Source organism: Vibrio sp. SCSIO 43135, from assembly GCF_023716665.1.
Taxonomy (GTDB): Bacteria; Pseudomonadota; Gammaproteobacteria; order Enterobacterales; family Vibrionaceae; genus Vibrio; species Vibrio paucivorans.
The window spans coordinates 2994364-3052034 of sequence record NZ_CP071859.1; the positions used below are offsets into that span (position 1 = coordinate 2994364).

General features: G+C 45.8%; 55 protein-coding genes, 2 tRNA genes, 3 rRNA genes, 1 pseudogene and 1 riboswitch (1 of these 62 running past the window's edge). Of the genes and pseudogenes, 18 read left to right on the plus strand and 43 right to left on the minus strand.

The features are described 5' to 3' along the window. Window positions 1-1052: ribosomal RNA gene (locus J4N42_RS13395) — 16S ribosomal RNA — on the minus strand; it reaches 501 nt to the left of the window's first position. 579 nt (window positions 1053-1631) lie between these two features. Between J4N42_RS13395 and J4N42_RS13400 the strand changes: the two genes are divergently transcribed. Further along, entirely contained in the window at window positions 1632-2084 is a 453-nt protein-coding gene (locus tag J4N42_RS13400; RefSeq protein ID WP_252028640.1) for an RNA recognition motif domain-containing protein, read from the plus strand. Here the strand turns inward: J4N42_RS13400 and murI are convergent. From murI to J4N42_RS13415, 3 genes are read right to left on the minus strand one after another with little or no spacing between them, the layout of a single operon-like run. After that, a complete protein-coding gene (gene murI / locus J4N42_RS13405) occupies window positions 2047-2847 on the minus strand; it encodes a glutamate racemase (RefSeq protein WP_252028642.1) in 801 nt (266 codons plus the stop codon). The two genes, J4N42_RS13400 and murI, sit on opposite strands and share 38 nt — an antisense overlap. A 39-nt stretch (window positions 2848-2886) precedes the next feature. Further along, window positions 2887-3564, minus strand: a complete 678-nt coding sequence (locus J4N42_RS13410) for a Dph6-related ATP pyrophosphatase (protein WP_252028644.1) — start codon at window positions 3562-3564, stop codon at window positions 2887-2889. Between the two features lie 49 nt (window positions 3565-3613). Then, the gene (locus J4N42_RS13415; RefSeq protein ID WP_252028646.1) at window positions 3614-5470 is read right to left on the minus strand and encodes a TonB-dependent receptor domain-containing protein; all 1857 of its coding nucleotides are present in this window, start codon (window positions 5468-5470) and stop codon (window positions 3614-3616) included. A gap of 57 nt (window positions 5471-5527) precedes the next feature. Continuing rightward, a riboswitch (cobalamin riboswitch) is annotated at window positions 5528-5730 on the minus strand. A gap of 168 nt (window positions 5731-5898) precedes the next feature. On the opposite strand from J4N42_RS13415, the gene trmA reads away from it, so the two are divergent. Then, window positions 5899-7011 carry a tRNA (uridine(54)-C5)-methyltransferase TrmA gene (gene trmA, locus J4N42_RS13420; RefSeq protein WP_252028648.1) on the plus strand — a complete coding sequence of 371 codons (1113 nt, stop codon included), beginning with the start codon at window positions 5899-5901 and terminating at the stop codon, window positions 7009-7011. 61 nt (window positions 7012-7072) lie between these two features. On the opposite strand, the gene J4N42_RS13425 is transcribed toward trmA, so the two are convergent. Further along, a complete protein-coding gene (locus J4N42_RS13425) occupies window positions 7073-7447 on the minus strand; it encodes a YijD family membrane protein (RefSeq protein ID WP_252028650.1) in 375 nt (124 codons plus the stop codon). Continuing rightward, window positions 7447-8088 carry an HTH-type transcriptional repressor FabR gene (gene fabR, locus J4N42_RS13430; protein WP_252028652.1) on the minus strand — a complete coding sequence of 214 codons (642 nt, stop codon included), beginning with the start codon at window positions 8086-8088 and terminating at the stop codon, window positions 7447-7449. Before fabR ends, J4N42_RS13425 begins: the two co-directional genes overlap by 1 nt. A gap of 317 nt (window positions 8089-8405) precedes the next feature. Here fabR and sthA point away from each other — a divergent pair, with 317 nt between their 5' ends. After that, on the plus strand, window positions 8406-9806 hold the full coding sequence (gene sthA / locus J4N42_RS13435) for a Si-specific NAD(P)(+) transhydrogenase (protein WP_252028653.1): 1401 nt from the start codon (window positions 8406-8408) through the stop codon (window positions 9804-9806). A 74-nt stretch (window positions 9807-9880) separates the two neighbouring features. Here the strand turns inward: sthA and dinF are convergent, their stop codons facing one another. The 4 genes from dinF to J4N42_RS13455 form a co-directional block, all read right to left on the minus strand. Then, the gene (gene dinF, locus J4N42_RS13440) at window positions 9881-11224 is read right to left on the minus strand and encodes an MATE family efflux transporter DinF (protein WP_286036656.1); all 1344 of its coding nucleotides are present in this window, start codon (window positions 11222-11224) and stop codon (window positions 9881-9883) included. A 35-nt stretch (window positions 11225-11259) separates the two neighbouring features. Then, window positions 11260-12072 carry a class I SAM-dependent methyltransferase gene (locus J4N42_RS13445; protein ID WP_252028655.1) on the minus strand — a complete coding sequence of 271 codons (813 nt, stop codon included), beginning with the start codon at window positions 12070-12072 and terminating at the stop codon, window positions 11260-11262. Between the two features lie 92 nt (window positions 12073-12164). After that, window positions 12165-12785, minus strand: coding sequence for a transcriptional repressor LexA (lexA, locus tag J4N42_RS13450; RefSeq protein ID WP_252028657.1), 621 nt, complete (start codon window positions 12783-12785; stop codon window positions 12165-12167). Between the two features lie 98 nt (window positions 12786-12883). Further along, window positions 12884-13246 carry a diacylglycerol kinase gene (locus J4N42_RS13455; protein WP_252028659.1) on the minus strand — a complete coding sequence of 121 codons (363 nt, stop codon included), beginning with the start codon at window positions 13244-13246 and terminating at the stop codon, window positions 12884-12886. Between the two features lie 213 nt (window positions 13247-13459). Here J4N42_RS13455 and plsB point away from each other — a divergent pair, with 213 nt between their 5' ends. Next, a complete protein-coding gene (gene plsB / locus J4N42_RS13460; protein WP_252028661.1) occupies window positions 13460-15901 on the plus strand; it encodes a glycerol-3-phosphate 1-O-acyltransferase PlsB in 2442 nt (813 codons plus the stop codon). Window positions 15902-15947: 46 nt separating this feature from the next. Here plsB and ubiA read toward each other — a convergent pair whose 3' ends face one another. Continuing rightward, entirely contained in the window at window positions 15948-16802 is an 855-nt protein-coding gene (ubiA, locus tag J4N42_RS13465; protein WP_252028663.1) for a 4-hydroxybenzoate octaprenyltransferase, read from the minus strand. Then, window positions 16803-17342 carry a chorismate lyase gene (locus tag J4N42_RS13470; protein WP_252028664.1) on the minus strand — a complete coding sequence of 180 codons (540 nt, stop codon included), beginning with the start codon at window positions 17340-17342 and terminating at the stop codon, window positions 16803-16805. 168 nt (window positions 17343-17510) lie between these two features. Here J4N42_RS13470 and J4N42_RS13475 point away from each other — a divergent pair, with 168 nt between their 5' ends. Beyond that, window positions 17511-17918 carry a flagellar basal body-associated protein FliL gene (locus tag J4N42_RS13475; RefSeq protein ID WP_252028666.1) on the plus strand — a complete coding sequence of 136 codons (408 nt, stop codon included), beginning with the start codon at window positions 17511-17513 and terminating at the stop codon, window positions 17916-17918. Window positions 17919-17960: 42 nt separating this feature from the next. Here J4N42_RS13475 and glpG read toward each other — a convergent pair whose 3' ends face one another. From glpG to ftsY, 6 genes are all read right to left on the minus strand, one after another. Beyond that, entirely contained in the window at window positions 17961-18797 is an 837-nt protein-coding gene (gene glpG, locus J4N42_RS13480; protein ID WP_252028668.1) for a rhomboid family intramembrane serine protease GlpG, read from the minus strand. Between the two features lie 19 nt (window positions 18798-18816). Continuing rightward, a complete protein-coding gene (glpE, locus tag J4N42_RS13485) occupies window positions 18817-19137 on the minus strand; it encodes a thiosulfate sulfurtransferase GlpE (protein ID WP_252028670.1) in 321 nt (106 codons plus the stop codon). Window positions 19138-19533: 396 nt separating this feature from the next. Next, complete coding sequence (rpoH, locus tag J4N42_RS13490; protein WP_252028672.1) at window positions 19534-20391, minus strand: RNA polymerase sigma factor RpoH; 858 nt, start codon at window positions 20389-20391, stop codon at window positions 19534-19536. Window positions 20392-20562: 171 nt separating this feature from the next. After that, window positions 20563-21531, minus strand: coding sequence for a permease-like cell division protein FtsX (ftsX, locus tag J4N42_RS13495; protein WP_252028674.1), 969 nt, complete (start codon window positions 21529-21531; stop codon window positions 20563-20565). Further along, window positions 21521-22195: a cell division ATP-binding protein FtsE gene (gene ftsE / locus J4N42_RS13500; RefSeq protein ID WP_252028676.1), complete on the minus strand. Its 675-nt coding sequence runs from the start codon at window positions 22193-22195 to the stop codon at window positions 21521-21523. The genes ftsX and ftsE overlap by 11 nt, the downstream gene beginning before the upstream one ends. 48 nt (window positions 22196-22243) lie before the next feature. After that, entirely contained in the window at window positions 22244-23440 is a 1197-nt protein-coding gene (gene ftsY / locus J4N42_RS13505; RefSeq protein WP_252028677.1) for a signal recognition particle-docking protein FtsY, read from the minus strand. 219 nt (window positions 23441-23659) lie between these two features. On the opposite strand from ftsY, the gene rsmD reads away from it, so the two are divergent. After that, window positions 23660-24259, plus strand: a complete 600-nt coding sequence (rsmD, locus tag J4N42_RS13510; RefSeq protein WP_252028679.1) for a 16S rRNA (guanine(966)-N(2))-methyltransferase RsmD — start codon at window positions 23660-23662, stop codon at window positions 24257-24259. Window positions 24260-24273: 14 nt separating this feature from the next. After that, window positions 24274-24543, plus strand: coding sequence for a DUF1145 domain-containing protein (locus J4N42_RS13515; protein ID WP_252028680.1), 270 nt, complete (start codon window positions 24274-24276; stop codon window positions 24541-24543). A gap of 59 nt (window positions 24544-24602) precedes the next feature. Here the strand turns inward: J4N42_RS13515 and J4N42_RS13520 are convergent, their stop codons facing one another. The 5 genes from J4N42_RS13520 to J4N42_RS13540 form a co-directional block, all read right to left on the minus strand. Next, on the minus strand, window positions 24603-25202 hold the full coding sequence (locus J4N42_RS13520; RefSeq protein WP_252028681.1) for a YhgN family NAAT transporter: 600 nt from the start codon (window positions 25200-25202) through the stop codon (window positions 24603-24605). Window positions 25203-25289: 87 nt separating this feature from the next. Beyond that, window positions 25290-25526, minus strand: coding sequence for a YecH family metal-binding protein (locus tag J4N42_RS13525; protein WP_252028682.1), 237 nt, complete (start codon window positions 25524-25526; stop codon window positions 25290-25292). A gap of 126 nt (window positions 25527-25652) precedes the next feature. Then, window positions 25653-26276, minus strand: a complete 624-nt coding sequence (locus J4N42_RS13530; RefSeq protein WP_252028683.1) for a lysoplasmalogenase — start codon at window positions 26274-26276, stop codon at window positions 25653-25655. A 1069-nt stretch (window positions 26277-27345) separates the two neighbouring features. After that, a complete protein-coding gene (locus J4N42_RS13535; RefSeq protein ID WP_252028685.1) occupies window positions 27346-28119 on the minus strand; it encodes an isochorismatase family protein in 774 nt (257 codons plus the stop codon). A 52-nt stretch (window positions 28120-28171) separates the two neighbouring features. After that, window positions 28172-28582, minus strand: coding sequence for a VOC family protein (locus tag J4N42_RS13540; protein WP_252028686.1), 411 nt, complete (start codon window positions 28580-28582; stop codon window positions 28172-28174). 154 nt (window positions 28583-28736) lie between these two features. Here J4N42_RS13540 and J4N42_RS13545 point away from each other — a divergent pair, with 154 nt between their 5' ends. Beyond that, entirely contained in the window at window positions 28737-29639 is a 903-nt protein-coding gene (locus J4N42_RS13545; protein ID WP_252028688.1) for a LysR family transcriptional regulator, read from the plus strand. A gap of 10 nt (window positions 29640-29649) precedes the next feature. On the opposite strand, the gene J4N42_RS13550 is transcribed toward J4N42_RS13545, so the two are convergent. Further along, a complete protein-coding gene (locus J4N42_RS13550) occupies window positions 29650-30018 on the minus strand; it encodes a DUF4145 domain-containing protein (RefSeq protein ID WP_252028690.1) in 369 nt (122 codons plus the stop codon). A 242-nt stretch (window positions 30019-30260) separates the two neighbouring features. Between J4N42_RS13550 and J4N42_RS13555 the strand changes: the two genes are divergently transcribed. After that, on the plus strand, window positions 30261-30590 hold the full coding sequence (locus J4N42_RS13555) for a DUF2500 domain-containing protein (protein ID WP_252028692.1): 330 nt from the start codon (window positions 30261-30263) through the stop codon (window positions 30588-30590). Here the strand turns inward: J4N42_RS13555 and J4N42_RS13560 are convergent. From J4N42_RS13560 to rhtB, 7 genes are all read right to left on the minus strand, one after another. Then, window positions 30587-31600 (minus strand): acyltransferase, encoded by a 1014-nt coding sequence (locus J4N42_RS13560; protein WP_252028694.1) that lies wholly within the window; start codon window positions 31598-31600, stop codon window positions 30587-30589. The two genes, J4N42_RS13555 and J4N42_RS13560, sit on opposite strands and share 4 nt — an antisense overlap. Window positions 31601-31696: 96 nt before the next feature. Further along, the gene (gene arsJ / locus J4N42_RS13565; protein ID WP_252028696.1) at window positions 31697-32917 is read right to left on the minus strand and encodes an organoarsenical effux MFS transporter ArsJ; all 1221 of its coding nucleotides are present in this window, start codon (window positions 32915-32917) and stop codon (window positions 31697-31699) included. A gap of 75 nt (window positions 32918-32992) precedes the next feature. Then, window positions 32993-33496 carry a cyclin-dependent kinase inhibitor 3 family protein gene (locus tag J4N42_RS13570; protein ID WP_252028698.1) on the minus strand — a complete coding sequence of 168 codons (504 nt, stop codon included), beginning with the start codon at window positions 33494-33496 and terminating at the stop codon, window positions 32993-32995. A gap of 11 nt (window positions 33497-33507) precedes the next feature. Next, window positions 33508-34509: an ArsJ-associated glyceraldehyde-3-phosphate dehydrogenase gene (locus tag J4N42_RS13575; protein ID WP_252028700.1), complete on the minus strand. Its 1002-nt coding sequence runs from the start codon at window positions 34507-34509 to the stop codon at window positions 33508-33510. A 43-nt stretch (window positions 34510-34552) separates the two neighbouring features. Continuing rightward, complete coding sequence (locus J4N42_RS13580; protein ID WP_252028702.1) at window positions 34553-34894, minus strand: metalloregulator ArsR/SmtB family transcription factor; 342 nt, start codon at window positions 34892-34894, stop codon at window positions 34553-34555. A 113-nt stretch (window positions 34895-35007) separates the two neighbouring features. Beyond that, window positions 35008-36234 carry an EAL and HDOD domain-containing protein gene (locus J4N42_RS13585; RefSeq protein ID WP_252028704.1) on the minus strand — a complete coding sequence of 409 codons (1227 nt, stop codon included), beginning with the start codon at window positions 36232-36234 and terminating at the stop codon, window positions 35008-35010. A gap of 29 nt (window positions 36235-36263) precedes the next feature. Next, window positions 36264-36881, minus strand: coding sequence for a homoserine/homoserine lactone efflux protein (gene rhtB / locus J4N42_RS13590; RefSeq protein ID WP_252028706.1), 618 nt, complete (start codon window positions 36879-36881; stop codon window positions 36264-36266). Window positions 36882-36959: 78 nt separating this feature from the next. On the opposite strand from rhtB, the gene J4N42_RS13595 reads away from it, so the two are divergent. Both J4N42_RS13595 and J4N42_RS13600 read left to right on the plus strand, forming a co-directional pair. Next, entirely contained in the window at window positions 36960-37946 is a 987-nt protein-coding gene (locus J4N42_RS13595; protein ID WP_252028707.1) for an alpha/beta fold hydrolase, read from the plus strand. A gap of 138 nt (window positions 37947-38084) precedes the next feature. After that, window positions 38085-38912, plus strand: a complete 828-nt coding sequence (locus J4N42_RS13600; RefSeq protein ID WP_252028709.1) for a Cof-type HAD-IIB family hydrolase — start codon at window positions 38085-38087, stop codon at window positions 38910-38912. Between the two features lie 62 nt (window positions 38913-38974). Here the strand turns inward: J4N42_RS13600 and J4N42_RS13605 are convergent, their stop codons facing one another. Beyond that, on the minus strand, window positions 38975-39433 hold the full coding sequence (locus J4N42_RS13605) for an EVE domain-containing protein (protein ID WP_252028711.1): 459 nt from the start codon (window positions 39431-39433) through the stop codon (window positions 38975-38977). 38 nt (window positions 39434-39471) lie between these two features. On the opposite strand from J4N42_RS13605, the pseudogene J4N42_RS13610 reads away from it, so the two are divergent. Both J4N42_RS13610 and J4N42_RS13620 read left to right on the plus strand, forming a co-directional pair. Continuing rightward, window positions 39472-41009, plus strand: a pseudogene (locus tag J4N42_RS13610) (COG3650 family protein). Window positions 41010-41015: 6 nt separating this feature from the next. Further along, entirely contained in the window at window positions 41016-41630 is a 615-nt protein-coding gene (locus tag J4N42_RS13620) for a tRNA-uridine aminocarboxypropyltransferase (protein WP_252028716.1), read from the plus strand. A gap of 2 nt (window positions 41631-41632) precedes the next feature. On the opposite strand, the gene yigB is transcribed toward J4N42_RS13620, so the two are convergent. The 6 genes from yigB to lptM are packed head-to-tail and all read right to left on the minus strand — an operon-like array spanning window position 41633 to window position 46239. Continuing rightward, on the minus strand, window positions 41633-42352 hold the full coding sequence (yigB, locus tag J4N42_RS13625; RefSeq protein WP_252028717.1) for a 5-amino-6-(5-phospho-D-ribitylamino)uracil phosphatase YigB: 720 nt from the start codon (window positions 42350-42352) through the stop codon (window positions 41633-41635). Beyond that, complete coding sequence (gene xerC, locus J4N42_RS13630; protein WP_252028718.1) at window positions 42352-43281, minus strand: tyrosine recombinase XerC; 930 nt, start codon at window positions 43279-43281, stop codon at window positions 42352-42354. Before xerC ends, yigB begins: the two co-directional genes overlap by 1 nt. Further along, window positions 43250-43969, minus strand: a complete 720-nt coding sequence (locus J4N42_RS13635; RefSeq protein ID WP_252028719.1) for a DUF484 family protein — start codon at window positions 43967-43969, stop codon at window positions 43250-43252. Before J4N42_RS13635 ends, xerC begins: the two co-directional genes overlap by 32 nt. 21 nt (window positions 43970-43990) lie before the next feature. Beyond that, the gene (gene dapF / locus J4N42_RS13640; RefSeq protein WP_252028720.1) at window positions 43991-44821 is read right to left on the minus strand and encodes a diaminopimelate epimerase; all 831 of its coding nucleotides are present in this window, start codon (window positions 44819-44821) and stop codon (window positions 43991-43993) included. Window positions 44822-44831: 10 nt separating this feature from the next. Next, window positions 44832-46085 (minus strand): diaminopimelate decarboxylase, encoded by a 1254-nt coding sequence (gene lysA, locus J4N42_RS13645; RefSeq protein ID WP_252028721.1) that lies wholly within the window; start codon window positions 46083-46085, stop codon window positions 44832-44834. 37 nt (window positions 46086-46122) lie between these two features. Then, complete coding sequence (lptM, locus tag J4N42_RS22665) at window positions 46123-46239, minus strand: LPS translocon maturation chaperone LptM (protein WP_449361608.1); 117 nt, start codon at window positions 46237-46239, stop codon at window positions 46123-46125. A 75-nt stretch (window positions 46240-46314) separates the two neighbouring features. On the opposite strand from lptM, the gene cyaY reads away from it, so the two are divergent. After that, window positions 46315-46629, plus strand: coding sequence for an iron donor protein CyaY (cyaY, locus tag J4N42_RS13655; protein ID WP_252028723.1), 315 nt, complete (start codon window positions 46315-46317; stop codon window positions 46627-46629). A 53-nt stretch (window positions 46630-46682) separates the two neighbouring features. On the opposite strand, the gene J4N42_RS13660 is transcribed toward cyaY, so the two are convergent. Then, the gene (locus J4N42_RS13660; RefSeq protein WP_252028724.1) at window positions 46683-49211 is read right to left on the minus strand and encodes a class I adenylate cyclase; all 2529 of its coding nucleotides are present in this window, start codon (window positions 49209-49211) and stop codon (window positions 46683-46685) included. Between the two features lie 386 nt (window positions 49212-49597). Here J4N42_RS13660 and hemC point away from each other — a divergent pair, with 386 nt between their 5' ends. From hemC to J4N42_RS13680, 4 genes are read left to right on the plus strand one after another with little or no spacing between them, the layout of a single operon-like run. Beyond that, window positions 49598-50536 (plus strand): hydroxymethylbilane synthase, encoded by a 939-nt coding sequence (gene hemC / locus J4N42_RS13665; RefSeq protein ID WP_252028725.1) that lies wholly within the window; start codon window positions 49598-49600, stop codon window positions 50534-50536. Window positions 50537-50541: 5 nt separating this feature from the next. Next, entirely contained in the window at window positions 50542-51297 is a 756-nt protein-coding gene (locus J4N42_RS13670) for a uroporphyrinogen-III synthase (protein ID WP_252028726.1), read from the plus strand. Further along, a complete protein-coding gene (locus J4N42_RS13675; protein WP_252028728.1) occupies window positions 51287-52516 on the plus strand; it encodes a uroporphyrinogen-III C-methyltransferase in 1230 nt (409 codons plus the stop codon). Before J4N42_RS13670 ends, J4N42_RS13675 begins: the two co-directional genes overlap by 11 nt. Next, entirely contained in the window at window positions 52516-53697 is a 1182-nt protein-coding gene (locus J4N42_RS13680; RefSeq protein ID WP_252028730.1) for a heme biosynthesis protein HemY, read from the plus strand. Before J4N42_RS13675 ends, J4N42_RS13680 begins: the two co-directional genes overlap by 1 nt. A 598-nt stretch (window positions 53698-54295) precedes the next feature. Here J4N42_RS13680 and J4N42_RS13685 read toward each other — a convergent pair. The 4 genes from J4N42_RS13685 to J4N42_RS13700 all read right to left on the minus strand — a co-directional run bounded on the left by J4N42_RS13685 (window position 54296) and on the right by J4N42_RS13700 (window position 57671). Continuing rightward, a tRNA-Trp gene (locus J4N42_RS13685) sits at window positions 54296-54372 on the minus strand. Window positions 54373-54428: 56 nt separating this feature from the next. Then, window positions 54429-54505 (minus strand) — tRNA-Asp (locus J4N42_RS13690). A 72-nt stretch (window positions 54506-54577) separates the two neighbouring features. Continuing rightward, window positions 54578-54693: ribosomal RNA gene (rrf, locus tag J4N42_RS13695) — 5S ribosomal RNA — on the minus strand. An 89-nt stretch (window positions 54694-54782) separates the two neighbouring features. Beyond that, window positions 54783-57671 (minus strand): 23S ribosomal RNA (locus tag J4N42_RS13700).

Here is a 57671-nt window from a genome sequence, read left to right on the forward strand (position 1 = left end):
TCAGAGTTCCCGAAGGCACCAATCCATCTCTGGAAAGTTCTCTGGATGTCAAGAGTAGGTAAGGTTCTTCGCGTTGCATCGAATTAAACCACATGCTCCACCGCTTGTGCGGGCCCCCGTCAATTCATTTGAGTTTTAATCTTGCGACCGTACTCCCCAGGCGGTCTACTTAACGCGTTAGCTCCGAAAGCCACGGCTCAAGGCCACAACCTCCAAGTAGACATCGTTTACGGCGTGGACTACCAGGGTATCTAATCCTGTTTGCTCCCCACGCTTTCGCATCTGAGTGTCAGTATCTGTCCAGGGGGCCGCCTTCGCCACCGGTATTCCTTCAGATCTCTACGCATTTCACCGCTACACCTGAAATTCTACCCCCCTCTACAGTACTCTAGTGAACCAGTTTCAAATGCAGTTCCGAGGTTGAGCCCCGGGCTTTCACATCTGACTTAATCCACCACCTGCATGCGCTTTACGCCCAGTAATTCCGATTAACGCTCGCACCCTCCGTATTACCGCGGCTGCTGGCACGGAGTTAGCCGGTGCTTCTTCTGCAGCTAACGTCAAACACCAAGAGTATTAATCTTAATGCCTTCCTCACTGCTGAAAGTGCTTTACAACCCGAAGGCCTTCTTCACACACGCGGCATGGCTGCATCAGGCTTTCGCCCATTGTGCAATATTCCCCACTGCTGCCTCCCGTAGGAGTCTGGACCGTGTCTCAGTTCCAGTGTGGCTGATCATCCTCTCAGACCAGCTAGGGATCGTCGCCTTGGTGAGCCATTACCTCACCAACTAGCTAATCCCACCTAGGCGTATCCAATAGCGCAAGGCCCGAAGGTCCCCTGCTTTGCTCCGAAGAGGTTATGCGGTATTAGCCATCGTTTCCAATGGTTATCCCCCTCTACTGGGCAACTTCCTAGGCATTACTCACCCGTCCGCCGCTCGACGCCGTTAACGTTCCCCGAAGGTTCAGTTAACTCGTTTCCGCTCGACTTGCATGTGTTAGGCCTGCCGCCAGCGTTCAATCTGAGCCATGATCAAACTCTTCAATTAAAGTTTCGTTGAAGCTATAAGCTTCGGCTCAATGAATACTGATTACATTTTCTTTGCTTATAAAAAGCAGAGTAATGTGAATTGACTGTGCCAAGCTGTCCTTTCAAATAAAAAGACGACTCGTTTGGTCACTCAGTTCATTGATAAATCTTTTGGATTATCATCAACGAGTGCCCACACAGATTGATAGGTTTAAATTGTTAAAGAGCTATTCTAGCTTGACTTGCGCTTAGCGCCCTGTCGCTAGGGGTGCGTATAATACGCTTTGCTTTTTGAGAGTCAAGTGTTTATTTCACCTTTCTTTTCTCTCTCCCAACCCTTCATGTGACTTCCGTCTCACTCCGTGTCAGTGTGGCGGCATTATAGGGAGGTCTGGAAGGATGACAAGCCTTTTTTTGAATTATTTTTCTAACCGTTCAAAAAGCCATCAAAACGATGTTTATCGAATAAAATTTCAACATTTGAGACATGTCACACCAATGCGTTGGAAAAAGTCCAACCATATACGTAAGATTCATGTGTCTAATTTGTTAATGACAGACGTAACTATCTCTATTACTTACAATGTAGTATTCCAATATGAACTCTAATAAATCGACCTTATTGATTGTCGCCCTAGCAGTGTTGGGTGGAATCATCTTCTCGCAGGTAGCGGTTCCCGCTTCCGTAGCATTCGTTATTGGTGTTTGTGCTTCAGCTTTTATCTTAAAACTTTCCAACAACAGCACGACCACTACTGACTCATCTTCACCTTCAACGAAAACTCTTTATGTCGGCAACTTGCCATATAAAGCAAACGAAGCACACGTTCGTGAGCTGTTTGCTAAGCATGGTGAGGTTTTTGCGGTTCGTTTAATGAAAGACAAACGTACTGGAAAAAGAAGAGGCTTTGGCTTTGTTGTGATGGCCTCTAGTGATGCTAACAACGCGATTGATGCGTTAAACGATCAAGACTATATGCAACGTACTTTAAAAGTGCGTATTGCTAATGACCCTAAACACCCTGAAGCGGACGACACTGCACAGGGCTAAACCCTAACTGAATTAATGTCGTATTGAGTGCGCTTTCTTGCCAAGGAGGCGCACTACAATAAATCTGATGAGCTCCTCGTTTCGAGCCTTCCGCATTTATCCCAAGCAACTCTTTTACCCTTCTTGCAATAGCGTTGCCTGAATCCACCAGCAAAACTTCTTCGCCAAGAACTTGTTGAATCTCTTCTTTGATTAAAGGGAAATGAGTACAGCCAAGTACTGCGACATCCACTTTGCTTTGAAGCGGGTCCAAAATAGCGGCCAACTCTTGCAACGATATGGCTTGGCCTCTGAGCTTTTCTTCCGCCATATCGACTAAGCGCGTTGAGCCAATCATTTCTACGCTTTTGTTATTAGAGAAGTCTCGTATCAGATCTTGTGTGTACTCTCTTGTAACGGTTGCAGGGGTCGCAATCAACCCCACCGCTTTGCTCGCCAATGACGACGCAGGCTTAATAGCAGGCACTACCCCTACGACAGGAATCGATAGTTTTGCACGTAAAGTCGGCAGTACAATGGTACTCGCGGTATTGCATGCAATAACAACAAGGTCAATGTGGTGAGAATCAACAAAGCTCGACACCATCGCGTCCACTCGCTGGATCAATGTGGCCTGCTCTAGCTCACCGTATGGATAGGCTTGGTTATCAAAGATATAGGTGTAACTCAGTTGAGGCAGCAACGCTTTAATTTCTTGATATACCGATAGCCCACCCACACCGGAGTCGAAGATAAGTATATTTTTGTTCGCTGATTGTTCCACACTGCTCACCTAAAAATGAAAACTCAGCGATCATACTCACTATTGGTCGTTTGGCAAATGCCTTGCTCGATACCTTTGGTGGCTAAAGCGTTCACCCACGTCTACATGAGTTTTGTCCAACTCTATACGACCATTAAAGCAAGGCGCTTCAACCACCAAAGTGTGAAACTCGCCATCTTCACCACAAGGGTCAACATGACTAGGTAGCTCACCTAAAAGTGCGTCGTTATACCAATGCCCACACCAGCGGCTTGATAACGCCTGCCCGTCTACGGTCACCAGCATAGTCTTAATCCCTCGCTCTATGATCTCGATGGCAAGTTGCTTACTCGACTCTCCAAGTAGTGGGAACACACACTGCCAACCAGCCGGTTCGATATAACTGCGTCGGTAGTCTGCTATTCCATTGCAAAACATGTCGCCAAAAGCAACGGCATCAATTGCAAGACCTGATTGCTTCAAGCCCTCAACCACCAACGACTGATAGACGTCATTAGCAGGGAAAACTTCGGGCAGCTCTATTTTGATTAATGGCAGACCGACTAAGTCGGCTTGCATGTCGATCACTTCGAGTGGTGTAGCCTGAAAAGGCACTTCATCTTTTACGTAAGTCGTATAAAGACCCGCAACATTGTAGCGCTCATCTTCTAACAAGCGCAGTAAGGTTAATGTGGAGTCTTTACCACTTGACCAGCTTATTACTACGTTCTTTTTCATTGCTGATACCTATAGAAAAGTAAAAACCGCCCGAAGGCGGTTTAGGTAATTAGAATTGGTAGGTTGCATTCAAGTAATACGAGCGACCCATTGTGTTATACGTTTCTTGGGTTGTGTATTCCTCATCAAAGGCATTATGCACGCGGCCTCGAATCGTGAATTGTTGGCTAACCGCATAAGTGGCAGAAAGATCAACTAATGTGTATGCGTCCAACTCTATTGTGTTTTCTGCATCTTCATAGCTTTTCCCACGATACAAGGTCGTCACATCAAATTGCCACGCATTCAACTCATAACCTATATTCCAACGCGCAACATGTTTTGAACGACGAATCAGTTGCTTACCTGTCGCGTCATCTTGAGCATCGACATAATCGTAGCCAAATGTATTGGACAAGCTATCTACGTAGAAAGTAATTGAGGACTCAATACCTTCCATTGTAGCTTTATTTACGTTAGAAGGAATCCAATCACCTGCTGGGTTATTCGGGTCGACTGGCGCCCAAGCTATTAGCTGGTCAATTTCAGATTTGTAGCCCGTCACTTGCCAATCGATCGAATCATGTGCGCCATACAGCCCAAGCTCATAACCGAAGCTTTCTTCTGCTTCTAAGTCAGGATTACCCGAATCCGGGTAGTACAAGTCATTAAATGTAGGCGCTTTAAAACCTGTACCTACGTTCGCAGCCAGCTTCAACGACTGAGTAAAGCTATATGCTGTGCCAAGTTGCCATGTGTTACTCGTGCCGTAACTTTCATTATCATCAGTACGTACACTTGCTTCACTAGACCAACGGTCCACAACGTAATTGGCCGTCAAAAATAGTGCTTTATTGTCACGTGACTCTTGGATATAAGTCCCTTCCGATGTCGAGACCTCTTCTTGATTCCATTCAAGACCACCAGCAAGAGTCAGAGCCTGTGTCAAATGATAGCTATGAAGCCATGTCGCTACGACTCTTTCACTTTCAAACTTCGAATCATCTTCGACGTCATTACTGTCGATCCCTTTATCACCATTAAACGCTAACGATAATTCCGAAAAGTAATTTCCTTTGGTGTACTTGGCTTTACCCGCTACGTTATACAGCGTACTTTCAGACTCAGCATTAGGGTAAATTACGTTGACATAGTTTTCATCCCACGCCGTTTTATCATATTCAGAATTACCACGGTGGTAAAAGCCCTGCACACTAAGTTGAAAGCTATCATTAACCTCATGGCCAAGCTCTGCTACGACACTGACCTTATCATAACCATCCTTGTCATCTTCAAATGGCGTCGTCTCAGTTGATGAACGAGCTGACACTGCACCATTATCGCCGTTCGCCGACACACTAAACTTGCCCCATGTAGAATCAGATATAGAGCCAGCAACATTAACGCCAGACTCGTAGTATCCATGACTGCCAACTCCACCCGTGACTTCAGCAATACGACCACCTGCTTGGTAATCTGTCACAATATTAATAACACCAGATATCGCGTCTGAGCCATACAAAGCCGCTCTTGCGCCACGAATAAACTCGATACGTTCGACCCCAGTTAGCGGGATTTGACTAAAGTTGGCTTCTCCAGCGGTAGAACTGCCGATACGAACGCCGTTAACTAACACGAGTAAGTGACGTGAAGAGTTACCACGAACGTAAACACTAGAATATTGACCAAAGCCCACGTTATTCACTTGTACCCCTGGTAGAGCTCTCAAAGCTTCAGGTAAAGACTTGACTTGTGAACGTTCGAGATCTTGTTTGGTCACAATGGTAATAGGAGACGTGACATCTTTAACGTTTTGTTCAAAACGATTGGCTGTCACCACAACGGTTTCATCCGCTTGCTGGGCATAAGAAAGAGAGGCGTGCGGAAGTAGCGATGCCACGGCAATCGCTAGAAAAGACTTGTTCATTTTATATTTATCCTAAATCGCGTAAATCCCTCCGAACCTATGCTGCTTCCGAGCATATTGTTGGTTCGGGTACTGGCAGGTCTTCGGACTTAAGAGCTTGGCTTAGCCGCCTATTCACTCGACTTCCCACATAGTCCACTATGCAGTGTCATTTGAGCTTTCGTTCTCTTTTACCGCTGCGCGTCAGTTCTGGATTTTCACCAGATTCCCTTTTCAGCCATCTATACATCTAGAATGGCACCAGCTTGGCGCAGATACTATTAAGCTATTGATAATTTGTCTAGTTAAAGATTGGTATAAGCTATAGTTTTACAGACTAGTTAAAGCCAAATTGTCCTCAACACTGGACAAGTCCGAGGGATTGAATAAAATCTGCGCTCCTGTTTAAACGCATCCGATGCTTAACGCATTTCCAAAAAGGTATTTCCATGGCGACTCTTGATGTAAACCCTCAACATTACCAGCAACAACTGGCGGAAAAGACCGAGCGTCTAACCCAGATGTTCGCACAGTACAGTGTGCCTGAGTTGGAGGTGTTTGAATCACCAGAGCAGCATTACCGCATGCGTGCAGAGTTTCGAATTTGGCATGAAGGTGAAGACCTTTACTACATCATGTTCAACCAAGAAACCCGTGAGAAATACCGCGTTGATCAATTCCCAGCAGCTAGCCGTTTGATCAACGACCTAATGCCATTGCTTATCGATGCGATGAAAGACAATGACGCTCTACGCCGTAAGTTATTCCAAGTGGACTTCCTATCCACACTGAGCGGTGAAATCTTAGTTTCTCTGCTTTATCACCGTCAGCTAGATGATGCTTGGATTGAGCAAGCCAAGACACTTAAGCAACGCTTGAATGACGAAGGCTTTAACCTCAACATCATCGGGCGTGCACGTAAAATGAAAATCGTGTTAGATCGTGATTACGTGATTGAGAAGCTCGACGTTAATGGTCAGGCATACACCTACCAACAAGTAGAGAACAGCTTCACTCAACCAAACGGCAAAGTGGCCGAGAAAATGCTTGAGTGGGCCGTAGACTGTACCCAAGATAGCCAAGGCGATCTGTTAGAGCTTTACTGTGGTAACGGCAACTTTTCTCTAGCATTAGCGCAAAACTTCGACCGCGTGTTAGCGACTGAACTCGCGAAACCATCGGTACAATCTGCACAATACAATATTGCGGCCAACGAAATTGATAATGTGCAGATCCTTCGTTTATCTGCAGAAGAATTTACAGAAGCGATCGAAGGCAAGCGTGAGTTCCGCAGACTCAAAGATGCAGGTGTTGATTTACAGAGCTACAACTGCAATACCATTTTCGTTGATCCACCTCGCGCGGGTATGGATATCGATACCTGTAAAATGGTGCAAGGCTACGAGCGCATTATGTACATCTCATGTAATCCAGAAACACTCAAAGAGAATTTAGACGTTCTGTGCGAAACACACAACATCACTCGATTTGCCCTATTTGACCAGTTCCCATATACCCACCATATGGAAGCTGGGGTATTACTCGAGCGCAAAGCAGACTAATCTGCCATTCTTCAGATACAAAAAAACGAGCCATTTGGCTCGTTTTTTTATTTGGATAATTTTATTCGGCGTTGCGGGCGAAAAAACCCATTTTCTTACCTATCCACAGCATCAACAACAGCACCACCATAATGGCGATAAAGTTTGATCCCGAATCAGGGTGCTGCGCCTTAATGAAAGCCGAGTGGCCAAAAGCACCAACAAAGAAACACGCCAAACTCACCAAAGGAATATCCTCCGATACAGGGCTACGCAGATATTCTTGGTACAGAGCTTGTACTGACAGCACTAATGCAATCAGAGGAAAAATAGAAAAAGACACTTCACTCATCGTCATCCAAGACAACAATGCGTCGCCACACATACCGGCAATCAGAGCTAAAATCAGCGTTTTTCTCTCTGAGCCACGATTAACTAGGTTACTATCATTCGACATTAATCTATCCCGCCTTTTAATCGGTTACGTTCACGTTCTTTGCGATACCAGAAAGCCCCTTTGGCTATCATTCGCAATTGCATGATCAAGCGCTCAGCCAGTTCTTCTCGCTCGCGTCGATCTAAGTCCAGTGCTTCTGCTCCAGAGCTGAAAACTAAGGTCACCGATGCTTCTGCTTGGGTAAACGCTTCGTCTCGACTCATTCCAGAGCTAATAAGGTATTCTGTTAATTCTGCAGCAAAGTGCTGTATTTCGCGAGCCACCGCAGTACGAAATTCAAAAGAGGTACCCGAACGCTCTCGAAGCAATAATCGGAATACGTTTGGGCTGCTTTCGATAAACTCCATGAAGGTTTCCACAGAAGTGCGAATAACACTGCCTTCTTTGACAATACGTTGCCTTGCCTGACGCATCAATTGGCGAAGAAGCAAACCACCTTCATCAACCATTGTTAAGCCTAGTTCGTCCATATCTTTGAAATGACGATAGAAAGAGGTCGGTGCAATCCCCGCTTCACGGGCCACTTCTCGTAAGCTTAAATTAGAAAAGCTTCGATCGGCACTCAATTGGCTGAAAGCTGCATCGATTAGAGAACGACGCGTTTTTTCTTTTTGCTGTGCTCGGATTCCCATGGACTTCATACCAATATTCTTAATTCAGCTCGCAACATGATGAGACATACTATAGCGCGAAATGAGACGACTCAGAACCGCGAAACTCTAAAGCGCTACGAGAAACTATGCTGCGTTACGATTTGAGCAGCCAATTAAACGCGCTTGGACGGATTTTGCAAACACTTCGCTAGAATTTGGAGAGCTATAGCATACGATTGCCGGTTTTCTCACGGATGTACGTGATCACTTCCACTGTCTGGTGTGGAAATCATTTACGCATTAATGGAATCAGTTAAAATCTCGCTACAGCAATGTTAATAGCTATAACAAACAAGGATTAAAATATGGCCCAGAGTAACCACTTTGATGTAATCGTTATTGGTAGTGGCCCAGGCGGTGAAGGTGCAGCAATGGGATTAACCAAAGCGGGACTCAACGTCGCTATTATTGAAAAGGAAAGCAGTGTTGGGGGCGGGTGTACTCACTGGGGTACCATTCCTTCTAAAGCTCTTCGTCATGCCGTTAGCCGCATCATTGAATTCAATAACAACCCTCTCTTTTGCAACAATAACACCAGCCTACACTCCACGTTTTCCAATATTCTTGGCCATGCCAAATCAGTGATCGACAAACAGACACGCCTACGCCAAGGCTTTTACGATAGAAACGACTGTACGCTGATCTTTGGTACTGCAAAGTTTACTGATTCTAACTCCGTATCTGTCACCCAAGCTGATGGCAGCATTGATACCTACACAGCCGATAAATTTGTCATTGCTACTGGCTCCCGACCATACCAACCTGCCAACGTCGACTTCACTCACGAACGCATTTACGACAGCGACTCGATTTTGAACCTCAAGCATGACCCTCGCCATATCATCATTTATGGAGCAGGTGTCATCGGTTGTGAATATGCCTCTATCTTCCGTGGGTTAGGGGTTAAAACTGACCTAATTAATACTCGTGACCGCTTGTTATCTTTCCTTGATAACGAGACGTCCGATGCATTGTCATACCACTTCTGGAACAGTGGTGTGGTTATTCGCAACGACGAAACCTTTGAGAAGATCGAAGGCACAGAAGATGGCGTTATCGTTCATCTGGAATCTGGTAAAAAAATGCGCGCCGATTGTATTTTGTATGCCAATGGCCGAACAGGTAACACCGACAAGCTTAACTTAGAGGCAGTAGGCCTTACCGCCGACTCTCGTGGCCAAGTATCGGTAAATAGTAATTACCAAACCGAAACCGACCATGTTTATGCCGTGGGTGATGTTATTGGCTACCCTAGCTTAGCAAGTGCAGCTTACGACCAAGGCCGTGTAGTGGCTCAGGCAATCACTCAAGGTCAAGCAACGGGTTACTTGATTGAAGACATTCCAACGGGTATCTATACCATTCCAGAAATCAGCTCTGTTGGTAAAACCGAGCAAGAGCTAACTGCGGCAAAAGTGCCTTACGAAGTAGGACGCTCTTCGTTCAAACACCTCGCTCGTGCACAGATAGCAGGAAAAGACATTGGTAGCTTGAAGATATTATTCCACCGAGAAACCAAAGAGATCTTAGGTATCCACTGCTTTGGCGAACGTGCGGCTGAAATCATTCACATCGGTCAGGCCATCATGGAACAAAAAGGTGAAGCGAATACCATAGAGTATTTCGTTAACACCACTTTCAACTACCCAACTATGGCTGAAGCGTATCGTGTTGCGGCCTTGAACGGGTTAAACCGCTTGTTCTAGTTAAGCTAAGCTTTAGCCCACAATAAAAACGCAGGCTATGCCTGCGTTTTTTGTTTCTGTATGTCGCCCATCCATTAGGCCAAAAACGTTTGTCTCCGCCATTGGTGGATAAAAATCACTGCTAAACCAATACCGCGCATCGCCATGAAGGTCAGCATGGCAAACCACAACGCATGGTTACCAAGATCGATGGAGAGATAAAACACAGCAAAGAAGCAGCAAGTGGCAACAAACATACTGTTACGCATCTCTTTACCTTTCGTCGCACCAATAAAGATCCCATCAAACAAGAAGCACCACATTGCAGTTAGCGGCATCGCCACCAGCCAAGGCAAATACACTAAGGCATTGGCCTGAACCGCAGGTATATCGGTGATCAAATTGATCAGCTGAGATCCCAACTCTGCAAAAGCCACGGTTAAGACTAAACAAATCACTAAGCTCCAAAAGAAGGTACCGATTAACGACTGATTTAACTGCTGACGATCTTTAGCCCCTATCGCCTTGCCAACCATCGCTTCCATCGCGTAGGCAAAACCGTCCATTCCGTAAGAAATCATCATCAAGAAACTCATTAAAACCGCATTGGCTGCGACAGTTTCATCGCCAAAGCTAGCACCTTGAAAAGTCATAAAGCTGAAAGTGGCTTGAAGGCATAACGAACGTAAAAAAATATCACGATTCAATTTCACGAATCGACCAATGTTGTGACCGGCTACGGATAACAAGGATAGTGGTGAAGGCAGCTGCTTGTGCTGCCATGTGCGCCACACGCAAAGTAACCCAAACGCTAAACCGCTGTAATCAGCAATCACCGAGGCCAATGCAGCGCCTTCGACTTTCCAACCGAAACCTATCACAAACAATACATCCAAGATGATATTGGTCAGGTTTGAAATGATCACCATCCACATTGGGGCTTTGGCATTTTGTGTGCCGAGCAACCAACCGAGCAACACAAAGTTAGCTAACGCTGCAGGTGCACTCCAAGCACGAATTGCAAAGTATTGTTGCCCATAGAATTTCACTTCATCACTTGCGCTACTTAAAGAAAAGATGGCATCGGATACCCACACATGTAGCAGTAAGAACAGTGAGGCAAAACCCAACGCCATCAGCAATCCCTGTATAAGCACCAGCGCCAACTGACGCCGGTCTTCCGCACCATAGGATTGTGCCGCGAGACCAGTGGTCGACATGCGCAAGAAGCCTAGCAGCCAAAATGTCACACTGATCATGGTACCGCCAAGTGCGACACCACCGAGATACCAAGCATGTTCTAGATGGCCAATCACTGCGGCGTCGACTAAACCGAGTAAAGGAACGGTGATGTTAGACAACACCATAGGAATGGCGAGCAGTAACACTTGCTTGTGTACTGCTCGATTAGAAAGAGTTTGAGTTATATGTAGAATCACGGCCACCTCGCTTCAGAGAGCAAAGTGTAACCGGATCACCAACGAAGCTGAACCAATACTGGGGTTAATCGTTGTTTATAAGCGGAAAACTTTGTTAGCCAGCGCTGCCAAAACTTCCAACGGCCACAGTTTTTATCCAATGGAGAAAATGTCTTGGTCCATTTCGCCCAAGGCAGATACTGTAAGATTGCCTCTCCCGGCGCGCTGAAACCATGGCTATACGTTCCAGACCCCATCTTTTGGCCGATACTGCTTGAGGCCTTATCGCCCGCAAGCACGATACAAGCGCTGGCAGTATCAAAATGACGCCCTAGTGATTGAACAAATTTGGCTACTTGCTTCTCGCTACAGTCGAGTAAGGCATGCTCACACACCACCATGACAGATGCTTGCTGTGGGATAGGTAAACTTTCTAACCATTGCAAATCGTCCACGCTGCCACAATGGTGCTGATAACGTTCACTGTTATGAAAAAGCTTTTGACGCCACAGAAGGTTTTCAGTGACATCCAACTCTAACCAGTGACAGCGACCATTATCGACTCGGTAAAATCGCGTATCCAGCCCAGCACCAACATTGAGAATCCACGCTTCAGGGTGTCTTTCAATGAAGGCTTTGACTTGTTGGTCGCACAGCTGAGTGAGAGTGGCATGCAGCAGCTGCTTTTGGTCCACGTCCCCAGATAGGCACTCTGGTGCGAGTTGACAATGGCGACAAGCATTGGCGGCAATCGGATCGTAGACTAAACCGTTATCCACCAAACTCTCACGACTTCTTAGCCAAAGCGGCTGAAGTAAGTTGGCGGGTATTTGATAACGTCGATTTGAAGAAGGTGGAGTGGCAGGCATTATCATCTTCCTTATGTCACCAGAAAGAAGATGATAATAAATATCATTTACAGATGCAAGTTATTGAGAATTGATCTCAACAATTATTGGTTTTACATCCAATCTGTATTGCGAATGATACCAACAGCGAGACCTTCGATAGCAAGATGCTGGGAGGTGAGGTCAACTTGGATTGGCGAAAACTCTTCGTTTTCAGCATGCAGTAATACGGTAGAGCCTTTGCGCTCAAGTCGCTTAACGGTAACATCGTCGTCGACACGAGCCACGACAACTTGACCATCGCGCACATCTTGCGTTTTGTGTACGGCCAGTAGATCGCCATCCATAATACCGATGTCTTTCATACTTTCGCCATTAACACGAAGTAAGAAATCGGCCTGGGGCTTAAACATGCCAGGATCCACTTGATAATGTGTTTCGACATGCTCTTGCGCCAAAATAGGCTCACCCGCTGCGACTTGACCAATCAATGGCAAGCCTTGCTCTTCATCGTTAGCCGCATCCAGCAAAATACGGATACCACGAGAAGCGCCTGGGATAATTTCAATCGCTTGTTTACGAGCTAGCGCTTTAAGGTGCTCTTCAGCAGCGTTAGCGGATCGAAAGCCAAGTTCACGTGCAATTTCAGCACGAGTCGGTGGCATTCCTGTTTCATCGATCTTGCTCTTAATAAGATCGAAAACTTGTTGTTGTCGGGGCGTTAACGGCTTCATAAGTCACCTGTCTTTTTATACAGTTAACTGGAAGTATATCCAGTAAGTTATGAAATGAAAAGCCAATTGGTTGTTTTTTAATTTATTTCTGCTTTTTGCTAGAAGAACAGTATCTCAACCCAGGTGTAGCCTGTGATGATCATCGCTACCATCACTGCTGCCGAACCAATATCTTTCGCTCGCCCGGCGAGTTCATGGTGTTCGGTACCCACTCTATCCACCACAGCTTCGACAGCACTATTGAGCAATTCCACCAACATCACCAGCAGCACTGTGACAATAAGAAGAATTCTTTCCACTTGGCTGACATCTAACCAAAATGCCAGTGGAATCAGGACTACACTAAGTAATATCTCTTCGCGAAACGCGGCTTCATTTTTAAACGCGGCCTTGAGGCCTTGGCAGGAATAGCGGGTGGCATTCTTAAGGCGTTTGAATCCATGTACAGGCTTTGATGACACGTAAAAACTCTCACTATGAATAATTGGGATGAATAAATTGGCGCAAAATTGACGTTTTCGTAGTCAATTAAAGTTAAAAGGTTAGACCAGTTTCTGGTATCCTTGCTGCGCAAAAAATTACTCGCTGAATATATTGTTACTGAAAAAAATATTCTGATAAACAGTCTTCAATACATTTACGCTTATTTGAAAAACTTGAGGCTATGACCCTTTATGTCTTCAGGACAATCTCTATCACGTTCATTACTCAAATTACCGCTGTCGGTATTGGTAAAAGGAACGTCTATTCCTTCAAACCCCATTGAAGATCATAATATTGATACTAACAAGCCCATTGTCTATGCACTACCTTTTCGCTCCAGCGTTGACTTGCTGACACTGAAAAAGCACGCTGTCGAGCTTGGTCTACCAGACCCGCTAGAGCCAATGGAAATCAATGGTAAAACATTTAATCGTTATGTATTTACCTCTTCACGCCCAACACTCATGCAGCGTGATGAAGATGTACCAAGCGAATCCGTTACCCTATTTTCTGAATTGTTAGAACTGCACAAGTTTGATTCGGAGCTAGATGTCCAGGTTATCCCTGCAACGGTGCTTTGGGGAAGAAAGCCTGGTAAAGAAGGTAAAGAAAAGCCGTATTTGCAAGCCCTGAATGGCCCACAAAAAGCCAAAGCGGTATTCGCCGCTGGCCGTGACTGCTTGGTTCGCTTTAGCCCGGTTGTTTCTCTGCGCTACATGGCCGATTCTCACGGAACCGACGAATCCATCGCGCACAAGCTAGCTCGTGTCGCTCGCATCCACTTCTCTCGTCAGAAGCTAGCCGCTTCCGGCCCTAACCTACCGAATCGCCAAGCGCTATTTAACCGCTTAATTCAATCTGAAGTGATTGAGAAAGCGATCGAAGATGAAGCGAAAACAAAGAATATTTCGATAGAGAAAGCTCGCAAAGAAGCGCATGACATCATGGATGAAATCGCGGCAGACTTCTCTTACTCTCTAATCAAAAACGGTGAGCGAATTCTTGGCTGGCTTTGGAACCGCATTTATCAAGGCCTGAACATTTCAAATGCCGCCACCGTACGCAAGCTAGCCCAAGACGGTCACGAGATCGTATATGTGCCGTGTCACCGCAGCCACATGGACTACTTGTTGCTTTCTTATGTGTTGTATAAAGAAGGCATGGTGCCACCGCACATTGCTGCGGGTATCAACCTAAACTTCTTCCCGGCAGGGCCGATTTTCCGTCGCGGTGGCGCATTCTTTATTCGCCGCAGCTTCAAAGGCAATAAACTGTACTCAACCATTTTCCGTGAATATCTTGCCGAGCTCTTTGCTAAAGGGTATTCAGTCGAATACTTCAGTGAAGGTGGCCGCTCCCGCACTGGTCGCTTGCTGCAAGCGAAAACCGGCATGCTGGCGATGACCATTCAAGCTATGCTGCGTGGCCTGAACCGCCCAGTGACATTAGTGCCTGTGTACATTGGTTACGAGCATGTGATGGAAGTAGGCACTTACGCAAAAGAGCTACGCGGTAAGCGCAAAGAGAAAGAAAACGCCGGCCTTGTTCTGCGCACCATCCGTAAACTGCGCAACTTTGGCCAAGGCTACGTGAACTTTGGTGAGCCAATTCCGCTCAACCAATACCTCAATGATAAAGCGCCGGAGTGGACTAAAGATATCGATCCATTAGGGACGACTAAACCACAATGGATGAACCCTGTGGTCAATGATCTGGCGAACAAGATGATGACTCACATCAACGACGCAGCAGCGGCCAACGCTCTGACCCTATGTGCAACGGCCTTGCTTGCTTCACGCCAACGAGCGCTTTCTCGCGACAGCTTAGTGAAACAAATTGACTGTTACCTATCACTACTGAAAAACGTTCCGTACTCTGACACCTTTACGGTGCCAAATGCGACGGCAGAAGAGTTAGTTTCACACGCTGAGTCATTAGATAAGTTTGTCATTGAAACCGATACCATGGGTACGATCGTGTCACTCGACCGTAATCAATCGATCTTAATGACTTACTACCGCAACAACATCATCCACTTGTTTGCCATTCCATCACTGATTGCCCAAATGTTGATCCGTCAGCAGCAGCTACCAGTATCGCAAGTGAAAGAAAACGTCGCGACGCTTTATCCGTTCTTAAAACAAGAACTGTTTATCGGTATTGAGCAAAGTCAGCTTGATGAACTCGTTATGTCTTATCTGACCGAGCTTGAGCAACTTAACTTGGCGACCATTGGGCAAGACGACAGTGGCCAACAAGTGGTGTCGATGAACCAAGCAAACACTCAAACGCTGATGTTGCTTGGCAGAACCATTTCAGAGACGCTGCAACGCTATGCCATCACTATGAACTTGCTGGTTGCTAACCCAGAGCTCGGTAAGTCTGACTTGGAGCAGAAGAGCCAAGATATTGCCCAGCGACTTGGTCGCTTGCATGGTATCAATGCCCCAGAGTTCTTTGATAAGGGCGTGTTCTCTTCGATGTTCAGCACTTTGAAGCAACAAGCATACTTAGATCAAGACGGTAACTGTGACATCGAAAAAACTAAGCACCTAGCGCAGCAGCTCTATTCGATGCTGTACCCTGAAGTGCGGATGACGATTCAAGAAAGTGTTTGCCAGTCTGGTGAGTAAATACAAAAAAGGCACCGAAAGGTGCCTTTTTTATATCAGTATCGAATTACCAGAATGCAACCAGTAACCCTAAAGTGATGCTCATTCCTACATAATTGTTATTGAGGAACGCTTTAAAACAATCATCGCGCTCACGATGTTTAATCAAGATTTGCTGGTAGACAAACAGTGCGCCGACCACCAATAGGCTCCAGTAGTAACTGCTACCCAATTGATACCAGCAGCCAAGTAGAATAAGAAGAGCTAAGGTCGCTAGCTGTAATGCCCCAATGATCATTTTGTCTCGACGGCCAAACAAAATCGCAGTGGACTTAATACCAATTTCTAAATCATCGTCACGATCGACCATCGCATATTGCGTATCGTAGGCGATGGTCCATAGTGCGTTGATTAAAAATAAAAACCATACCATAGAAGGTAATTGCTCTGTTTGTGCTGCCCACGCCATAGGGATTGACCAACTGAAAGCTAAGCCCAAAAACAACTGTGGTAAATGGGTATAGCGCTTCATAAATGGGTAGATAAAAGCCAGCGCAATACCCGCAAACGACAGCTTAATAGTCAGAGGGTTCATAGTGAGCACCAACAGGAATGACACGACTCCGAGAATCACAAACAAGCCAATGGCTTCTTTGCTCGAAACCAGCCCCGACGGCATTGGACGGTTCTGAGTGCGCTTTACATGACCATCGACTTTACGGTCAGCGAAATCATTGATTACGCAGCCTGCAGAACGCATCAATACAACGCCCGCCGTAAAGACCAACAGAACATCAATTCTAGGCATTCCTTCCGCCGCTACAATGAGCGCCCACAGAGTTGGCCAAAGTAACAACAATGAGCCAATAGGCCTATCCATTCGCATTAGCTGCCAATAGGCACGCGCTTTCGCCGCGGTCATTTACACTCTCTCCTTAGAGTAAATCGGTGAAGTCGGCAAAAATAGTTCTGCCACCAACATTGGTTTTTGGTTCATCCATAAGCGAGAACGACGAGCCAACAGTCGCCCTTCTGGTGTCTCGGCCCAGCCGACTTGCAGCGCATCACGCTTCACATCTTCCGCACTGAAAACGGTCAACCCTAACGGAATTTCACCTTGTCTCGCGAGGTCATAAGGCTGCCCGGCCAATGACGAATTTGGAATCAAAGTTCGGCCAAGTACCCACGGCTCACTATCACCACTTAATACGACTTTACGTAATAGGCAGTCTTCTGGCGACAATAGATCGACTTCTTGTTCATTCAACCTTTCGGTTTTAACTGTTCGGTTATGCACTAACTCAACAGATAACTCTTGGCAGTGCTGCTCCAATAAACGTGACAAAGATCCTTGTTCCAATAACCATTGCTTTGCAATCGCATTCGGAAAAGGAAAACTTGTAGGTTGCTGCCAATTTACTTTACGTAAAGCAGATAGATAGAGCGGAGTTGATTGATTCATACTAGTATTCAATAAGCGGCTTTATCATCGTACAATAAAGGTTCGTAGGTTAGTGATATACATCCCAACCGTCGAGTGCTTAACGCATTTCATTACAAATAGATGCTCTATTGTAACAAGTCTCAGACGATTCGAGTATCGCGATTAGAAGAAAGAAAAGTTAGAAATATGCTTAAACGTTACCTAGCCCAAATAATTCTCGCCTCAAGCGTACTGATTTCGATGCCAAGCATGGCTGAGCAAGAAGCAGGCCCTCAACTCGCCTATTTTACACTAGAGCCTGATCTCACCACCAATTTCCACACCAGTGGCAAAAAGCTCGGCTATATTCAGGTTCGCATCGATATCATGGTAGCCAATGCGGCCGACTTACCGATCGTCGAGTTGCACCAACCATTGATTAGAGATGCCGTTATTGAGCTACTAGGTAAACAATCTGAAGATACAATAAAGTCACTGGCTGGCCGCGAGGATCTGCGCAAAACCTTAGTCGAGCAACTCAATGGTATCTTACTACCAGAAACAGGCCGTACTATTATCGCGGACTTACTGTTTACCAAGTATCTCTACCAGTAGACCTAAACCCGTTATTTAAAAAGCGGCTGTTAGCCGCTTTTTTTATTTCACTCGATTCCATTTACTGGCATCTAAGTAACCCAGTGCCACACCAGAAAGTAAACCGACTAAATGCGCGGTATTCGCAATAGCCATAAACGGCTGAACGAATCCAAGTACCAGCCAAACTAACATAAAACCAATCACTGGTTTTGGCATTTGAAGACCAACTTGCGGTGCTTTGGTCCCTAGTAGCCATAGATAACCGACTAAGGCATAAACAACACCAGACAATCCACCAAAGTTCGCCCCTTCAACCCAGTACTGACCAGCTCCCGATAACGCAGCAGAAACCACAAATATCTGTAACAGTTTACCTGCGCCTAAACGCTTTTCTATGTCCCCCCCTAACTGCCACCACCACAGTAGGTTAAAGGCAATATGCATAGCCGAGAAATGCAGAACAGCATGAGTGACCCAGCGCCATATTTGCCACTGTTGGCCAGCAAAAGCGGGAAAGTGAAATGCTTCTAATATGGTTCGACCAAAACCAAGCTGCATCAAACCAAAAACCACGCTGCAGACAACCATCAGGGTTAATGTGACTGGGCCCGCCTTGGCTTTTATCATCGACATAAAGCTAGGAGAGTGGTAGCTCAAGACATTTCTTCGACTCTCGGCCATATTCCACGATGCCGCTTGATACTTTCTATCGTTTGGGTTTTGTAAGAATTGCGTTAGCTCTGCTTCCACTTCGACTTGATGCTGACTGTCAGTTAGCCAAAGTCCGAATTGCCCTTCTCCTTCCGGCGTCATTTGCACATCAATTTGGCGTGAAGCCATGTAGTCGATGAACGCTTGAGCCATGCGAGGATTGGATAAAGAAAGCAGTCTGATCATAGAGAAACCCGGTCTAGTGTTAGCCTTGTACAACAGGGAGCTCTGAACGGTGCCATGCTTCAAAGCCCCCGTCCACACTATACACCTCTTCAAACCCTTGGTTCACTAAATATTGCGCCGCACCTTGGCTACTGATCCCGTGATAGCACATCACCAAAATGGGTTGCTCAAATTCAACTTCATCCATAAAGCTCACAATCGAATCATTGGTGAGGTGGAAAGCACCAGTCGCGTGAGCAACCGCAAAAGATTGCGGATCACGGATATCAACAAGTCTAGCGTCAGAAGAAGTCAGCAGTTGCTGCGCGGCAACTACATCGATGTGTTTAAACTGGTCCATTAGATTCTCATACACAAGTTAATTCAGTGACGTCATTGTAACCTATCCAGTGCTAACCCAATACACGAGGTTAGTAAGGTTATCCACCAGTGATCACTTTTACACCATTTGTGGATAAATCTGTGGATTGCGTTGATAAAGTGCTTTTAAGCCTTTGGATCCACAAGATATAGTAATGATCCTTATTCATTTGTGTGTAACAAAAAACATATCCCCAAATTCTGATGCCCGTTTTCGCCTTATTCACCCTGCTTTCTGACAACTGGCAAAGAAATTCCTCACAGAGTTACCCACAGGTAGCACAGATAAAATAGATCGCAACTATCGATCGGAAATAAAAAAACCGAGATCAAATGATCTCGGTTTCTAGTTATTCGATTTGTCACCTAGCTGAAGTTAAAACTCACCAACGGCCAGTTTAAGCTTTTTCATCGCGTTCTTTTCAAGCTGACGAATTCGCTCAGCAGAGACATTATACGTTTCAGCTAGCTCTTGCAGCGTTGTTTTCGCATCATCTAACCAACGAGAACGTACGATATGCTGGCTACGCTCATCTAGACTTGCCAAAGCAAGGTTCAGACGGTTATTAGTGTGCGCTTCCCAGTTATCTGCTTCAACGTTCTCAGCTAAGTCAGAAGACTTGTCTTCTAAATAAAGGACTGGCGCAGAATAAGAAGCACTTGAGTCATCATCTTCGGTTGGCATTTCAAATGTAGCATCTTGTGCAGCCAAACGGGATTCCATTTCGCGAACTTCAGATGGTTCAACGCCCAACTCTTTCGCAACCGTTTCAATTTCACCATTGTTAAACCAACCTAAGCGCTTTTTCGACTTACGCAGGTTAAAGAACAGTTTACGCTGTGCTTTAGTGGTTGCGATTTTCACAATACGCCAGTTACGCAGTACGTATTCATGAATTTCTGCTTTGATCCAATGTACCGCGAACGATACCAAGCGAACACCCACTTCAGGATTGAAGCGCTTAACCGCTTTCATCAAGCCGATATTACCTTCTTGAACGAGGTCAGCCATTGGCAGGCCGTAACCTGAATAACCACGCGCAACATGGACAACAAAACGCAAGTGAGACAAGATCAGCCCTTTCGCTGCATCGATTTCACCTTTGTAATGTAGTCTTTCAGCAAGTTCACGTTCCTCTTCAGCGGTCAGCATTGGGTAGCTGTGCGCCGAGCGGATGTAGCTGTCTAGGCTATCTTGTGAAACAACTGCCATTGAGTACGATTGCTTTGTCATTCAAATCCTCATCAATCTCTGATCTGGAGTACGTGTTTTAACCCATCAATACTGAACCTAAACTGAACAGGTTTCAAGCAGGGGGAATCAATTATGCACAAACCATTCATGGTTACAAGAAAAAAAGTACACGGTAGCGTGTACTTTTTTCAATATTATGACAATGGCAAGTTAAACTGGTTCAATTTCTTTTAAATGCCTTTTTGCAGAGACCCTCGCAGCACTGCAACCTAAGAAGGTTCCAAGCATAATCAGCAGTAAGGATTCATCCCAATTCAGGCCAAGTAAACGGAAGTGACTATCGTAAAGCAACGCAAGATCTGCCACTGTGCTGTTTAGCAGAATGGTAATCAATGCCGTCAATGTCCAAGCGGACAGCGCCCCAATCAAACCAAACCACATGCCTGAATAGAGGTAAGGTCTGAGAATAAAGCTATCGGTTGCTCCAATCAGCTTCATAGTTTGGATTTCGTCTTTATTTGCCAATACGTTAAAACGCAAAGTATTGCCAACGATAAGGAATACAGAGCCAAGCATTAACACCGATAGGGTAATCACAATCACAGACACCAAGGTGCGAATCGCATCGAGCCTTGTTAACCAATCTTCATCTAGACGAACATCGGTGATTTCCTCTTCATCAGACACCTTGCGAGCAATCCCTTTAATGACCTGCTTGTCTTCAGTATTCGGAGTAATGATTAACACCCCAGGCAAAGCATAGTCATCAAGCAAGCTGATCGCTTGTTCGAAGCCCGAGTATTGGCTTAGATCATCTAACCCTTGCTGAGAAGAAATGTACTCTACCTCTGCAACTTCTGCCCAACTTTCTATCTCATCTTTTAATACCATGACTCGCGCTTCAGGCGTTCGCTCTTGAATGTACGCACTCACTTGCGAAGGACTGGCAACATTATCGGCTACCGCAGCAATGTTTTTTCCAAGCAGATATAAACTTGCAGGCATGGCTAATGCCATTGAGATCACAGCAAGCGTGAGAATATTGCCTAACGGACGAAGCCACATTTGAGCAAATGACGCTTTAGCCTGATCGAGGTGAACTTTAAAAAAACCATTCGTTTTAAGCTGGTTTTGAGCGCGGCCTTTAGAGGCTTTCTTAAGCTTTTTATTACTGGCCATAATCTTCCACCTCACTCAAGAAACCTTGGTTAAGTTCAAGGTGACGATATTGTGGGCGCGTGTTAACCAACCCGAGGTCGTGGGTTGCTAACAAGATAGTAACCCCAGCACGATTAAACTCTTCAAACAGCTTCAACACACGATTAGACAGTTCTGGGTCTAAGTTACCCGTTGGTTCATCAGCAAGCAGTAAGGTTGGGCGATTTACCACCGCTCGAGCGATACCTACGCGCTGTTGCTCACCACCAGACAATTGACTAGGCAGACAACGTGCTTTGTCTAATAGACCCATTTTGTCTAACGCCGCTGAAACACGGCGTTTGATGTCGTTTTCAGAAATAGACTCAATACGCATAGGCAGTGCGACGTTATCGAATACACTACGATCCATCAGCAACCGGTGATCTTGAAATACAATACCAATGTTACGACGTAGGAATGGTATGTCTTTATTAGGGATACGTGTAATGTCGTGGCCATTAAAGCTGACTTTGCCATCCGTTGGTCTTTCAATCGCACATATCAATTTCAGCAGGGTACTTTTACCCGCACCCGAATGACCACCAAGAAACGCCATCTCTCCACGCTTAAGGTGAAAGTCGACTTTTTGTAATGCTTGTCGCCCACCGCGATAAGCCTTACTCACTTGCTGAAAATTAATCACCCATCAATCCTCTTGGTTCGCTTCAACAACGATACTGCCTATAAGCGATTATTCATCGCGGCTAAATAATGCATCAATAAACTCTTGCGTCTCGAATGGACGAAGATCATCAATGCCTTCACCTACACCGATAAAACGAATCGGGATTTGGAATTGATCGGCAATGGCAAAGATAACACCACCTTTTGCTGTGCCATCAAGTTTGGTTAGCGTAATACCAGTCAATGGTGCCACTTCACTGAATAACTTGGCTTGGCTAATAGCATTTTGGCCGGTACCTGCATCCAGCGTTAGCATGATTTCGTGAGGCGCTGAATCGTCGATTTTCTTCATTACACGAACGATTTTGCGTAGCTCTTCCATTAGGTTAGCTTTGTTTTGTAGTCGGCCTGCTGTATCTGCAATCACCACATCAACACCACGCGCTTTCGCTGCTTCAATGGCATCGTAGATAACCGAGGCACTGTCAGCCCCCGTATGTTGAGCAATCACAGGGACTTCGTTGCGTTCACCCCAAACTTGCAACTGTTCAACTGCAGCAGCTCGGAATGTATCGCCAGCAGCCAGCATGACCTTCTTGCCTTGTGCTTGGAACTGTTTGGCCAGTTTACCAATAGTGGTCGTTTTGCCTACGCCGTTCACACCAACCATCAAGATGACGTAAGGCGTTTTAGTCGTATCGACTTCAAGTGGCTGTTCAACTGTACTTAGGATCTCTGCCATTTCTTCTTTAAGCAGTCCATACAAGGCTTCACCGTCTTTCAGGTCTTGGCGTGATGCTTTTTCAGTTAAGCTGTCGATAATCTTAACGGTCGTATTCATTCCGACATCAGCAATCAACAGTTGCTCTTCAAGTTCTTCAAACAGCTCATCGTCGATTTGTTTGCCTTTAAACAAACCAAAGAAACCAGCACCAATATTCGCTTTGGTACGGCTCAAACTACGCTTTAGGCGAGCAAAAAAACCTTCAGTTGGTTTTTCTTGCTCTTGAACACGTGCAACAACAGGTTGTTCCTCGACTGCTTCTGCTTCTGCTTCTGCTTCTGCTTCTGCTTCTGCTTCTGCTTCTGCTTCTGCTTCTGCTAGTTCAGTGTTCGCCGCTTCTGCTGTCTCTTCAACAATTTCTTCTTGCTGCGGTTGCTCTTCTTCTGTTTGTTGTACTTGTTCTTCCGCAACCGGTTTAGCTTGTTCTTCATCTCCGAAACCAAGCCAAGACAGTAATCCGCGCTTCTTTTTTTCCGTCATCTGGGGATATCCTAGATTTACTTAACTAACTACGACACTTTTCCAATAGAATTATCCTATCTACGGAAAACAAAATGACAAAGCCTTGAAAACTTTTCAATTAGGCTTTTCTAATTGGTTTAATGTTACACTTTGTCATTATAAAACTCAGGGCTTCACCGATACGATATCATCGAGGTGACTGAGTATAGTAACACTTAATTAGCGGTCAAAAAATCTATGGTAAGACGTCGCCAGCAAAACACATCACAAAAAAAGCCATCCACGGGCTTTGTTCGCATTATTAGTGGCTTATGGAGAGGTCGAAAACTACCGGTGCATGACGCAGAAGGTTTACGACCAACCACCGACAGAGTCAAAGAAACGGTCTTCAACTGGCTAGCGCAGGATGTGCCACAAGCCAAGTGTCTGGATCTGTTCGCAGGCTCAGGTGGGCTTGGCTTTGAAGCAGCTTCGCGTCAGGCTGAGCATGTCACCCTCGTGGAGCTCAACCCAACAGCCTTTAAGCAAATACAGTCCAATATTGCTGCGCTTAAGGCCGACAATCTATCAGTCACCAATAGTGATGCACTGGCTTTTCTTAAACAACCGGGTACTCCACAGCATGTGGTCTTCATTGATCCACCTTTCAGAAAAGGCTTACTCAATGAAACGGTTGCTCTTTTGGAGCAAAATAACTGGTTGGCAGAAGGCGCTATGATTTATATTGAAACAGAGAAAGAATTAGCACTAGAGGGCATTCCCGAGCATTGGCACTTATACCGCGAGAAAAGTGCTGGGCAAGTCAGCTACCGACTATTCGAAAGAACTACAGCATAGAGGACTTAATTATAATGAAGTATTTGATCCTACTAGCGAAAGCGGCGATTGCTTTCGTTTGGTTTATTTTGATTTTTAACTTCTTCCAACCCTTTCCAGGTAAAGCCGCAATTGCACTCTACATTATGACGGCATTCTTGCTGATGATGCACGGACTGCAAATGGCGATTTTTATCGGCGCCTTTGGTGACAAAATCAATATGAGTAAATGGGAAAAGTGGTCGATTCTGATATTTGGTATCTTTGCTCTGCTAGATATTCGTCGTAAGCACATGATGGGATAACCAATAAAAACGCCGCTCTGAGAGCGGCGTTTTTATTTTTAAATGTATGTAGCTCAAACTTAACCTGCAGCAGCCATTCCCATGTAACCTTTCACACCGTTTAGGAACATCTGAGTCGAGATCATCACCAATAGCAAGCCCATCAGGCGCTCAACCGCTTTCAAACCACGCTCACCTAATATTCTGTGGAAGAAACCATAGAACATCAAAATAAAGAAGGTCGCCCCCCAGGCAATCATCACCGCTGCAGAGAGCTCCATCAGATTATCCGGGTGTTGGCTAGACAGTAACAGTAGCGCCGCAATGACTGACGGCCCAGCAATCATTGGAATCGCCATTGGTACAATAAACGGTTCTTCACCTGCAGCTAACCCAGTGATGCTTCCCGCACTTGGGAAGATCATCTTAATCGCAATAATAAACAGGATGATACCGCCCGAGATGCTCAGCGTCTCTGGTTCTACGTGTAAGAAGCTCATGATGCTTTGGCCAGCGAACAGGAATAGCATCAAAATAAGTAGCGCAAACATCAGCTCACGGACTAATACTTTACGTCGACGCTTTGGATCTAAATGCTTCAGTATGGAAAGAACAATAGGTAAGTTGCCAAGAGGATCCATGATCAAAAATAGCATGGTAGCGGCAGATAAAATTTCCATAGCAAGTAGGTCCCGTCATTAAGAATCGGCGCAGTATAACACTTCAAATATTCGAAACCAGACGTAGACCCACTGCTAAAATGTAAGTTAGTGGTTACATACCCTTTTTGCATTGAGTGTCCACTTCTCACCCTGCTTAATGACTTTCTCGCGCTGGATGAAAAATACCAACAATGCATCTAAATCAAAGCCTTGCTTACTGCAAGTATGAAATCTAGCCTCAGGTCCGAACTGTCGCGCCACAGCAGTACGCAGTTCAGCTTCAGTCATTGAATTTTCTCGTAGTAAGTTTAGTACTTTATGCGCGTGTATCTCGTTAGACATGGTCGCTCCTCCTCGCCCTTAATTGGCATCAGAGTACTCAATCGAAGTTAGAGATACATTGATTTCAGATAACATTCCTCGCGCACTCTCCTAAGGAGGTAGTGTCCGTCAGGAATGTCTCACCGGCTATAAAGCAACAGAAGCAGTGATGAGAGACAAGGCCAGTAAGTAAGTGCCGGATATCAAGTAACGCCCGGCCCAAATAGCTCGGCGGTAGTCATGGATCGCTAATAGACCTGCTGACACACTCAATGAAATCGCCCCGAGGAAGCCTGCAAGGCTCGGAGCATCTTGGTGCAGTAGCCATAGTTCTCCAGCGGCCCATGCGAACTGAACCAAAACCAGCCCCATTACCGCAACAGGGAATATTAACCGGTCAATCTGTGGGAGCAGTAAGAAAAACATCACAACACTACTGGCCAGTAGCATTGCTGGGAGCCACCAAACCATCTCGGTGGAAAGCTGTAGCCAAAATGATTTGCTAAAGCAGATTTGCGCAGTAATAAAGCTGGCGAAACATAGGCGCTTATAGCGCTTCAGCTGGTAAAGGATATCAGCAAAGATGGACACCACTAGCCCTACTCCCACCCAAGCACTTGCTGGGGTAAGCGCTTGATTCTGGCTGTACAAAATAGCCAATAGCAACAGTAGGCTCAATGTTTTAAACATCATTGCCTGACCATTCTTATTGTCTTGATTTGCGTTCACGCTAATAAAGCCCGATAGCGCGACAGACAGCCAACTCCACATGTGTACACCTCTTGTTTCTTTCGCCGCCAGTGTAGGCAGCTAAAAGTCGATGTCCAGCAGCGAACCGTAAAACTTGGATCTTGATTACGAATCACTCTACTCACACACAGCAATGTTTAAAACGAATTGTCAGCAGAGATTCAATAATCCGTGAATTACAGCCTGTTGCGTTCTCTGTGATCGTCTAGATTTAAAAAACAAACGTCTCTGGATAAAAAAAAGCACACCCATAGCAATAAAACGCTCAGCAAGTAAAAATAAAAGCCATTTAAATACAGCAACTTAAGAAACAATAGCACCATTAATGGCAGCTAGTATCGATAGGAACAAGATAAGCGGCAGTGTGGAATAGCAGCTTTCCAACTTAAAGCCCACCGTATCAATATGTGATAAAGGCTCTCATCCGAGCTGTTTACTTTCCTCATAAAATGAGATTTTACCCACAACTGACATTGCAGATCACCCTAAGCCTAAAAAGTGAAAGAAATGAAAATAAATGATAAATTTAACAATAAAAACAATCTTTAAATTCAACCACTTAAGACCAAGCAAGATTAAACAAAAACCACTTTGAACATTTTAAAAACAGCACAAAAGCATAAGAAAACTTACCCATTTACTAGGAACAAGCAAACAGTAAAGTTACTTTTTTGAAGTTTTCACCAAGACAGGCTTGATCAAACCCATAAAGTAGTGCTAATCTTTATTACATAGTGTTGAACATCAAAATTAAGGAGCAGTGTTATGATTTCTTCTTCACAAAAACAAGGACTTGTAATGATCGCAGTAGTCGTTGGCCTAATGACACTGCCGATGATGTACTAAGTATCTAATACAAAAACAAAAAAGGACGCAAATGCGTCCTTTTTTGTTTTTCTGATTGGTTCGTAATCAAATTGATACATTCCAGCAATAGGTTACAGTCGTCGTTAAGTATCCATATTCAGGAGTAACAAAGCACCCGATGGTAAGAATCGAGTGCTTTAACTTGAAAAGAATTTTTAATAAAAAGGTAGGTAACCTCTGCTACTAAAAGAAAATGTATCGGAGAAGTTACTCGTTGTCTGGCTTACTGCCACCCCTTATCGGGATCCATTTTAAACAAGAACTCTAAGAATATTCTCGTCGTCTCATGCTCTGTTGCTTTACGTGCATGATCGCGTTGTAGTTCCGCCAGCACTACGTTCCACGTAATCGGTTTTACCCCAGCCTGCATCATTCGTTTCATACCGTTGTCATGAGACATCTGCGTGATACTGCCGACGGTATCTTCAGGCACTAGTACTTCGTAACCATTTTGTGTCGCTTCTATTGCAGGATAAGCCAGACAAACATCTGTCCACAATCCGCCCATAATGAGCTTTTTGCGCCCTGTCGCTTCTACCGCAGCCACAAACTCCGCTTCTTCCCAAGCATTAACATTGGTTCTATCGATAATGATCGCATCTGGTGCCAGCTCTACTAACTCTTTCAAGAATGGTTCAGAGCCATTCAGCCCTACCCCAACATGGGAAAAAATAATCGGCAGATCAAAGTGAACTGCAGACTTAATCAACCCCTTGGTATTGTTGAGCAACGTTTCATGATCGATATTTTTCACCCCCATCAATATATGTGGTTGGTAATCGATTAAGATTAGAGCTGAGTTACTTGGAGAGATAAACGGATCTTCAGCCGCATCACGTATCGGGGTACCTTGATAACCTTTAGGGTATTGCGCTACACCATTCACTGTTTTTATCGTGGTAACTCCACTCGAAGAGCTGCCCAAAGCCGCGCTAGAAAAACCCATCAGCAATAACGTTGATGAGGCGATAGCGATTAATCTTTTTTTAATATCCATATTCATACTTCTTCTGTTGCTAAGTGTTGTGTCGATAAGGTAACTGAGCACTTTATTGGAAAGCGCTTAAGCCTTTGTATTCAATAAACTCAATAACGTTGTTATCTGGGTCACGAATGAAAAACGAGGTACCAGTAGGGTGATTCATAGGCTCACCGCTGAGTGGAATTTGCAGTGCCTTCAAGTGCTCTAACACTGCTTCTTTGTTGGAGATTTCCAGTGCAACATGTGTAAAGCCGGTATGCTTGATTGGCGTATCCATCAGCATATTGGTATGGTCTTTCTGATCTGAATTGAGAATAAAATTGATGTTGATACCAGAGGGATGTTCAACAATGGCCACTGGCTCAGGGCCACTTGGGCCTGTGATGTATTCAAAGCCCAGTTGGGAATAAAAGTCGCGCGCTGTTTCAAAGCTGCTCACTCTTAAGCCTATGTGATTGATTCTGCTTATTTCCTTCATGCCACTCTCCGTATTGTGAGCTAATTTAATCTCCGTAAATAAATGATAGATTTAATCCATACGTTGATTAATAACCTAGAATGAAAATGATTATTTCCAAATGAAAGCCAATCAACCATACTGGGGGATAGGTGAAAATTGCGGAGAGCAATAAATGGAATTTAATGGAAAACTGCTCGATGGCATGGTGATCTTTTCGCAAGTGATCAAGAGCGGAAGCTTTACTAAAGCAGCAGAAATAAGCGGGCATTCAACCTCTTATATCAGCAAAGAGGTAAATAAATTAGAAGCGCGTTTGGGAGTGCGTTTACTCAACCGCACCACTCGTAGTATCAAATTAACGCCTGAAGGAGAGCTGTATTATCAGCAATGTCAGCAAATTATTGATCACGCCACGGCTGCTCAAACCTTGCTATCAGGCCATCAAGCAGAACCTCAAGGCACGTTACGTATAAGCTGCCCTGTTAGTTTTGGTCTAGCCAAAATACGTCCAATTTTGGCTAAATTCATTGAGCAATATCCGAAGATTAACGTCGAGTTGGATTTGAATGACCGTAAAGTAGATATCATTACCGAAGGTTGGGATTTGCTGATCAGAGCATCAGTAGAAATGGAAGATTCCAGCTTAATCAGCCGCAGGCTCACTTCAGCACGCAGTGTGACCATTGCAGCCCCTTGCTATTTAGCTAAATATGGCACACCAGAACATCCAACAGATTTAAGCCGCCATAACACAATCAGTTACAGCAACCTGAAACAACCTAATGTTTGGCGCTACCTCTTAAACGATAGCAGTACTGTAGAGGTTAATGTAACAAGCCGCCTAATTTCCAACAGCCCAGAAATGGAGCTGGCTTTATGTATAGCAGGGCAAGGCATTACACGGCTACCTTCATTTAATCTGACCGACGAGCTTCAAACAGGGAAATTGGTGCAACTTTTTCCGGAGTTACCTGAAGTTGATATTGGTGTGTATGTGGTTTATCCCAGCCGCAAGCATATGGCATCTAAGGTTAGACATTTTATCGATTTTATCTTTGCTGAGTTAGGAGATTAACAGAGCAAAGTTATTGGAAGTGCTTAGACAAGATGTCCCAATGAGCGTAATAAAAGCCTAGCGCCGCCAAGGTAATTAGCGTCATCAATGTAATCGCCACACGCCAAATGAAGCGACTACTGCGCGGAGTCAGTTCTCTTTCGCACTCATCACAAGTTGCCAAAAACTCTTTCGCTTTATCTAACTTGTAATCGTCTTCGTGAACCACTTTATTACGAATCGTCGCGATAAACCTTAGCTTCCCTACAACATCATGGGGCAAACGATCCTCACAGCTGGTGATCAGCTGATGCAGACCTTTTCCTTCCGCGTGGTACTGGCCACGTAGCAGTGACTCTAATTTTCGAGTCCGTACAACCACTTTTTCAATATCTGACATGGCTTCCCTCCATCGATATTAAGTTTAGACAAGCCTAGCGCTATTCTTCTATATTCAGATCACTTTTTCGAGTCTTTTACAGTAAATTTTCGTAAAGGTGACCAATGCTAAGCCTTTGAAAAACGTGATATCTCTCGAATAAAACTCGACATTAACTGTGTAGATCACGAATCAAGTTCGGCAAAGCATCTCAATTTGTCCCTCAGCGTTACAATAGCGCATTCGATATTATGGAGAATGTGATGCCTATTTCATTATTTGTTGCAATCACTCTATTGGCTGTGCTGGCCGCATGGGTGTTCCTCAGTTTCTATCGAAAACACATGCAGGGAGAGAATGCGCCTGAACAAGCGGTTAATGTGGTGATATTGGATAAACAGGCCATCGAGATTCAAGACGCGCAACCAGGCGAAGACGATCAAGAGTATTGGATATACGTTCAGAAAGGGCGTTTAGGGCCAAAGCGTGAATTCCAAGTGGGTATTCACTATTACCACGCTTTGAACCCTGGAGATAAAGGTAAGCTCACTTATCAGGGAGATAAATTCCTACATTTCGCGATGAAACGCTAAGGAAGCAACCAGCTTGTCTTACTCGAACGCGAGAACAACCAGCTCATTGCTAGCGCTCCAGCACCACTTAACACAATCCATACAGGGATAACCCAGCCAGGGTGTCCCTGATACCAGCCAAACTCTTTCATTGGCCACAAGAAAATCGGGTGAAGAATATAGATCCCCAAACTATGTTGGCTGATGAAACCAACCACCTTATTAGCACCCAGAGACAAGCCTTCACCAAAGTAACGGCATAGCATGAAAATCATGCTGGCTGCTAACACTACGTTGAGCGTCTTATAAGACAGCCATCGCCCCACCGTATACTCCCCTGCGGCTAAACTATTGCTCACGACCATCATGACGGTCGTAGCCAGCGCAGCGATTCCCAAGCCAGTCGCAATCATCACACTGGTTTTAGTCAGCGGAATCTTCTTAAACAGAATATAGCCGAGTGGTAAGTAGCCACTATACAACCATAGTTCAATGCTCCATGGACCATCGATTTTCATCAAATAAAGTAACGTGGTTAGCAGCCATACCGCGGTGAATGCATACACTCCTGCGTCCCCAGTTTTGCGCACCATGATTTGCAAAAATGGAATAACGAAATACAGCGGGATAAAGTAATAGAAAAAGCCCAGATGGTAGTACGTCGCGTGTTCTGCACTATTAGCCAGAACTTCTTTACTGACCGCCCCATCATAACCAGAGGCGCTCCAACCAGACAGGTACGCATAGAACAGCGACCAGAGCAAAAACGGCACCAAGACCTTACCTAAACGCCGTTTCACATAATACTTGGCGTCAAATGGCCGCGTATCACTCAACATCAACGCACCGGTAATCAAGATAAATACAGGCACCGCCCAGCGAGTAACGCCATTCACCCCTACCGCAGTAAACCATTCGTTAAATGGAATCACCCCAAGCTCATTCCGATAAGGAGCCAGTACATGAATAGCGATAACTGCAACCGCAGCAACACAGCGCAGTAAATCGAAAAACAGGACCCGTTGCCTCATTAGCATCTCTCTTGTGTCAGATAACCAATTGAATATAGCAATAAAAAAGCTGACTCTGCTATTAACAGAGTCAGCTTTCGGTCAAAGAATTATCAATTATGCAACATTCACTTCACGTAGCTTTGGCAGTTTTACCGATATCAAGGTAGTAAGAGCAAGGAATGCAAAAGAGACCCATAGACACGCAGCTAGCCCAGCCATCTGGAATACCCAACCAGACAATATAGTGCCAATTAAGCGCCCCATGGCATTGGCCATATAGTAGAAACCAACGTCCAGCGATACACCATCACCTTTGGCATAGCTCACGATCAAATAGGAATGCAGAGACGAGTTCACAGCGAAGATAGCACCAAACACCATCAATCCTCCGACAATGACAAGCTCTGGCTGCCAACCTATCTGTACCGCATAAGCGATAAATGCAGTCACAATCGCCAATCCACCAGCCCACAGCATAGCAGCGTGACCATCAGGCACTTTGCCTTGGGCTTTGCCGGTTATTTTAGGTGCTAAGCCCTGAACAAATCCGTAAGCGATGGTCCACGCAGCTAGGAAGCCACCGACCCACAAATGCTCCCAACCAAATACACTGCCCAGATAAATCGGCAACGCAATAACAAACCAGACATCCCGTGCACCGAATAAGAACATACGTGCAGCGGATAGAATGTTGATCGACTCAGATTTAGAAAAGATTTGCTTAAACTTCGGCTTAGTCTTCGCTTTACCCATGTCACTTTCAAGGCCAATTAAGCTGCCAATGAACACCAGAGTTAACACTGCTGCCATGGTTAAAACGGCATACTTGAAACCAATTACTGAGAGCAGTAAGCCACCGATAAAGAACCCCGCGCCTTTCAGGGCATTTTTCGAGCCGGTCAATATCGCAACCCATTTATACAAAGCGCCCTGCTGCTCATCCGGCACCAACGTTTTAATCGAGCTTTTGGCGCTCATCTTGTTTAAGTCTTTAGCAATGCCAGACAACGCCTGCGCTGCCATTACCCACGGAATGGTGAGCCATGCCGCTGGAACGGCGAGCATAGACAGAGCAATGATCTGCATCGCCAGTCCCAAGTTCATGGTTTTATTCAACCCAAGCCTTGCACCTAGCCAACCACCGATTAAGTTAGTGACCACTCCAAAAAATTCGTAAAAGAGGAATAGAGAGGCGATTTCCAATGTGCTGTAACCCAGATCGTGGAAATACAGCACCACCAGCATACGTAATGCACCATCGGTAATCGTGAAGTTCCAGTAATTGAACGTCACGAGCATATATTGGCGAACACTTTTACTGACATTTGCAAACATAACGTACCTATTTGCCTTTATTGCAAAGAGAAAAGAGCTTTTGGGTTATGGTGTTCCAAAAGCTCTATAAGTGAATTACTGGCCAGCAACCGCTGTGATGTATTCTACTTGAACAGGTTTAGTAAAGGCGCCTGGGCGAAGCGCTTGTACTTGGCTGACGATGTCAGCTAATGGCCACTGCTTCTCCAGTAGAAGATGAGCTGCCAGCAGCCCCGTTCGGCCAGAGCCTCCCATGCAGTGCATCGCGACTTTACCACCGTTATCCACCACTTGGTGTAGCGCTGGGCTAGCCGCATTCCACTTCGCTTGGAACGCTTCGCCTGGCGCACAATCGTCTTCAATTTCAATTTGGAACCACTGCATGCCTTGCTGCTGAGCTTTTTCACCCAGTTCAGCCACCGCCTTGCTCGCCAGTTCAGCGTCATCCAGAGCGGTAACAATCGCCTCCACACCTTGCTCTTTTAGTTGAGCAAGTGACGCGTCGAGATCGATACCTTTCGTACCTGGACACGGAGTCAATACAAGCGCACCAGTGTTTAAATCTAGCTGCCAAGTCGGGTGAGTTTGAGTCTGAGACATCACTTTGCTCCTTATGCTAAACCAACATTACGAACCAATTCTGCGGTACGTGTTGCGTAGCCCATTTCGTTGTCATACCAAGCGTAGATTTTCACCATACGAGTCCCCACAACCATGGTTGATTGTGCATCAACAATCGTAGAACGTTGATCACCTTTGTAATCGATAGACACTAACGGACGCTCTTCAAAACCCAGAATACCTTTTAGCTCACCTTGAGAAGCTTCTTTCAGTAACGCATTAACTTCTTCTGCTGTGGTATCACGTTTCACATCGAAGATGATGTCAGTCAAAGACGCATTCGCTAGAGGCACACGTACCGCGTGTCCATTGATCTTGTCTTTTAGCTCAGGGAAAATTTCCACGATAGCTTTAGCACTGCCCGTTGTGGTTGGAATTAAACTCATGCCACATGCACGAGCACGACGTAAGTCTTTATGCGGCGCATCCAAAATGGTCTGAGTATTGGTAAGGTCATGGATAGTGGTAAATGAAGACTGCTCAATACCCAACTTTTCATGAATCACTTTTACCACTGGTGCAATACAGTTCGTCGTACATGACGCCGCAGTAACGATCTTATGTACTGCTGGATCAAAAATGTCATCATTCACACCGACAACGATGTTAGCCACACCGTCTTCTTTAACTGGTGCACTTACTACAACGCGTTTTACGCCTTGCTCTAAGTATTGGTTAAGGAACGAAGTTTTACGATGTACACCGGTCGCCTCAATCACTACATCACATCCAGACCAATCCACCGCGTTAATTTCTTTCTCATTGGTCACTGCGATACGCTGACCTGCAATCACCAACTCGCTGCCTTCTGTTTTCACTTCATGAGCCCAGCGACCTTGCACAGAATCGAATTCCAGCAGGTGGCCTAATGTTGCAGCGTCTCCAGCCACATCGTTAATTTGTACAAATTCCAATTCAGGCCAATCAAAAGCGGCGCGCAATGCAAGGCGACCAATACGACCAAAACCGTTAATACCTACTTTAATTGTCATAGCTGTATCTCTTATCAATGTTTTACTAATTAGGGGCCAAATATTATTGGCAGCAGACAGGACGACACTCTATCGCCCTCACTCGCGCAACATCCTCTTGGTATTCTTGCTTGAGGCAGTTTGATGCGACTAAATCTTCAATCAATTTGTTCATCCAACCAGGCAAATCATCGGCCACGCGATAAAACACCCATTGCCCTTGGCGAACATCGACTAATACGCCACTTGAACGAAGTTGAGCTAGGTGACGCGACACTTTGGGTTGACTCTCTAGCAATGCCTGGGTCAACTCACCAACTGATAAACACTCTTCACGAACAATCAACATCAAGCAGCGAACTCGTGTTTCGTCAGACAATAATTTGAAGAACTGGTGTGGTAACATAACTAAATATTCTTATATACGGATATCCATATATATTAATCACAAAAAAAGGCACGTCAACACGTACCTTTTCTTTGTCATAAAACTTTCATATTCAAACCAGCAACACGCGGCTAGATAATTCTTTTCAAATCTTGGCTCCAACGCTGAGCAGCAGACAGGTTATGAATAACCTGCTCGACATTAAGGCCAAGTTGCTTACAGCCTTTTTGTAGCCCCTGCCAATCTGCTTTTTCGTAGCACTCTTCAACACTCAGCAAAGCACCAATTAGCCCTTCTCGTTCCAATAATGCTGATTTAATCTCGTCAGATAAAGGAAGTTGAGACACCAACACATCTAGAGAAACATCCATCAGGGCATCCAGTATCGAAAACAACCCAATCAAGAAAGCCTGCTCTCTATACGGATAAAACGGGTTATCGGCCGACATCAAGTGACAAAACTGAGCACGCTGCAACGACAAGTTATACAGCTCTTGTGGCTTTTTCACAGACACGAACGACGCAACCGCCAGCGAGACGAACATTTTTAACCTGTCTTGCCCTAGATAGACTAACGCCTGTCGAAACGATGAAATCGAAACCTCTAGCCTATCCGACATGGTGTTCACAAAACGCAGTAGCTTATATGACAGCGCCACATCTTGCGCCACAATACGCTCTACTCGGTCAAAATCGACTTCAGCTTTGCACACTTCCTGAAACAGCTCCATTGCCACAATTTGCTCTGGGCTAATGTAACTCTGTTTAACCATTTCAGGCTTACTAAAAAAGTAGCCCTGAAAAAACGTAAACCCAGCAGATCGCGTCGCTTGAAACTCAGCTTCCGTTTCTACGCGTTCGGCGAGAAACTTACGCTTGCCACCTTGTGCTTTATGCATCCGAACAAAATCACAAGCTTGCTCTAACCCCAGCGCCATAATGTCAATTTTGACAATGTGTACATAGGGAAGAAACCGTTCCCATTTTTCATCGTAAACAAAATCATCTAACGCAATTAGGTAACCCCGCTGGTTCAAATCACGAATCGCGTCAAACAACTCATCGCTCGGTGGGCAACTTTCTAATACCTCCACCACGATTTGCTCTTTGGGTAGACTAAGCGGTAAGCGACGCAGCAAGCTTTGATAAGGAAAGTTGATGAAACAACGAGAATGAGGAATAGAAGGATTTGTTCCAGCAGATAGGAAGTTTTCTACAATTAAGCGATAGGTCGCTCGATTTGAGTCGATATGCTGGGGAAACGCATTATTTTCACCGTCGCGAAACAACAACTCATAGCCCAAAGTCTGGCGCTTAGAGTTGAGAATCGGCTGACGGGCAACATATGTGCTTTGCATTATCGAAATAGAGCTCATTACACCTAACGTTAGGACTTAGCAGCAGCAAGTAATGCTCCGCACCCCATGAACATAGAACCAAAGACCTTATTAATCTTCATCATAATACGTTCAGAGCGAATGAAACGTCCCATTTGCGCCGCCAAAGAGGTGTAACCCAGCATAACAATGCTATCAATGGCTACCGTTGTGACCCCTAATACCGCTAACTGTGTGAGTTGGTCTTTCGCAGGGTCGATAAACTGAGGAAACAAAGCAACTAAGAACACAATCGACTTAGGGTTGGTCAGGTTGATCAGAACCGCTTTATTCATCATCGACCATGCTGATAATTCAGTGCCGTCGGCTTGGGTCGTCAAACTGGATGTATCGCGCCACTTTTGAATACCAAGCCATACCAGATACGCTGCCCCGACCCATTTAATGATCGAGAATGCTAGCGCCGATTTCGCGACTAAAGCACCAATACCAGCACCCACTAAGATGATGTGGAACGCTAAACCGATCTGCAATCCAACAATCGCGGCTAGAGACTTACGAGTGCCATAACTTAAACCATTACTAATCGAATTTACTGTACCTGAGCCCGGTGCCAAACTAAAAACAATCGCAGTGACCACATAGGCCAGCCAAACGTGCGTATCCATAGTAATATTCCTCGACTAAATGCAATTAGCCCCACATAATTTACACTTGTTGTATCGCGAACCCGGCACAGACCAGTCATGACCCAAACTCGTTCGAATAACTCATCTTATACTCAAGAGTTATGCTTTGAGCAAGCAATCAATCAAGATATTGCGCTGCTTTGGCAATCACGTAGCGAAGGAAAACTTAAATCTTTCGATAAAACTGATATTTACTGGTGCAAGCTCACCAACCCAAATCACAACAAAGCAATAGTTGTGGTCAATGGGAGAATCGAGTCGGCGTGGAAATACCAAGAGCTGTTTTACGACTTGTTCCAGCAAGGATATGACATCTATTCATTTGATCACCGTGGCCAAGGCCTTTCTTCACGCCTGATCGACAACTCTGAAATGGGTTACGTCAAAGAGTTTAGTGACTACTTAATGGACATGGACAAAGTGCTGCAGCATTTTGACCTTAGCCACTACGACAAACGTTACTTATTAGCTCATTCGATGGGAGGCGCAATCGCGACTCGCTTTATTCAAACCCATCCTGAGCACCACTTTGATGCCATAGCCCTCAGCGCCCCTATGTTTGGGGTCAATATGGCGCCTTACCTGCGCCCCGTCGCCATTCCTCTTAGCCAAATATTAACCGCGGTATACCCACAACCGACCTATGCTCCAGGGCATCAAGCGTATTACCCGAAACCATTTGACGTAAACCCACTCAGTCAAAGTGAAGTGCGTTATCACTGGTTCCGCGATCTGTATGAAAAGATGCCAGAGCTGAAAATCGGCGGGCCAAGTACACGCTGGGTGTGGCAAGGTCTCATGGCAGCGAAGCAGTGTATTCAGCAAACGCGCCAAATCCGAATTCCATTACTGCTGCTTCAAGCCAGTGAAGATACTATTGTGTCGAACCGAGATCAGATCCGCTTTATTAAAAAGCTAGTAAAGACCAACCGCGACTGCGCTTTGAAAATCATTTACGGAGCAAAGCACGAGGTGTTGTTTGAGCAAGACCAGTATCGCAATGACGCTTTGGACACCACGCTCGAGTTTTTCCACCAGCACTAGGGCATTGTTGAGATAAATAAGGAAAAAGAGCGCTTACAATTTGCCCTCTTTTTCTTCCTCTTTTTGGCGTAAAATGAGCACACTCAGTACAGAGAGCTACTCTCTTTTGGCTGCCATGCTTCGCTTTATGAGGATACTATGACCACAGCTTTGCAAGACTCACCGTTCCATATTGTTGCTTCTGATCTCGACGGCACACTGTTAGCGCCGAATCACCAACTTAGTGATTTCACTAAGCAGACTCTAAAAGAGCTTCACCAACAAGGCTTCACCTTCATCTTTGCAACCGGTCGCCACCATGTGGATGTTGCAGGTATTCGCGAAACGGTCGGCATTCCAGCTTATATGATCACTTCTAATGGCGCGCGTGTTCATGACCAAAACGATCAACTGATGTACAGCAAAAACGTACCAGAGTCATTAGTGCAGCCGGTCATTGATGTTGTTAAATCCGATCCAAACATCATGATTCACATGTACCAAAACGAATCTTGGTTGTTAAACCAGGAAGATGAAACGTTACGCCACTTCCACGACGAGACCGGCTTTAGCTACCAGCTATTCGATAGCGACAACGCACCGACTGACGGCATTGCAAAAGTATTCTTCACCGATCCGAATCACGATCATGACCATCTGGTTACTTTTGAAAACAAACTCAATGAACTGTTTGGTGACAAGCTGAATGTCGCCTTCTCGACTCCTTGGTGTTTAGAAGTGATGGCTGCAGATGTTTCTAAAGGTGAAGCACTCGATGTCGTGGCAAAATCTCTAGGCAAAACCTTAGACAACTGCATCGCGTTTGGCGATGGCATGAACGATGTAGAAATGCTGTCGATGGCGGGTAAAGGCCTAGTCATGGGCACATCTCACCACAAAGTGATGGCGGCCCTTCCTGACAACGAAGTGATTGGTAACAATGCAGACGACGCCGTCGCTCACTACCTAAAAGAGCACTTGATTTAATCGCCATTAGCGAACATAAAAAGGCAGCGAAAGCTGCCTTTTCTATGTCTACCATACCGATACTAAAGCGTTTCTTTGGCCATAATGGCCTGCCACTCCTGCTCACTGACTGGCATGATTGATAAACGGTTACCACGCTTCACTAATGGCATATTCTCTAGCTCTGGCATCGCTTTCATCACGCTCAATGGAATAATCCGCTCGGTCTTACGCACAAACTCAATATCCACCATCATCCAACGTGGGTTCTCTGGATCGGATTTAGGATCGTAGTAATCGCTCTCTGGGTCGAACGCATAATGGTCTGGGTAGGATTCCTTAATCACTTTTGCGATTCCAGCAACACCGACTTTCTTGCACGACGAATGGTAAATGAGCACTAAGTCGCCTAGTTTTACGTCATCACGCATCATATTACGCGCTTGGTAATTACGAACGCCCTCCCAGCACGACGTGTTTTGTGTTCGTAAAGTGTCAATTGAGAAGGTGTCGGGTTCTGTTTTAAATAACCAATATGCCATAATGAATTCCAAATAATCCGTTCTGAGGAAGATATAGCATGAAGGCGTACCAAATCCCAATGGCTTTAGCCGCAATCTTTGCATTGCAGGCATGTACCAGTGTCGATAATAAAGACCAGCAGCCACAATCGATTCCCGCCACGCTAGACCAGCCGACCTCGATAGCACCGCAAACTTTCATTATGCGCGGCGAAGTTGTCGTCGGGCATGAAGCTCGCTCTTTCACTCCTTGTGGTAGCAATCATCAAATGTGGTTAGCGCTTTCTCCAGAACAAACTCAAAAAGCGCTGTCGTTAGTTCGTGCACCGTATGAGCCACTATATGGTGAATTAATTGGCCACCTACAAGCCCCTACCAACAACGGCTTAGACGCCGACTTTAATGCGGTATTTGTAGTCGATGAGATCAATATGCTGACCGCCGAAAACCCAAGACGTTGCGGACAAGCCCCTAAGGCGACACGCGCCTTTGGTATGGAACCCGGCTGGTCTGCCACATTCAACAAACAGACAGTGACATTCCAAACAATGGGTTCAAAGCCACAAGAGCTGACCATCGAGCGTAGCCAAATATCCTCAACTAAAAGAGAATACCAACTCGATCGAGGTCAGTTGACGTTAGAAGCGGGTCGCTGCAGTGACACAATGAGTGACAGCACCTATGGCTGGACGAGTTCGTTAACTCTAGATGATAAGCAATACAAAGGCTGTGCCACCCTGGCCAATGTCGACAGCACTTTGAACTGGACAGGGCTGTACCACGCCGCTTCAACCAAAACCAGTGACTTTAGTATCCGTTTACAGCTCAACCCAGACCACACAGCAACCACCAGTTACGACTACAACAATGGCGATCCTGCAACCATAGAGCGTGGCTATTGGCAGCAACTAAACCCAGACCAAATTCAAGTTGTCATGACTCGCCACCAGCAGCAATACCTCGTCTCCGAGCGTATTTTCACTCGTGATGGTGAGCAAATTAATGCGGAGAAAGAACGAGTTGGAGAAATTGTCTACCCTATCGCTAACGGTGGCTTAACACTATTTAAAGCGAAGCAGGAGGGCGCTTCCTCTGCCCCAAAGCAATAGAGCTTAGCCAAAAAGGTGCGGCTTCTATTCCGGCCAAGGCAGAATTTAATCGCGAAGTAGACCAAGCGCTACGCCAGTATTTTGCAATGCACAGTAGCGCACCAGACAAGGTGCGCTACAACTGGTTGACCTATGACCTTAACGGTGACGGCAAGGAAGAGTTACTTGCTCAACTGAACTGGTGTGGTTCAGGGGGCTGCACACTGCTGATTTTTGAAAATCATCAAGATAAATGGCGATTCAATAGCCGTATCACCTTGGTTCGAACTCCGATTGATGTCAGCTCAAGCTCGACCAATGGATGGCAAGATCTACTATTTACAGTAAGTGGTGGTGGCGCTAAAACACAGCAACACCTGATGCAGTATACCGGCGTTAGCTATCCGCTCAACCCAAGCACGGCTCCGGTCAAAAAAAGCAGCAAACAAAGTGACGCAATATTATTTTCAGATGGCCAATCACCGTTTCAGTACGGATTGGAGATGTAGCGCCCCATGACTCAACCATGCCCGCAATGTGGCTTTTCTCATCACTGCTTATGTCCGCTTTACCCTAAGCTCGATAGCAGTGTGCACATAGCATTACTCACGCATGAAAATGAGCTATCACGAGATACCAATACTGGTCAGATTCTCCAGCGCTGCTTACCATACTGCACCACTCATGTGTGGCATAGAAAAAGCGCTCCGGAATCGCTGCAAATCCTACTCAGTGATCGAGATTATGCTCCCTTCATTGTTTTTCCTAGTGAAAACAGCTTACCCATTGAACATGTGATAAGCGCAGTTGAAACAACAGATAGCGAGTTGGGTTCGTGCACCAGAACCCCCGTATTTATCGTCTTAGATGGTACTTGGCAGGAAGCTAAAAAGATGGTGAAGAGAAGTGCTTGGTTAGAGGGTCTGACACATGTTTCGATCACCGCCAGCAGTGATTCTTCTTATCAGCTCAGACGTAATCAAGACAGTGGCAATTTGTGTACGCTTGAAGTCGGATGTGAACTGCTAAGAGCACAAGACGATGTGGCTCAAGCCAGCCAGCTAGAGTCTTTCTTTCGCCATTACATGAAGGTATTTAAGGCCGACAAGAGTGGTCATGCTTTAAAGTAACGCTAATCGAGCAGGTCGAGCAGCTCATCGAGTTGATGAATTTCCACATCGGGAAGTGAGCGAGCATGGCGATGTTGAGTCAAACTATCGCCTTGGTCGTTAAACCAGCATGCTTGAAAGCCATTCACTTTAGCGCCATAAACATCCGATTTGAGATGATCGCCAACGTGCAAAATGTTATGAGCTGGCAGTTGTAAATAATCACGCGCCTGGTCAAACATATCCGGGAAAGGCTTAGCTTTGCCATCAGGCCCAGCTTTCAGTACTAATTGGAAATACGGCGCTAAACCAATCCTATTAACGTCGACATTGCCATTTGTGATCGCCACCAAAGGCAGCTTTTGAGCCAGTAGCCCCATCACTCGATGGCTCTCTTGTGGAACATCAAACTGGCTTCTCAGCTCAAGTACTTTAATAATTGCCTCATCCGCCGCCTGCTTGGCTTGCAGCGGCGTATAACCTAACGCCGATAATCCTTGCTGTATTTGAGTGTGACGCCACAAAGTGACGTCGTGAGTCAGCATCGGATCTTTCAATGCGACCTCACGCTTTAATGTCTGCCACCAGCTCAATGGTTGAGTAGCAGATACAGGGTGTTTTTGGTGCAGCCACTCAGCCATCTGTCGTTCCACTCGACGTATAATTGGCCGGTTGTCATACAAGGTGTCGTCTAAGTCAAAGCTCATCGCTTTTATCGGCGACAAGCGGCGGTAGAAGTGCATTACTCTTTCCCCTTTTTCTTAGCCCTTGGATGCGCTTGGTCATAAGCTTGTGCTAAATGCTGGAAATCCAAATGGGTGTATATCTGCGTGGTCGAGATATTTTCGTGGCCCAACAGCTCTTGCACTGCACGCAGGTTATTACTCGACTCGAGCATATGAGTAGCAAATGAGTGGCGCAATTTATGCGGGCTAATATGGCTCGCGACCGCTTGTTTCTGCCCCCACTCCGCCATACGTTTTTGCACGTTACGATGAGAGATACGAACGCCCAGTTTAGACACAAATAACGCTGATTCATCTGCGTTGGCTAGCGAGCCTCTCACTTTCAGCCATTTCGCAACCCACTCTTGGGCCAGACCAGAAAATGGGACTTTACGTTCTTTGTCACCTTTACCGACCACGCGAATTTCACCAGCACCTAAGCTAATGTCTTTAACGTTGATACTCACCATTTCTGCCAAACGTAGGCCAGCGCCATACATCAGTTCCATCATGGCACGATCTCGAATCGATAACGGATCATCTTCATCCACTTCGAGTAACTGACCAACCTCATCCACATCTAAGTTCTTAGGCAGAGGACGCTGCTTACGTGGAGCGGATACCCCCTTGGCTGGGTTAGCGCTCAATTCACCACGTAGGATAAGGAAATCGAAAAAACTGCGTAGCGACGACAACCTCGTTGCCAAGCTACTGGCTTTCATGCCTTCGCGCATACCTTTACTTGCCAACTGACGTACCCAAGCCGCATCGACTTGATTCCAACTTTTTAGCCCCATTTGAACGAGATGACCGGCCATGGTTTCAAGTTGTTGTTTGTAGTTACGTTGAGTATGCAGGCTCAGCCCTTTCTCGCTTCTAAGGTATTCGTAAAAGCGCTCTAAGGGCTGTTGTAGGCTACTGGGCAGTGTGACTGGAGATTCGCTCATGTTCGACCGATTGCCATGGCAGGGTTTCAATTAGATGAGAAAGCACTAACGCTAAGTGGCGCAAGAATAAGGTATCCATGTGTGGTTGAAAATGACCACCGTCTTCACTCGCAAACACTAATACGCCTTGTAGTTTACCTTTATTAACCAGTGGCAACACCACGTAAGAACCCATTTCCGGTGCAGGAGTCTGCTCTCCTAACAAACCCATGCGATCTGCTTTGCGCATACGCCCGAGATAGGCATCTCGGCCATTCAAGTTGTTGGTCGCAAAACGCTGGTACTGTTCTTTGGTTAACGATAGATGGCTACCCGTTAGCTGTTCAGCGTCAATTAAGCGCACAAAAGCGCTCAAGCCAAGGGCTTTCGCTTTGTTTTGAACAGCGTGAATAACCTGTTCTAACGCCTCGCATTTGAGCACTTGCTCCTGCAGATCCATAAACTCATGGAAAGTGCGATCGTTGTTTTTCGCCATCGACATTAGAGCCGTGATTTCTTCTTCCAGCTCTTCAATGCGCTGCCTTTGACGATTCATTTGTAAATGAACTAAGGACACTGCGCCTTGTTCTTGATTCGGTATTGCTAGCCTATCGACTAACTCTCTGCGATGCTGGAAGAAATCTGGATTATCCTTCAGGAATTCGGCCACAATTTCTTCGGTCAGCGCCGTCACTTCAATATCAGACAAAATCGTTCCTTTCGCTAACGATTAACAAGACAATTGACCGTCAAACACATGTGTCGCAGGGCCAGTCATATACAAGGGTTTTCCAGGGCCTTGCCACTGAATCTTCAGGTCACCGCCTGGTAGGCTAACTTTCACAGAGGAATCTAATAGCCCCTGAACAATACCTACCGCAACCGCACCACATGCTCCGCTGCCACAAGCTTGAGTTTCACCCGCACCGCGCTCGTATACTCGTAAGCGTACTTCTTCTCGGTTAACCACTTGCATGAAGCCCGCGTTTACACGCTCAGGAAAACGCTCGTGTGACTCAAGCAGAGGCCCTAAGTTATCAACATCAGCGGTATCAACATCATCAACCACAGTCACCACATGAGGGTTACCCATGCTCACTGCACCGCAGAACAAGGTGTGCTCATCGGTACGTAAAATATAGGTTTTTTCTGTCTGTTTTGCTTTGAAAGGGATCTTAGAAGGTTCAAATTCCGGTACACCCATGTTTACCGTGACTTGATCATCTTCTTCAATATTCAGCACCATTTTGCCTTTTTTAGTGCTGACATTAATGCTGAACTTATTCGTTAAGCCTTTCATACGAACGAATCGAGCGAAGCAACGTGCACCATTGCCGCACTGCTCTACTTCACTGCCATCCGCATTAAAGATTCGATAATGAAAATCTGTTTCTGGGTCATACGGTGCTTCTACAATCAGAAGCTGGTCAAAGCCAACACCGGTATGACGATCCGCCAAGCGGCGGATCAAATCAGGGGAAAAAAAGATGTTTTGCGTAATGCAGTCCACGACCATGAAGTCATTACCCAAACCATGCATTTTAGAAAAATGGAAATGCATAATGCTCCAATTACTCCGGAAGGACACTTTCTAGAGCCCAAAGGCTCGATAACTCTTCACGCTGGCGGACTAAATGAGTCTTGTCACCATCGACCATCACTTCAGCAACGCGCGTACGAGTATTGTAGTTCGATGACATCACAAAGCCGTATGCACCCGCAGAGCGAACCGCCAATAGGTCGTTTTCTTGAAGTACTAGTGAACGGTCTTTACCTAGGAAATCACCCGTCTCACAAATAGGGCCCACAAGATCATAAGTCGATGCTTCACCTTCACGAGGAACGACGGGAACAATATCTTGCCACGCTTGGTAAAGCGCAGGACGCATCAGATCGTTCATTGCTGCATCAATGATGGCAAAATTCTTATGCTCTGTATGCTTGAGGAACTCAACTTTCGTCAGCAGAACCCCTGCGTTTGCAGCGATGGCACGGCCCGGCTCAAAAATCAGTTCAAGGTCTTGGTGGTTTTCCAATCGTGCCAACAACGCTTTCGCATAATCAGAAGGCTGAGGAGGTAACTCATCACGATAAACAACGCCTAAGCCACCGCCTACATCTAAGTGCTTAATGTTTACACCGTGTGCTTTTAGGTCGTCGATCAAAGCCAATAGGCGATCAGTCGCATCAATGAATGGTTCGATGTCTGTTAGTTGAGAGCCGATATGACAATCAATGCCTTGAACATCTAGATTTGGTAACCCTTGTGCAAACTGATACACAGCAGGGGCACGGTCAAAAGCAATACCAAATTTATTATCACGTAAACCCGTCGAGATATAAGGGTGAGTATTCGCGTCCACATCTGGGTTAATACGCAGAGAAATCGGCGCAGTCACACCCAGCTCACCAGCTACTTTGTTTAGTCGCTCTAGCTCAGGCTCAGACTCAACATTGAAACACTTAATTTTCAGTTCCAGTGCACGTTTCATTTCGGCTTCGGTTTTACCGACACCAGAGAACACGACTTTCGATGCATCACCGCCCGCCGCAATCACACGCTCTAGCTCACCGCCAGAAACGATATCAAAACCAGATCCTAGACGTGCTAGCGCATTCAAAACGCCTAAGTTTGAGTTCGCTTTTACTGCGTAACACACTAAATGTGGATGGTCTCCAACCGATTTATCAAACGCATTCCAGTGACGCTCAAGCGTAGCACGCGAATACACATAGAGTGGCGTGCCGTATTGCTCTGCGATGCTGGTTAGCGAAACATTCTCAGCCCAGAGTTGGCCATCATCCTGATAGTTGAAGTAATCCAAAATTCTTTCCCTTATAAATTCGACTTGTCAGTATAAATTATTGAGCTTGCTCATTCTGCGGTGCATCTTCTGGCATGTAAAGCGGACCAGTTTGACCACAGCCGGCTAACGCCAAAACTGAGAACATAAATAGTGCTACAACGTATTTTTTCATTTTGCTTTTCGTGATTATTAATTCAATGCCCCCTATAATCGCACCACACTCAGGAAAAGCAATAGGATAGAAAGGATGAACGATACTGAATTTCATCAACTGGTAGATGCACAGATGCAAATCATCGAAGAAGCAATTGATGATTCTGGTGCAGACGTCGATTACGAGACCACAGGTAACGTAATGACACTGGAGTTTGACGACCGTAGTCAGATCATCATCAACCGCCAAGAGCCGATGCATGAAATTTGGTTAGCGTCTAAATCTGGTGGCTTTCACTTCAAGCTTATTGAAGATAAATGGACATGTTCCAAGACTGGCCTAGAGCTGTTTGAAATGGTCAAGCAGGAGTGCGTTAAGCACGCGGGCGAAGAGATCGACTGGGTTTAAGCCCAAAATAAAAAAGAGCGCCTAGCGCTCTTTTTTATTATTCGTTGTTTTAGCTAAGCATTCACTGCCCGTGATGGCTTAGAATACGTGGCGTTATCATTGCGATAAGGCACGATATAGCTCTCACCTTCTTCTGGGTGCACAATCTGGTAATACTGTGGCAGGTTAAAGTTAATCAACTTAGAAGACACACTGTTGCCATCTTTCACTGAAGTGTAAAAACTATTTACACTCGAGATCATCTCATCTTTCTCACCACTGAACTGGTGGTAGACCTCAATTTGGTTTGACTCGTCCAACACGTAAATGTTGAATCCTTTCTCCGTGTCTTCAAAGAAGAACTGCACTAGGCCTTCACTCGCAAAACCATCCACAATTTCCGGTAGCTGGAAGTCCTGCTCTTTATCGAGCATTAATAGTGGCGAGCCTTTCAACTTGTTAGTTGAGATACTACGGTAGAAATCGACTGAATTTTCCAACTTCTGTACAGACACGCCGCGGCGTTCGAAGAACAACCCATACATTTGCTCAGCAATACGAATCGCTTTAAAGCGGCGACGCTTCTCCTGCTCGACCGGTTTTAAACGCAGATCGATACATTCAGCCAGCAGTTGATACACCATATTACGCATCACACCGCGTAGGTTTTTGCTGTAGCAGAACACATCAACCGATTCCGGCGGTAGCGCATCTTGGTGCATCTTACCTAGGATAGTTTTCAATGCGTCCAACATCGCGGTTTCGCCCTTGAAATGCAGCGTTCGAACTTCATGCCATGAGTTGCGATACACCAAATCAACGCTGCCAACTAAACTCTTATGTTCAGGACCAAAACTAAAAATATCCGTCGTTTTCAAATCCACTTTAAGCGACTTACCGCTTAACTCAGCAGTTGGGTCATTTTCAAAGTTGATGAACATGGCAAGTTGGCTAATTTCACACGGACTTGCTAGCGCCTGCATACTCGGGCGTCGTTTGCGTAGCGAGAAGGTGTTACGCAAGTCACTCACCATTTGGTAGAACTTATCGATGTCGAGGTGTGCATCACGTACAACTGAGTGTAAACGAGTGGATTCAGTGATCATGCCATTGAAGAACGACCACGCCACCAACTTACTTAGGTATTCGTTATGCTCTAGGTTTGGCTGGCCAATAATGCGGTGCGGGATAAGAGGTTGTTTATACAGATACCAACCCGGCTGATTTGTACCACCTTCCCTCACTTCGATGAAGGTTAAATCTGGCTCATGAAGATCTGGTGAGATCTGCGGGTTCAGCAGTGTCACTTTACCCGGAAGTACCTCAAACGCAGCATACAGCTTACGAGCAAGAATACTGATGTCTTGTGGGCTGATAGCAGAGGTAATATCGTTGCGACGTGCAAATTGAATCAAGTTACGGTAACTCAGCATCAACGCGTCGAGCAACGCATGGTGTACAACTTTAACCTGCTCTACTTTCCAATTACGACGATCGTCTAACTCCATAATCGTCGTTTGATCCCAGTCCCACTTCTGTACCATGTCAGTTAGGGCCTCACGTCGCCAAGCGACAGAACCAATACCAGGTTCTCGAGAGAGCTTCTCGTGAGTTTTAAGGTAGAAACAACGACGGACTAAGTCTAAACGAGTACTATCACCGATACGTTCTAAATATCGAGTCACTTTTTCCAGCATTAAGTAGTACGCGTCCATCCCATAAAGATCAGGCTCATGAGCGAAGAAACGACGCTTAGTATCAATGCTTAATAGTTGCGTGTGGGGGTACTCCCACGAATACGCCTCTAGCAAAATGGCTTTCAGTACCGACTTATATGGTGAATCGATACTCTTATACAGCTGCCAAAGGTTTGAGCCGAAGTATTCTTCTGCTGGGATACGGTTTAAACGACCAAAGTCGATCCATTCACTACAGTTGATGTAGCCCTTCCCGCATAAGTCTTCTACGTATTCGTCGTAGCACTCTTCCATTTCTGGTGGCACGATTTGCCACAACAAACGTTGCCCCGCTAAACGGACAGCAGAGCGGTAAAATTCATCAAGTAACAGTAAGTGCTGAGAAGAACCACAGTTATCACCCGTCATCTCTTCTGAATGGTTGCTTTTGAAACGCTCTTCATCCATTAAGAAGAAGTTAGCTTCTACACCTTGGCTTTTCGCCCAATCGGTGATCAGCAAGCACTTATTGGTCAAACTATCCCGTTGTTCGCAGGTCATCGTAGGGGATACGCACACCCAAATATCTAGATCACTCGAGGTACTTTGACCAATTGATGAAGTACTACCCATGGTATACAAGCCAAGAATCGCTGGTGCTTGGGCACTTTCTAACTCCTGACCTATGGTTAGCTGGGTATCTTCAACGAATTGCTGTTGAACATCATTAAACTGCAAGCCAAATACGCCGAATGGAACATCAGAATCGTAATAGCCGGGAATAATAGGATGATTGAAGTGAAGCAATGCAGGAATGAGGTGGAATACACGTTGGCTTTGCAAATCCATAAGCGCAAGCGCACGTTCAATACGCTGCTGATTTAGATTATCTAATCGTTGGATTAAAGTCTTCGTGTAAGCCTGCAAGGTTAATTCCTTGATTGAATTATAATTTTGCGATTTTGATGATAAATCCATCAAAAGCACTGACAAAACGTGATCAATTTAACACTTTTTTTTGTGTTGGTAAAGAATTGAGCCACAGAAGATAAAGCCGCTCTATCTCCATCTTTTGCCTTATTTATTTTTTACATAGTGTCGTAGCTAACTGCCTTTTCTAATAATAGCCTATTTTACAAACGAGAGGTTAATCACACTATTTTGACCAAAGTCTACTAAACGGTCATCAATTTTTCATCACAGCGATCTAGTAGTAAGACTTTCTTTTTTGGAATGGTACGATTAGTGTAATCCGTATCCGTTAGCAGGCGATTTCGCTTGTATGACACCAGTTTCGATCAATAGAGAACCTTATGACACAACCAGCCCCAATCCGAATCGCGACGCGTAAAAGCCCACTAGCTCTTTGGCAAGCACACTACGTTAAAGACGCATTACAAGCTGCTCACCCTGGTTTGGAAGTTGAGTTAGTCACTATGGTCACAAAAGGTGACATCATTCTAGATACCCCTCTAGCCAAAGTGGGTGGAAAAGGCCTATTCGTAAAAGAGCTGGAAGTGGCGATGCTAGAAGGTCGTGCCGATTTAGCGGTTCACTCTATGAAAGACGTACCTGTAGACTTTCCAGAAGGGTTGGGGTTAGTCACGATCTGTGAACGTGAAGATCCTCGCGATGCGTTTGTCTCAAATACCTACAACAACATTGATGAACTTCCTCAAGGCGCCACTGTGGGCACTTGTAGCTTACGCCGTCAATGTCAATTGAAAGAATACCGCCCTGACCTGATCATCAAAGAGTTGCGTGGCAATGTGGGAACTCGCTTGGGTAAGCTCGATGCGGGTGAATACGACGCTATTATTCTTGCCGCAGCAGGCCTAAAGCGCCTAGAACTGGAAGAGCGTATTCGCAGCTTTATTGAACCAGAACAATCATTGCCAGCGGTTGGACAAGGTGCTGTAGGTATTGAATGTCGCCTAGATGATGAGCGTTTACATAAGTTACTTGAGCCACTCAATCACGCAGATACCGCCGATCGCGTACTCTGTGAGCGTGCAATGAACTTAACTCTAGAAGGTGGCTGTCAGGTACCAATCGGCAGTTACTCATTATTGGAAGGCAACGATATCTGGCTACGTGCTTTAGTCGGTGAACCTGATGGCTCATTAATCGTTCGCGGTGAAATTCGTGGACCACGTCAAGATGCCGAAAAGCTAGGTGTAACACTCGCTAACCAACTGCTAGACGATGGCGCGAAAGACATCCTAACTCGACTCTACTCTGAGCACGAGTAATCGTTATGACGGTATTGGTGACACGCCCTGACAGACAAGGGCGTCAGCTGTGCCAACTACTTGCGGATGTGGGTATTGAAAGTATCCATCATCCGCTCATTACTATTGAGCCCGAGCCTAAATTAGAGCAGCTCAGCGGCAAGCTCGGCACCTTCGATATTGTCATTGCTGTTAGCCAACATGCAGTGACCTACGCTCACCAAGCTATCTCTAGCCTTCAAAAAAACTGGCCAACCACACCTCTATACCTTGCCGTTGGTCAAAAAACCGCACAGATTTTAAGCAAAGCCTCACAGCAATCAGTAAACTACCCTCATATCAGTGATAGTGAGCATTTACTGGCTATGGAGGAGCTAGGCTCAGTCGCAGATAAAAGAATCTTGATCCTACGGGGCAATGGTGGACGTGAGCTCATTTTCGATACGCTTGTTTCGCGTAAAGCTCATGTGGAATATCAGCAAGTGTATCGGAGAATCAACCTCCCGTTCATGTCAGAGCCAACGGTTAGTCACTGGCAAAGCAACGACGTAGATACCCTAATTATTACCAGTAGTGGGCAACTTGAGCACCTATACAACCAGATAGATGCCCTCTACCACAGCTGGCTTCACGCTCTACTTCTCGTGGTACCCAGTGAACGCATTGCGGCAGATGCAAAAAAAATGGGCTTTAACCATATCATCAGCGCCAGTAGTGCAAGCAATCAGAACTTAATGGAAGCTCTCCAGCTCAAAGAACAGGACATACGCAATGACAAGTAAAAAGAATAACGATCACGTTGAACCTGAAGATAACAAAACCCAAGAAACATCTCCGACTCCCAAGGTAGAGAATCACGAAGCTACCAAGCCAGAGAAAAACAAAGATACCAGCACCACAATTACCCCTGAGAGCACCCCAAAAGCACCTGCTGATACTTCGCATTCATCTCAGCAAGAAGCTATCCAAAAACAAGCCAAGCGAGGGGTGAAGCTGGGGGCGATAGCCATCGCGCTATCAGTAATATTTGGCAGCGGCCTTATGTTCCAGATGCAACAGCAAAACGCGCAATACGAGGCACAAATCGCCGCTCTACAAGCACAGCTTAAACAAGCTCAATCAAGCATGACATCAGACCTTTCGACAATCAAACAAGACACGATTTCTAAAGCCACTGAAGTAACTCACCGAGCGGAAACAATATTAACTCAGCAGCAGAAAAGTATTGAAAGCCTGCAGCTAGCAGTAGCGGATGTAAAAGGTCGCCGTCCGAACGACTGGTTACTTGCCGAAGCTGACTACCTTGTTAAACTCGCGGGCCGCAAACTCTTTTTAGAACAAGACGTGGTAAGCGCCACCAAGTTGATGGAGAGTGCCGACCAACGTATCGCTTCTCTAAACGATCCAAGTCTGGTTCCGCTACGTAAAGCAATGGCCAATGACATTACGAAGTTGAAAACCGTGCCATTGATCGATCGCGATGGTTTGGTACTAAGACTCACTGCGCTTCAACAACAAGTAGACGCTTTGCCGCTAGCCAATGCAATTTTGCCGGAGGCCCAAGTGGAAGAGAAACAAGTGGTGTCTCAAGATATCTATGATTGGAAAGATAACTTGATGACCTCTCTAAAAGATTTCTCTGAAAACTTCATTACCTTCCGTACACGTGATGGCAACGTCATCCCATTGCTATCACCTCAACAACACTTCTACCTGAAAGAAAACGTCAAAGGAAAACTCGAAACAGCGATTAAAGCGGTTTACGACGAGCAAGGTGAAATTTATACCGCCTCTCTATCTACTGCACAGCAATGGTCAACAGCCTTCTTTAACAACGACGATAATGCCGTTATTGAATTCAATAAAGCGTTAGGGCAGCTTAGTGGGCAGAACATACAGGTTGAGTACCCAGTAAAACTACAAACTCAAAACGTATTAGCTGACGTCATTAATGAACGCTTACGCCGTGAAGTCACCACAATGATCACGGAGGAAAAATAATGTTCCGACTGATCTTTTTATTCGTTGTCCTTGGAGCAGGGTTATTTGCCGGCACCCAATATGCTGGACAACAAGGTTATGTGCTTATATCCGTAGCCGATCAAACCATTGAAATGAGTGTGACAACTTTGGTGATCTTTGTGATCGCCACTCTAGCAGTGCTGTTTGGCCTAGAGTTCATTATTAAGAGGGCCTTAAGAGCAAGCTCCAGCACTTGGAACTGGTTCAGCGTTCGCAAATTGAAGCGTTCTCGCCGTTATACTAACGAGGGTATCATCAAGCTATTGGAAGGGGATTGGAAAGCTGCGGAGAAGAAAGTCACTCGGTGGTCTAATCATCATGATATGCCATTGTTATGTTATCTAGTCGCATCAGAAGCAGCACAAGGCATGGGGGACAAACAGAAACGAGACCATTACCTTGAGTTAGCAAGTCAGCAAGAAAACTCTCTGTTAGCCGTTGAACTGACCAAAGCAAAACAACAAGTGCGCGAGTCTGAGTTCAACCTTGCGTTTGATACCCTAACGACTCTAAAGAACAGCTACCCAAATAACAGCATCCTACTCAACTTGCTTAAAACGGTTTATATCGAACTAAAGCTTTGGCAACCATTGCTCGATTTACTACCTAAGCTCAGTAAGAGTAAGCTCATCGATAGTGAAGAGCTTCAAATACTTAGCCAAAGAGGCCAGTGTGGGCTTCTCTCGGATGTTGCTCAGCAACAAGGCAGCGAAGGGCTAGTTAATCACTGGAATAGCTTGCCTAAAAAGGTGAAAACCGATCTTCACCTCATCGAATGCTTTGCCAAACAGCTTATGGCACGTAAAGCTGATTCACAAGCGTACACCGTCGTCAAAGAAGCCATCAAAAAACACCCTAATTCAAGCCTGTATAACTTGCTACCAGAAATGAACTTATCGGACTCACACCCTGTCGTAATCATGCTTGAAGGTTGTTTAAAGAAAGATGGTAACAACGCTCCAGCTCATAGCGCATTGGCTCAGTTCTATATGCGTGACGAGAATTGGGAACAAGCTCAACAGCACTTAGAGAAAGCGCTCTCTGTACGCTCAGACGTATCCGATTATGCGTACCTAGCAGACTGTTTAGAGAAGCAAAACCTAACTAGAGCAGCTCATGAAGTCTCACGCAAAGCTTTGACCTTAGCAAGCTCAAGCTAAGCGATAGTTCATAATCTACTAGGCCGATGCTCATGTATCGGCCTTTTTTATCCACTCCAAATAACACTATCAATAACCCTTTCATAGAGTGCTCCATCTCAGTTACACACCTAGTAGAGCTAGCTTAGGTTTCTTGACTGAGGAGAGCGTATAAGGCACTCGATAAGTAACCACCTAGTACAAACCAGCTATACAGGCGTTATATCAAATAGGTTCCTTCAGCAAAGGATTCGCAGCTAACGTTGCTCTTTAGTCGCCCTAAAAGTAAAGAAACACCATCAAGCTAAAAATCTATTTGTATTTGGGGTCCATCATTGCACTCACTTCCTAAATACAAAAAGGCCTCATAATTTCTGCTGAAGCCTTTTATATAGCAGGGAGTAGAGATTAGACCAAGCTGGCACCCCAGCCCCCAACGTTGCTTCGTAGAAGTAGCAGACGTAAAAAAGCCCCAGCGTTTCCGTTGAGGCTTAATATATCGGCACGAAGGCTTCACCTAAACTCGCGCTATTTTGAATTAGGGGAATCTGCTGCTCTACCCATGCTCCAAACCCACAAATGTAAAAAAGCCTCAGTCATACGACTGAGGCTTTTTATATGGCAGGGGTGGAGAGATTCGAACTCCCAACACGCGGATTTGGAATCCGCTGCTCTGCCAATTGGAGCTACACCCCTAAAATTCTCTTTTCTAGATTCACAAAAACCTCGCATAAGCGAGGTCTTGGAATAAATGGCGGAGTGGACGGGACTCGAACCCGCGACCCCCGGCGTGACAGGCCGGTATTCTAACCAACTGAACTACCACTCCGCAGTGGTATCACTTGCCTTAGCAAGTGTCCATCTTTTGTCTTCACTTTTTAAAAGTGAAAATAAAATTAAAGCCTGGCGATGTCCTACTCTCACATGGGGAAGCCCCACACTACCATCGGCGCTATTGCGTTTCACTTCTGAGTTCGGCATGGGATCAGGTGGGTCCACAACGCTATGGTCGCCAAGCAAATTCTTAATTCGGAAAACTGATTTTAAGTTCTAGTTATACACATTCAATGTTCTATTTGAGTCCATCAAAACCCCTTGGGTGTTGTATGGTTAAGCCTCACGGGCAATTAGTACAGGTTAGCTCAACGCCTCACAACGCTTACACACCCTGCCTATCAACGTTCTAGTCTCGAACAACCCTTTAGGACGCTTAAAGCGCCAGGGAAGACTCATCTCAGGGCTCGCTTCCCGCTTAGATGCTTTCAGCGGTTATCGATTCCGAACTTAGCTACCGGGCAATGCGTCTGGCGACACAACCCGAACACCAGAGGTTCGTCCACTCCGGTCCTCTCGTACTAGGAGCAGCCCCCTTCAATCTTCCAACGCCCACGGCAGATAGGGACCGAACTGTCTCACGACGTTCTAAACCCAGCTCGCGTACCACTTTAAATGGCGAACAGCCATACCCTTGGGACCGACTTCAGCCCCAGGATGTGATGAGCCGACATCGAGGTGCCAAACACCGCCGTCGATATGAACTCTTGGGCGGTATCAGCCTGTTATCCCCGGAGTACCTTTTATCCGTTGAGCGATGGCCCTTCCATACAGAACCACCGGATCACTATGACCTGCTTTCGCACCTGCTCGAATTGTCATTCTCGCAGTCAAGCGGGCTTATGCCATTGCACTAACCTCACGATGTCCAACCGTGATTAGCCCACCTTCGTGCTCCTCCGTTACTCTTTGGGAGGAGACCGCCCCAGTCAAACTACCCACCAGGCACTGTCCTCAACCCAGATAATGGGTCTAAGTTAGAACATCAAACATACAAGGGTGGTATTTCAAGGATGGCTCCAACGATACTGGCGTACCGTCTTCAAAGCCTCCCACCTATCCTACACATGTAGGCTCAATGTTCAGTGCCAAGCTGTAGTAAAGGTTCACGGGGTCTTTCCGTCTAGCCGCGGGTACACTGCATCTTCACAGCGATTTCAATTTCACTGAGTCTCGGGTGGAGACAGCGTGGCCATCATTACGCCATTCGTGCAGGTCGGAACTTACCCGACAAGGAATTTCGCTACCTTAGGACCGTTATAGTTACGGCCGCCGTTTACCGGGGCTTCGATCAAGAGCTTCGACCGAAGTCTAACCCCATCAATTAACCTTCCGGCACCGGGCAGGCGTCACACCGTATACGTCATCTTACGATTTTGCACAGTGCTGTGTTTTTAATAAACAGTTGCAGCCACCTGGTATCTGCGACTCTCAATAGCTCCATCCGCAAGGGACTTCACCGTCAAGAGCGTACCTTCTCCCGAAGTTACGGTACCATTTTGCCTAGTTCCTTCACCCGAGTTCTCTCAAGCGCCTTGGTATTCTCTACCCGACCACCTGTGTCGGTTTGGGGTACGATTCCTTACAATCTGAAGCTTAGAGGCTTTTCCTGGAAGCATGGCATCAATGACTTCACTACCGTAGTAGCTCGACATCGTGTCTCAGCCTTAAAAAGAGCCGGATTTACCTAACTCTTAAGCCTACGCACTTGAACCTGGACAACCGTCGCCAGGCCCACCTAGCCTTCTCCGTCCCCCCATCGCAATTGTAAGAAGTACGGGAATATTAACCCGTTTCCCATCGACTACGCCTTTCGGCCTCGCCTTAGGGGTCGACTTACCCTGCCCCGATTAACGTTGGACAGGAACCCTTGGTCTTCCGGCGAGGAGGTTTTTCACCCCCTTTATCGTTACTCATGTCAGCATTCGCACTTCTGATACCTCCAGCAGGCTTTACAACCCACCTTCAACGGCTTACAGAACGCTCCCCTACCCAATGCGATAAATCGCATTGCCGCAGCTTCGGTGTATAGCTTAGCCCCGTTACATCTTCCGCGCAGGCCGACTCGACTAGTGAGCTATTACGCTTTCTTTAAATGATGGCTGCTTCTAAGCCAACATCCTAGCTGTCTAAGCCTTCCCACATCGTTTCCCACTTAGCTATACTTTGGGACCTTAGCTGGCGGTCTGGGTTGTTTCCCTCTCCACGACGGACGTTAGCACCCGCCGTGTGTCTCCCGGATAGTACTTACTGGTATTCGGAGTTTGCAAAGGGTTGGTAAGTCGGGATGACCCCCTAGCCTTAACAGTGCTCTACCCCCAGTAGTATTCGTCCGAGGCTCTACCTAAATAGATTTCGGGGAGAACCAGCTATCTCCAGGTTTGATTGGCCTTTCACCCCTAGCCACAAGTCATCCGCTAATTTTTCAACATTAGTCGGTTCGGTCCTCCAGTTGATGTTACTCAACCTTCAACCTGCCCATGGCTAGATCACCTGGTTTCGGGTCTATATCCAGAAACTCGACGCCCAGTTAAGACTCGATTTCTCTACGGCTCCCCTAATCGGTTAACCTTGCTACTGAATATAAGTCGCTGACCCATTATACAAAAGGTACGCAGTCACACCACGAAGGTGCTCCTACTGCTTGTACGTACACGGTTTCAGGTTCTATTTCACTCCCCTCACAGGGGTTCTTTTCGCCTTTCCCTCACGGTACTGGTTCACTATCGGTCAGTCAGTAGTATTTAGCCTTGGAGGATGGTCCCCCCATATTCAGACAGGATATCACGTGTCCCGCCCTACTCGATTTCACTGATTATGATGTGTCGGTTACGGGGCTATCACCCTGTATCGCGAGACTTTCCAGACTCTTCACCTGCATCATTAAAAGCTTAAGGGCTAATCCAATTTCGCTCGCCGCTACTTTCGGAATCTCGGTTGATTTCTACTCCTCCGGGTACTTAGATGTTTCAGTTCCCCGGGTTCGCCCTGTTAACCTATGTATTCAGTTAACAGTAACTGCTTATGCAGTTGGGTTTCCCCATTCGGAAATCCCAGACTCAATGGTTTTTACTACCTAATCTGGGCTTATCGCAAGTTAATACGTCCTTCATCGCCTCTGACTGCCAAGGCATCCACCGTGTACGCTTAGTCACTTAACC

What these genes read in the sequence shown, in the direction of transcription:
- J4N42_RS13400 (WP_252028640.1), top strand. Translation starts at nt 1,632, where the DNA reads ATGAACTCTAATAAATCGACCTTATTGATTGTCGCCCTAGCAGTGTTG.
- J4N42_RS13410 (WP_252028644.1), bottom strand. Translation starts at nt 3,564, where the DNA reads ATGAAAAAGAACGTAGTAATAAGCTGGTCAAGTGGTAAAGACTCCACA.
- J4N42_RS13415 (WP_252028646.1), bottom strand. Translation starts at nt 5,470, where the DNA reads ATGAACAAGTCTTTTCTAGCGATTGCCGTGGCATCGCTACTTCCGCAC.
- trmA (WP_252028648.1), top strand. Translation starts at nt 5,899, where the DNA reads ATGGCGACTCTTGATGTAAACCCTCAACATTACCAGCAACAACTGGCG.
- J4N42_RS13425 (WP_252028650.1), bottom strand. Translation starts at nt 7,447, where the DNA reads ATGTCGAATGATAGTAACCTAGTTAATCGTGGCTCAGAGAGAAAAACG.
- fabR (WP_252028652.1), bottom strand. Translation starts at nt 8,088, where the DNA reads ATGAAGTCCATGGGAATCCGAGCACAGCAAAAAGAAAAAACGCGTCGT.
- sthA (WP_252028653.1), top strand. Translation starts at nt 8,406, where the DNA reads ATGGCCCAGAGTAACCACTTTGATGTAATCGTTATTGGTAGTGGCCCA.
- J4N42_RS13445 (WP_252028655.1), bottom strand. Translation starts at nt 12,072, where the DNA reads ATGCCTGCCACTCCACCTTCTTCAAATCGACGTTATCAAATACCCGCC.
- lexA (WP_252028657.1), bottom strand. Translation starts at nt 12,785, where the DNA reads ATGAAGCCGTTAACGCCCCGACAACAACAAGTTTTCGATCTTATTAAG.
- plsB (WP_252028661.1), top strand. Translation starts at nt 13,460, where the DNA reads ATGTCTTCAGGACAATCTCTATCACGTTCATTACTCAAATTACCGCTG.
- ubiA (WP_252028663.1), bottom strand. Translation starts at nt 16,802, where the DNA reads ATGACCGCGGCGAAAGCGCGTGCCTATTGGCAGCTAATGCGAATGGAT.
- J4N42_RS13470 (WP_252028664.1), bottom strand. Translation starts at nt 17,342, where the DNA reads ATGAATCAATCAACTCCGCTCTATCTATCTGCTTTACGTAAAGTAAAT.
- J4N42_RS13475 (WP_252028666.1), top strand. Translation starts at nt 17,511, where the DNA reads ATGCTTAAACGTTACCTAGCCCAAATAATTCTCGCCTCAAGCGTACTG.
- glpG (WP_252028668.1), bottom strand. Translation starts at nt 18,797, where the DNA reads ATGATCAGACTGCTTTCTTTATCCAATCCTCGCATGGCTCAAGCGTTC.
- glpE (WP_252028670.1), bottom strand. Translation starts at nt 19,137, where the DNA reads ATGGACCAGTTTAAACACATCGATGTAGTTGCCGCGCAGCAACTGCTG.
- rpoH (WP_252028672.1), bottom strand. Translation starts at nt 20,391, where the DNA reads ATGACAAAGCAATCGTACTCAATGGCAGTTGTTTCACAAGATAGCCTA.
- ftsX (WP_252028674.1), bottom strand. Translation starts at nt 21,531, where the DNA reads ATGGCCAGTAATAAAAAGCTTAAGAAAGCCTCTAAAGGCCGCGCTCAA.
- ftsY (WP_252028677.1), bottom strand. Translation starts at nt 23,440, where the DNA reads ATGACGGAAAAAAAGAAGCGCGGATTACTGTCTTGGCTTGGTTTCGGA.
- rsmD (WP_252028679.1), top strand. Translation starts at nt 23,660, where the DNA reads ATGGTAAGACGTCGCCAGCAAAACACATCACAAAAAAAGCCATCCACG.
- J4N42_RS13515 (WP_252028680.1), top strand. Translation starts at nt 24,274, where the DNA reads ATGAAGTATTTGATCCTACTAGCGAAAGCGGCGATTGCTTTCGTTTGG.
- J4N42_RS13520 (WP_252028681.1), bottom strand. Translation starts at nt 25,202, where the DNA reads ATGGAAATTTTATCTGCCGCTACCATGCTATTTTTGATCATGGATCCT.
- J4N42_RS13525 (WP_252028682.1), bottom strand. Translation starts at nt 25,526, where the DNA reads ATGTCTAACGAGATACACGCGCATAAAGTACTAAACTTACTACGAGAA.
- J4N42_RS13530 (WP_252028683.1), bottom strand. Translation starts at nt 26,276, where the DNA reads ATGTGGAGTTGGCTGTCTGTCGCGCTATCGGGCTTTATTAGCGTGAAC.
- J4N42_RS13535 (WP_252028685.1), bottom strand. Translation starts at nt 28,119, where the DNA reads ATGGATATTAAAAAAAGATTAATCGCTATCGCCTCATCAACGTTATTG.
- J4N42_RS13540 (WP_252028686.1), bottom strand. Translation starts at nt 28,582, where the DNA reads ATGAAGGAAATAAGCAGAATCAATCACATAGGCTTAAGAGTGAGCAGC.
- J4N42_RS13545 (WP_252028688.1), top strand. Translation starts at nt 28,737, where the DNA reads ATGGAATTTAATGGAAAACTGCTCGATGGCATGGTGATCTTTTCGCAA.
- J4N42_RS13550 (WP_252028690.1), bottom strand. Translation starts at nt 30,018, where the DNA reads ATGTCAGATATTGAAAAAGTGGTTGTACGGACTCGAAAATTAGAGTCA.
- J4N42_RS13555 (WP_252028692.1), top strand. Translation starts at nt 30,261, where the DNA reads ATGCCTATTTCATTATTTGTTGCAATCACTCTATTGGCTGTGCTGGCC.
- J4N42_RS13560 (WP_252028694.1), bottom strand. Translation starts at nt 31,600, where the DNA reads ATGAGGCAACGGGTCCTGTTTTTCGATTTACTGCGCTGTGTTGCTGCG.
- arsJ (WP_252028696.1), bottom strand. Translation starts at nt 32,917, where the DNA reads ATGTTTGCAAATGTCAGTAAAAGTGTTCGCCAATATATGCTCGTGACG.
- J4N42_RS13570 (WP_252028698.1), bottom strand. Translation starts at nt 33,496, where the DNA reads ATGTCTCAGACTCAAACTCACCCGACTTGGCAGCTAGATTTAAACACT.
- J4N42_RS13575 (WP_252028700.1), bottom strand. Translation starts at nt 34,509, where the DNA reads ATGACAATTAAAGTAGGTATTAACGGTTTTGGTCGTATTGGTCGCCTT.
- J4N42_RS13580 (WP_252028702.1), bottom strand. Translation starts at nt 34,894, where the DNA reads ATGTTACCACACCAGTTCTTCAAATTATTGTCTGACGAAACACGAGTT.
- J4N42_RS13585 (WP_252028704.1), bottom strand. Translation starts at nt 36,234, where the DNA reads ATGCAAAGCACATATGTTGCCCGTCAGCCGATTCTCAACTCTAAGCGC.
- rhtB (WP_252028706.1), bottom strand. Translation starts at nt 36,881, where the DNA reads ATGGATACGCACGTTTGGCTGGCCTATGTGGTCACTGCGATTGTTTTT.
- J4N42_RS13595 (WP_252028707.1), top strand. Translation starts at nt 36,960, where the DNA reads ATGACCCAAACTCGTTCGAATAACTCATCTTATACTCAAGAGTTATGC.
- J4N42_RS13600 (WP_252028709.1), top strand. Translation starts at nt 38,085, where the DNA reads ATGACCACAGCTTTGCAAGACTCACCGTTCCATATTGTTGCTTCTGAT.
- J4N42_RS13605 (WP_252028711.1), bottom strand. Translation starts at nt 39,433, where the DNA reads ATGGCATATTGGTTATTTAAAACAGAACCCGACACCTTCTCAATTGAC.
- J4N42_RS13620 (WP_252028716.1), top strand. Translation starts at nt 41,016, where the DNA reads ATGACTCAACCATGCCCGCAATGTGGCTTTTCTCATCACTGCTTATGT.
- yigB (WP_252028717.1), bottom strand. Translation starts at nt 42,352, where the DNA reads ATGCACTTCTACCGCCGCTTGTCGCCGATAAAAGCGATGAGCTTTGAC.
- xerC (WP_252028718.1), bottom strand. Translation starts at nt 43,281, where the DNA reads ATGAGCGAATCTCCAGTCACACTGCCCAGTAGCCTACAACAGCCCTTA.
- dapF (WP_252028720.1), bottom strand. Translation starts at nt 44,821, where the DNA reads ATGCATTTCCATTTTTCTAAAATGCATGGTTTGGGTAATGACTTCATG.
- lptM (WP_449361608.1), bottom strand. Translation starts at nt 46,239, where the DNA reads ATGAAAAAATACGTTGTAGCACTATTTATGTTCTCAGTTTTGGCGTTA.
- cyaY (WP_252028723.1), top strand. Translation starts at nt 46,315, where the DNA reads ATGAACGATACTGAATTTCATCAACTGGTAGATGCACAGATGCAAATC.
- hemC (WP_252028725.1), top strand. Translation starts at nt 49,598, where the DNA reads ATGACACAACCAGCCCCAATCCGAATCGCGACGCGTAAAAGCCCACTA.
- J4N42_RS13670 (WP_252028726.1), top strand. Translation starts at nt 50,542, where the DNA reads ATGACGGTATTGGTGACACGCCCTGACAGACAAGGGCGTCAGCTGTGC.
- J4N42_RS13675 (WP_252028728.1), top strand. Translation starts at nt 51,287, where the DNA reads ATGACAAGTAAAAAGAATAACGATCACGTTGAACCTGAAGATAACAAA.
- J4N42_RS13680 (WP_252028730.1), top strand. Translation starts at nt 52,516, where the DNA reads ATGTTCCGACTGATCTTTTTATTCGTTGTCCTTGGAGCAGGGTTATTT.